Consider the following 56,580-nt stretch of genomic DNA (forward strand, 5'->3'; position numbering starts at 1 on the left):
CGTCGTTCCCATTATCGGAACGGCGGTTTTTTAATATCTGTTCGGCCTTCATCGGCGTTAAATCGGTTCTTAGCAGCGTCTCAAGACCGACTCCGAAGAAATCGGCGGCGTTGCACATATCCTCAAAGAACCATGTTTGCTTGTTTTGAAGCATCTTTGAGAGAGCCTGAGGTACTTTATCCATGCACTCGGCCAGATCCTTCTTCTTCTTGCGAGATACCGCTAAGAGCAAATTAATGTTAGCGACAGCGATTTTTTGCCGCTCTAATCCAGTACTTGTTTTTCTAAGCATTGTGTTAACCATACCTTCATTATAAACCATAGGTTTAGTTGTGGCGACACACAGCATATTTGAACTGTCTAAGCATCCGTGCTTTACTGATTAACTGTGAGTTTAGTAATCAATGAACAACAAACTATCGCCAAGCTGGTTCGACGAGAGTTGCGCGCGAAGCATATGACGCAGCGCGAACTTGCGGACGAAGCCGGGTTAAGCGAACAAGCACTTTCAAACAAACTTCGCGGCCTGAAGAACTTCACCTTGCGCGATGTGTCGCGCATGGCCGACTGTTTGGAAGTTTCGGTAGACGAACTTCTAGGCCATAAGACGCTGGAGGTGGTGAGATGAGCGTCACAGTCAAACGTGTGGACAGGAAAAGCAGTCAACGTTTTTACGAGCTGATCGTTGAGACGGCAGAAGTCACCGTGCGCGTCCCGTTCAACGGTTACGAGCTTGACGATCTTGGGCAACAGATCAACCGCTGCTTCAACGAGGAGGATTGACCGTGAAACGTTTCATCAAGACCCTCATGCTGCTGCTGGCAAGCCCGTTCGTGCTCCTCATGCTCGGGATTACCCTCGCCGTCGTCCGGTTTGGTGAGTTCCTCACCGACGACGACTGACGGCATCCGATAACTTCATAGCCCTTGACCCAGCCGAAGGTCGGTTGCTGGGGAGGCGTGATAAAGCACCCGGCCGCGCCTTGCCCAGCGCGTTACAAACACGCCCGGAATGCCGGGCGGTTACCACGGCCCCAGCGGGGAGCTATGCGGGTGTATACAGATCGCTTCACGGCGTCTTGTTCGGGCGCAACTGGGGACCATCGCCGGCATACGTGCCGGGCTGTGCGGCGAGACCTTGCGCGCGGCTTCGGCCGCTGACCTATGCGACGGCGCGGCTCCGTTACGAAGCAACCTTGCATGGCGAACCCTAACCCGGAAAACACTTGAGCAATCTTGTGTTTTCCTGGCTGGGTTCCCCGCTCTAACGCCCCACCACCCGAAGGGCACATCATCCACAATTCTTATCCACTTATCCACAGTTCTTATCCACAATATGAAACGAGGTTCGAGACATGGGTTATTCGGTCGATTACAAGCCAACAAACCGCCGACGTGCCAAGAGGACGGTGCCGAAGAACAAGGCCCAGCGCACGAAGGACATCAAGAACGCCATTCGATGGAATATCAGGCAATTGGAGCATGACACTGTTGGAACGGACACCATTGCGCGTTCCCTTGCCATCAGTATGCTTCGACTGAACAAGATCGCGCCGACGGCCGACCCTAGCGGCGACCATGTGATGCAGCAGCTTATCAGCGACGGTATCTTGGGCAAGCCTGAGAGGCGCGGAAGTGTGCAGATGTTCGACCGTGCCGAGTTGTTGACATCGCTCAAGGCTTGGGTTGGTGTGCTGTGAACCCGCGCGCGAAACTGACCACTGAACAGGCTGCTATCTATCTTGGCGTCTCCCCTAGGACGATGGAGCGTATGAGGGCCGATAATCGCGGGCCGGAATGGTTTAAGGCGGGCGACGCCATCAACTCCCCGTGCTTGTATGAGCTGGCCGATCTCGACATGTGGGTGCGGGCTAGGAAGCGTGGCAGGTGATGGCGCGCAGGCAGACTATCGACCCGCTTGTGCGGGCCAAGGTGATCGAGACGTGGGGCAACGCTTGTTGGCTTAGGCTGCCGGGTTGCACCGGTGTGGGCGAGGAAGACGACCACATAGTGCCTTACGCGCATGGCGGCATGGACACCGTGGCGAACATACGCCGCGCGTGCAAGCATTGCAACGCCAGCCGCCAGGACCGCGTGCTTTACGGTTATGGGGCGCGCTTGCATATCGTGGTCACGCCGCCCGGTTCCTGCGACCGTGAGGCCGTGGAATGGGTGGAGGCTCACAGGCAGCAAGGCGACCCGGTTGTGTCGTGGCTGGCGTTGGCCCGGGCCATGCGCCTACCGGAGTCGCCCAGCATGGCGCAGCGGCGGGCGGTTGCCATGGCGTGGTCCGCAGCCTATCGCCAGTTCGCCATAACGCAGGAGCCTATTGACGTGTGGATGATCCGCACCACGACAAGCAGCAGGCGCCACCCTAGGATGTTTGACGAGTGGATAAGCCTTGACTACGACGTGCGGGTGATAGATCCCGGCTTCGAGGTGGAGTGGGAGCGGGCTGAGACCGAGCAGGCCAAGCGGTTGGTGCGCCAATGGTACGGCTTGCACATCTCACAAGCTTTGGTGGACGCAAGGCAACGTGAACGCCGGGCCACGCTCGCACGCCTTGGGCTTCGCAGTGATCGCGTCACTGTGGCTTCACGGCCGGAATGGTGAACCTGTTTTTTAAGCGAACGGCCGGCCAAAAGACCCCGCGCCCACTTTTTCACTCTCTCGAACCGTATAAAAAAATTCTGGAAACCAGCGGAATACCAACGAAAACCAGCTATTAAGGAGGTTGGAAAAATGCAAATGACCTTGGACGGTTTCAATGATTATTATGGTCCCAACGAGGGCTTGCAGGAACGCGCCACCAAGGAGCTTATCGAGAGTTTCGTGGGCGATAGGCAGCTTGACCCTAACGCCAAGTACGTGTGCAAGACCATGATCAACATTGCCCGCAATTTCGACGCGCTGAACGTCAAAGGACGCGACACGAGCCGTGTCATGGCTCAGCTCTTGGCGTGGTACCAGGAATTGAAAACCGAGTTTCAGTCAAGGCAGGAAATCGACCCCGCTCTTGCCAGTCTGCTGGAAGAGGCACAGGCATGACGCCATTGCGCGGCGGCACCCAGCGAAACCCGGATCGCCGCACCGACGGGCCTATAGTCGCCAAGTTCGCCCGGTTGCTTGGCACGCCTCTGCTGCCATGGCAACGGTTGGTGGCCGACGTGGCGGGTGAAATAGACCCGGACACAGGCACTTACTTCTATGACACGGTGATATTGAGCACACCGCGACAGTGTGGAAAAAGCACGCTTGTGGACGCGGTGGACACGCGCAACTCGCAGTGGGGACCAGATCGTTTTATCTATTATTTGGCGCAGACGGGCAAGGACGCGGGCGACCACTTCAAGAAATATCTGAAAACGCTCGGCAGCTCGCCGCTTGCCGCAATAACCACACGGCCGTATCTCGGCGCGGGCGACTTGCGCCAGCCGTTCGCCAATGGCAGCGTGATAATGCCAAAGAGCGTTACCAAGGTTGCGGGGCACGGCGTCCAAGGCGACAAAATCACGTTGGACGAGGCGTTTTCGTTGTCCGAGGAAACCGGAAACACCATTTTGGATGGCTTCATGCCGACCATGGCGACAAGGCTTAAGGCCACCGGCGTGCAGCCGCAGCTATGGATAACCAGCACCGAGGGAACGGCAGAATCGACGTTCTTCAACCGTAGACTTGACGCTTGCAGGGCTGGCGAACAGTCGCGCCGCACGTGTTGGTTCGACTTCGGGTTGCCAGCCGACGAAGATCCGGAGAATCTGGACAGCATCATGCGCCATCATCCAGCCGCCGGACTCTTGTGGAACAAGACGCAGTTGGCCGACTTCCGCGAACAGTTCCAGGGCAACCCGGCAGGTTGGGCGCGCGCGTTCGGCAACCGTCGGGACGAGGGTATAACCGACAGGGCGATAGACGAGGCGTTGTGGGCGGCTACGGTAACGGCACCGGTGACGCCCGGCGACTTGGACGGCCGGCCGGTGGTGTTCGGCGTCGCGGTGGACGTGGACGGGACGCACACGAGCGTTTCGGCTGGCATCGCCAACAATGACGGCACCATAACGGTGCAATTGCTGAGAATCTTGGACGGCACCGGGTACGCGCCGACCGAACTCACCCGCTTGTGCTCGAAGTACGGTGCTCCGGTGGTGATCGACGCGCGCGGCACCGCCGCCGATTTGTCCGACCGGTTGCGCCACATGACCGACGACGCGGGCGACCCGCTGCTGCAGTTCGTGGACATGGACGCGGGCGACTACCTGACCACCGGACAGAGTTTCGTTGCCGGCTTGGCTAACCACGCGATAACCCACGCGGCAGACCCCGAGTTGGACGCCAGCGCCGCGAACTCGGCGCGCAAATGGGCCGGCGACGCATGGCGCGTGAGCCGGCGCGGAAGCACCGGCCTAACGTCACCGTTGGAAAGCTGCATGTTGGCGGCTTGGGGAGCCGCCCACAGGCCCGAGGAAACGGGGCCGCTGCAAATCTACTAGCCGGTGGCGTTCGGCGTCGCGTGGCGGCATTATGCGGCATTGGGCGGCGGGCTTGTGGCGGGCTTGGCGCTTGGCGGTGATACTTGGCCGCATGAACATTTGGGAGCGTGTGAGAATGGCGGGCCGCGTGCTGACGCGCGGTGCCGACGCGGACATGCCGGACGGCATCAAGCCGCCCGCACGATTGGGGAACTGCGACCCGTTGAGCCTTTCAACCGTGTTCCGTGGCGTGCAAGTGCTGCAAACCGCCATCACCGGTTTGCCCATCCATGAAATCAGGGGAGGCGTGAAGCTCGACAAGGTTTCCTCCATCGTGCTTCAGCCGGACGTGAACCGCAGCCGCCGCGACTTCCTCGCGGACATGGTGGCAAGCATGGTATTGGACGGGAACGCTTTCGTGCGATTGGTGCGTTTCGATGGCGAAGTGGTCTCTTGCGAGGTGCTTCCACCATCCCTCGTGACCGTGAGCGACGACGGCAACGACCCAGCCGCGCCCAAGCTCCGCTATAGCTATCTGGGCCATGATTACACGGCCGACCAGATCGTTCATTGCAAGTTTTTGAACGTGCCGGGCCGGTTGCGTGGGCTTGGGCCAATCTCGGCGGCGCGTGAGGAGGTGGAGGCCGCGCAGATGGCCCGCACCTACAAGGCCAAGTTCTATAGCGACGGTAGCAACCTCAAGGGCTATTTGCAGACGGAGGAAAAGGTGACGCCGCAGGTGGCCAAGGACGCCAAGGAGGCGTGGAAAGCCACGGGTGAGGCCGGCGACGTGAAGGTGCTCGGCTCGAAACTCAAATACGTGCCCTTGGACATGAAACCGGCAGATTTGCAGTTTTTGGAGACTCAGAAGTTTGACACCACTCAGATCGCGCGGCTTCTAGGCATCCCGGCGAGCATCATGTTGGCGGCCGTTGACGGTAGCAACCTTACTTACTCGAATATCGAGCAATCGTGGATTGAGTTCGCCGATTACACGTTGGCGGCTTATGCGGGCGAGATAGAGGAACTTTTCAACCGTTTGTTGCCGAGGGGCCGCACGGCCGCGTTCGACTGGGACAGCAGCCGGCGCGCCAACATGGCCGACCGGTTCAACGCCTACAAGACGGCGATAGAGGCCGGGTGGATGGACGTGAACGAGGTGCGCGCAAGGGAGGCGTTGCCGCCTCTCATCGCGGCACCGCAACCGGAACCACAGGAGCAGCCACAGGAACAGGAGACGCAGAATGAAGCATGAAATCGGGTTTAAGGGCGTGTGCCTACGCGCGGCCGAAGAGGGCGACGGGCGCACGTTGGAGGGTGTGGCCGTGCCCTACGGCAGCGTCATCAGCACATGGGACGGTGCCGAGACGTTCGACGCCGATTGTGTTTTCGACGACACGGACACGGCGAAGCTCTGCTATCAGCACGGTGAGCTTATCGGCCGTATCCTCGACGCACACCCCCAAGAGGACGGCTTGCATATCACGGCGCATATCAGCGACACGCAGCGCGGCCGGGACGTGGTGGCCCTGTTGCGCGACGGCGCGCTGGACTCGCTCAGCGTCGGATTCATGCCGATTGACGACGAGGTGGACAAGCAGGGCGTTACCCACCGCAGGCGCGTCCGATTGTTGGAGGTTTCGGTGGTGTCGTGGCCGGCCTACGAGGCCGCGAAGATCACTTCGCAGCGCAGCAGCGAAACTACCCACGAAAGCATGAGGGAAACCGGAAACCAGAAAGGAAACGAAATGGACCTCAACGAAATCAACGACAAGCTGAACGGCATCATGGACGAACAGCGCAGCATGAAAGCCGCCATTGCCAGGAACACCGACAGTGAGCCGGCCAAGGTCATGGGCGCTGAGTATCGCACGGCCGGCGACTATCTTCAAGCGCTCTACCGTGGCGACGAAGCGGCAGTGCAGCTCATGCACGAGTGCCGCGACCTCATCGCCACCGGCGACACTGGCAACAAGGTGGCATGGATTAGGGATGATTTGCGACTGATCGAGCAGCGCCGCAAGGTGACCAATATCCTCACCCACGACACGCTGCCGGACAAGGGCATGACGATGGAATACAACGTGGTGGCGTCCGACACCGCCACGGTGGACAAGCAGGAGAACGAGGGCGGCGCGTTGCAGTTCGGCAAGGTCACGTTCGGCACCAAGAGCGCAAGCATCGATACCTACGGTGGCTACACTTCTTTGAGCCGCCAGACCATCGAGCGCAGCACCACGCCCATGCTCAACACCGCGCTGGCGGCGTTGCGCAACGCCTACGCCAAGGCCACCGAAAACAAGGTGCGTTCGTTCCTGTATGACACCATCGCGTCTCAGCGCGACGCCGAGACGGACGCGAACAAGATCGATGCACCGGCCCAACTGTCGGCAATGACCATCGACCAGTGGGCCATGCTGATCATGGACGCGGCGGAACTGGCCGACGACCGCAACGTGAGCCTTACCCGCCTGGGCGTTTCCAAGGACGTCATGGCCGCGCTTGTCAAGCTCAAGGACACCGGCAGCCGTTTCTTCGACCTCAGCGGAGACGGCAGCGACACGTTGGGCGACTTCGACCTTACGGGCATCGCGGGCAAGTTCCTGCGCGTCCCGGTGCAGATGCTGCCCAAGGCCCCGGCCGGTACCGCGTGCTTCATCGACCCCGAGGCCGTGACCGTTTGGGAGTCCGGCGGCCCGACCCAGCTCAGCGACGGCGACCCGACCAAGCTCACCGAGAACTACAGCGTCTACGGCTATATGGCTGTGGCGGCGACCCAACCGCTCGGGCTTATCCCTGTGAAGTTCGCGGCAACGGCCAAGTCTGGCGAGTGACATGGCCGACGACTGGACGAACTATGAGGCGGCGGTGAGGGACGAAATCAACGTTCCCACCGACGACGACGACCGGGTGCGCCGCGTCATCCAAGCGGCCATCGGCTATGTTCGCGGCGCGCTCGGCGATAGGAACGTGGGGAAGGAGGTCATGGCGGACTGCGTTACCTCTTGCGCCGCCGACCTCTACAACAGCAGGGACGCCAGACTGGGCGTCATGAGCGTGGGCGACGGCACGCTGGAACCGTTCAGGGTCAGCAGCGACCCGTTGCGCTCGGTGTGGCCAAAGCTCAACGCGGCCGGCATCCTGACCGGGAGCGTGGTGATCGCATGAGCAGCCAAGTAACACGAGAGCGAGAAGCCCTTATGGACATGCTGACGGACGCCCTGGGCGACCTCGCTTGCGTCGTCACCATCGACGCGCAGGACGCCCGCCCGTTGCCAGGCAGAATAGCGGTGCTGATAGACCCGCCAGAACTCACTTTCGAGGGCTGGCATATGCAGACCATCACTTGGACGGTGAACCTCATCGCCGGCACCATGGCCACGCAGACGCTCGCCTTGGACCTGTTGACCGACGGCGTGCAACGCTTGCACGACCGCCAAGTGAACTTGCGGGACGCGAAACCCAGCACGTTCAACCTGACCGGAGTGGGCAGCCTGGCCGCCTACACCATAACCCTCAACCCATTGGATTCATAGAAAGGACACAATCATGGCGACAAGAACCCTTGGACCGGGCAAGCTCACCATCACCGACACCGGCAAAGGGCGCGACTTCAGCGCCGAAGTCACCAAGGTGCAGTTGGTGGCGTCGAACAACACCGACGACCCAATCAATTTCCTTGACGGCTCGCAGGACACCAGCTCAAGCACCGATTGGACGCTTGAGGGAACCATCGTTGACAACTTCGACACGGACAACCTCGCCAACTGGTGCTTCGACCATTCCGGCCAGACGCTGCCGTTCGAGTGGGTGCCGAACAACAAGGGGGCGACCAAGTGGAACGGTAAGGTGAACATCTCGCCCGTGAGCATCGGCGGCGACGTGAAATCAAAGAACAGCAACGACTTCAGTTTCCCCGCGACCGAACTCGCGCACTCCGCCTACACGTCGTCCTCCGAGGTCTGAAATGGCAGCCAAAGCCGCATACGTGGTGGGGCAAAAACGTTTCGTTCAGACCATGCGCAAAGCAGGCGCGGACATGAAGGAGCTGAAGGACGTGAACCGGCAGGCCGCGGACATCGCGTTGCCGGCCGTCCGGCAGCTCGCGCCGCGCGGCGAGTCGGGCAGGCTCGCCGGATCTATTCGCGTTGGCGCGACCCAGAAGGCCGGCGTCATCCGTGCCGGCCGCAAGTCCGCGCCCTACGCGGGAGTCATCAACTACGGGTGGCCGAAAAGGGGCATCAAACCCCGCCTGTTCGTCAACCAGGGCGTGGCCGGCACCGAGGGCGCGTGGCGGCGCGTCTACAAGCAGTTCATCGATAAAACCATGAGCAAGGTAAAAGGAGCTTAGATCATGAAGACCATCAGGATTACACACACAGGCGGCGAAACACATGAAGCGCCGTTGACGCCGCGCGTGATTTGCGCGGCCGAGGAACACGCGCAGGTGAAGAAATGGGCGACCGGGGACGCAAGCCGCATCCGCCAGGCGTATTACATGGCCTATCTCGCCGAGAAGTTCGCCAAGCTCACCACCCTTGACTTTGACGCATGGCTTGACGGAGTGGACGTGGACGGCGTGGAAATCACGGCGGCGGAGGCCGACGCGGGAAAACCTACGGCCTGACCCCGTGGCCCGAAGACTCTCTCGGCTATCTGTCCTGTCTGCTCGCCCGATATTTCGGCGGCACGCCGTGGGAGTGGCGGGAAAGGGCCAATTGGATGGATTGGGCCACGGCTGTGGAAATCATGCAGGACGAGGCCGAGAAGATGGAGGAGGTGACGCATGACTCATAGCGCGATAATGTCCGTGAGAATCACGGGCAACAGCGACGACGCCGTGAAGGCGTTCCAGAAGGCCACCACGAAGGCGGCGGCGTTCGGTTCGTTCATGGGCGGCGCTGCCCTCAAGGGCGTTACCGCCCTATGGGACAAGGTAAGTTCGTTCGGCAGCGCCGTGATGGACATGAGCGACAGCACGGACAAGTTCGTTTCGACGATGAACTTCGCCGGCATCGACACCGCCAACGTCGAAAAGGCAAGCAAGGCGGCGCGCGACTACGCGGACCGCACAGTGTATGACCTGTCCACCATCCAGAACACCACGGCGCAGCTCGCCGCGAACGGCATCAAGGACTACACCGGCCTTACAGAGGCCGCCGGCAACCTGAACGCCGTTGCCGGCGGCAACGCCGACACCTTCGGCTCCGTGGCCATGGTGCTCACCCAGACGGCCGGCGCGGGCAAGCTTACGACGGAGAACTGGAACCAGTTGGCCGACGCCATCCCCGGCGCGTCCGGCAAGCTCCAGGAAGCCATGAAGGCCAACGGCGCGTACACGGGCAATTTCAGGGACGCGATGGAGAAAGGCGAGATCAGCGCCGACGAGTTCAACCAGGCGATTATGCAGCTCGGCATGAGCGACGTCGCCAAGGAAGCCGCCAGCAGCACCAAGACCATGGAAGGCGCTTTGGGCAACTTGGAGGCCGCGATCACCGGCGGGCTGACGGACGCGTTCAACCTCATAAAGCCAGCGGTCACGGGCGCGTTGACCGAAGCCGGAGACCGTATCAGCCAGTTCAGCCAAACCGCCACCAACGGTTTGAAGTCGTTCATCCAGGGCGTGAGCGACACGGGCGCGTTCCGATCGCTCTCAGGCATGGTGTCAGGCATCGGCGGCGCGTTGTCCTCGTTGGGCGGCGCGTTCTCGAGCATCGCCACGACGATAGCGCCGGGCTTGCAAGGCCTGTCCGACGCGGGCGGCATCGGGACGGCCGTGGGCGAGGCGTTCACCGGCGCGGCCGGCATCATCCAGGCGTTGGCGGACAAGCTCACCCAGTTTGGCGATTGGGTCAGCGCGAACGCGGAACCCATCAGCGGCGCTCTTGTGGCCATCGGCGGCGGTTTCGCCGCGTTCAAGGTGGCAAGCGTCATCAGCGCCGTGGTATCCGCGTTGCAGGGCTTCAGCCTGGCGTCCACCGCCGCGTCAATCGGACAATGGGCGTTGAACGCGGCCATGAACGCCAACCCGATAATGATCGTGGTCACGGCCATCGGCGCGCTGGTGGCGGCGTTGGTGTGGTTCTTCACTCAGACCGAGACGGGCCGGCAGATTTGGAGCCAGTTCACCTCGTTTCTGGGCAATTGCGTGAACAACATAATCGCGTTCTTCCAGTCGTTGCCAGGCCGTATTGGCGCGTTCTTCCAGAGCGCGGCGGACGGGGCGATGAACACTTGGGACAATGTTGTGGATTGGTTCAGGGGATTGCCGGGCCGTATCCTCAACGCTCTGGGTGACGTCGGTTCCATCCTTGTGAACGCCGGTTCGAGCATCATTGACGGTTTTCTCTCAGGTCTCAAGGGCGCTTGGGGCAAAGTGACGGGTTTCATCGGCGGCATAGGCGACTGGATAGCCGAACATAAGGGACCTATCAGCTACGACCGCAAGTTGTTGATACCGCATGGCAAGGCCATTATGAGCGGCCTTGCGCAAGGCATAGATGCGGGCTTCAACGGCAAGGTGCGCGCCTCCATAGGCGCTGTGAACGCGGCCATGTCCGACACAGGGTTTCGTGTGAGCGTAGCGGGGGCGGCTCAAACGGGTGGCGTCGTCTACAACACCTATGAGGTGCATATCGACGGCGCGATAAGCGACCCGGACGGCGCGGCCAAGGCCATTGAACGGCTGCTTGCCGGCCACGCTCGGAGACGGGGCCGCAGATGAGGCAACCAATGTTGTTCATAGATCGCGGCAACGGGTGGGAGAACGTGACCGGGCATAGCCACGCGCCGGCCGGCTTGGCCGGTTTCACGGTGGACTGGGGCACCGACTCGCCGGACACCCAGCCCGACCCAAGCGTGCTCCGCTTCCAGCTGCTCGACCGTACCGGCGACCTCGCCGGCAACAGCACGCGCCTTGCGGGCATGAAAGTGTTGGTTCAGTTGTCCCGCCGGCCGTTGTGGCGTGACCTCAACGACACGACACCATGGGCCGTGCAGCCGGAAGGACTGACATGGGCCGACTTCCACTTGGCACACAAGCCGACACCGGAGGCGCAGCCCGACCCTACGGCGCTCACCATATTCATCGGCAACGTGACCAGCGGCGGCACCATCACCCAACGCGCGGACAACACCTATATGCTCGACCTGTACGCTAACGCGCTTCAGGTGCGTATGAACCGCGCCACAGGCAAGGGGCCAACGTCATCGGACGCCAAACTGGCGGGCTTGCACTGGACCGGCACGGCCGCGCAGCGCGCGGACGAAATCAACCGGCGGCTCAGCGCGCTGGGTTGCCCGCCACTGGATACGGCGACGCTCGCATGGCTCAAGACCATGCCGCAGCCCGCCGCCTATGACAATGACTCCTACCCAGAGTTGTCCACCGTGTTATATGCGCTCGGCGCGCACCACCCGGACTTGCCCGTGTATTACGAGCGACACGGGCATGGTTACGAATCGCTTAGCGCGGTATGGGCAGGCAGACGTGCAAGCATCACGTTGCACGCGGACGGTGCGCTGACCGTGGCGGGCGGCGGTTTGGAGCAGATCGCGGCGACCGGCGACAAAGTGACCGTGGACGATACGACGCTGACCATCCCCGACACGGTGAGCCAAGTCAAGCTATCCACTAAGACCGTGAAATGGGACGACAACGACAACAAACTTTCGTTCGAGGACGACGAAATCGACCTCACCGGCCAAGGGCTCTTGCCAAGCAATCTCACGGCAACCGTGGAATCGGTGTCTTTCGACTCGGACGCGGTGACGGCCAACGAGGCCGGCGACCATTGGACCGGCGGCGTATGGCAGCCCACGGCGGAGCAGCGCACACGGTGGGCGGAATGGCTCGCCGTGCAGACATTGAGGCTCAGACCGGAGAAACTGACCGCCAGCAGCCGGCATCTTGACTTGGACGTGTTCGAGCAGCAGTTGCAGCCCACCGCATCCCTGTGGGCGTTCGTAAGCACACGCTATACGAAGCTTCTTGCGGACGACGGGACGCCGGCCACCAGTGGCGCGTGGCTCGCCATCGGCGGCACGTTGTCGTTCGACTGGCAGGCTGGCGAACCCGTCCTAGCCAACGAACTCACGCTGACCCCGTTGCCAATGCTGCCTAGCACGTTGAGCGCTTGGCGGGACTTGGACCCCATAAACCTCAAATGGAGCGAACTTGGCTTCACTTGGGGCGAGTTCTCGCAGATCACCTACTTCCAAGATTAAGGAGATATTATGTCTGACTTCAACGCGGCGAACATGCCGACCACGCCACGCCACGGCATCCGCTACCCCGGCCCCACCGATCTGGTGCGCCACGCCTCCCAGCAGTTCCAGGCAATGGCCGAGAGCATCGACGACAACATCGACGATTTGCCCGCCGAAATCACCGCCAGAGTTGACGACGCGGCCACGCGCGCCGCAGCCAGCGCCACGGCCGCGCAGCAGGCGGCGGCAACGGCCGGCACGCTCGCGGACTCGAACATGGCCGTGAACATCAACAACAGCGACTCGCAGACCGCCGCCGCCTTGGACAAATGGCGCAACGCCGGCAACCGTTGGCATAACGCCGTCATCATCGGCGACAGCCTATGCAAGGGCTTCTATTCCAGCGCGGAGCACGCCGGGCAGGGCATCGGCGACGTGATTTGCAAGAACTTGGGCATCGACACCGTGCAGAACATGGCCGTATCCGGCAGCGGCTTCACCGTCGGCGGCGACAACACGTTTGTGAAGCAGTGGGAGCGTGTTTCAAACAAGAGCAACGTGGACCTTGTGCTTGTCATCGGCGGCGTGAACGACAACAACGCCGATTGCAGCGCGGCCGTCACGCAATTGCTGAACGCCATCAAGCAGAAAGCGCCGAAAGCGACCACATACGTGTTCCCGGTGGCCGGCGGCTTGGGAATGGGCTTGCATGAACACCATTTCGCATTGCATACCATCAGTCACGCCACGTTGGCGCAGACCGCGACCACGAACCGGCGCGTGGTGCTTATGCAGGGCGTCCACAGGTGGGGGCAGATGATCGGGGAGGACGAGGCCGACGGGTATATCCACATGAAACAGGCCGGCTATCAGAAATGGGCCGCAATCGCCACACGACTTATCAAGAACGGGCAGAACACGTTCTGGCCCACGTTCGCGCGCGACCTGACCGTAACGCCGGTAAGCGGCGACACACTGTTTGACCAGACGCAGCGCGCGCGCATGGTCGAATCGAACGGCACCATCACCCTGCAAATTACCGCGCACTCAAAACGCGCCATAGACGCGGGCTTCACCATCTTCAAGAAAGACGCCTACTTCATGAACAACGTTCAGGACAAGTTCATAGGACTTAACGTGAACGGCTGCGCCATCAGCGTCGGAACCGGCGGGATCAAGATGCAGATGGCACAGTTCCCCAGAGATCGGTGGCTGCTCGTTGAAACAAGCTGGGTAGCCGGAATGTGAGGCCACGGGATGGATACCGAACTGTTGACCCTTGTGGCCGCTCTCATAGGCTCAGGCGCAGCCACAAGCGTCGTGCAATGGATATTGGGCCACGCCGAACGCGACACCCCCACCAAAGAGGGCTTGCGCGTGCTCTTGTTCTGCAAATTGGAGCACATTCAGGCGGCAATGGTGGCGAACGACGGCGTCTGCGACGTGTCCACCAAAGAGACCGCAGAAACCATCTACCGCGCCTACAGCGCATTGGGAGGCAACGGCGTCGGCTCGCAGATGATCGAGGACATCAGGCACGCGCACATCGCCAGAACGGAGGAATGATGGACGGAATCACATGGATAGGCTCGCCGAACCACTACCAGGGCCGCAACGGCCACGAGGTCACGCATATAACGCTGCATATCATGGTGGGCTATCTCGCCGGCACCGACAGCGTGTTTCGCAACCCGGCATCGCAGGCAAGCGCACACTACGGCATCGGCGGCGACGGAACCATACACCAATACGTCTCAGAGGCGGACGGCAGCTATTCAGACGCCAACTGGGCGTCGAACAACTCGACCATCAGCATCGAGCATCAAGGAGGCATGGACGGCGTGCCATGCACGCAAGCGTGCATCGACGCCAGCGCACGACTATGCGCCGACATCGCCCGACGCTACGGGTGGACAAGCCTATGGCACGACGGGCTGCACGGCAACGTGTGGCTACATAGGGAGATCCCCGGCACCGACCACGCTGGCTGCCCCGACCTCGCGCCCAACGGCCTGCCAGTGCAACAGATTTTGGACAAGGCAAACGCACTCTTGGAAGGAGACGAAGATATGCCAACAGCACAGGAAATCGCCGAAGCCGTCTGGAACTTCAACCAGAACGGCATCAAATGCCGCGACCGCCTGCAAGGCATTGACCAGCAATGCCAAGCAATGCCGGAAAACGTTTGGGCGTTCCCCATCCAGCACACACAGGCACGAGATCGCCTGTACGGGCTGGACGCCTTGCAGGTGCCGCAGCTGACGGCCACCGTGGCCGCGCAGCAAGCCGCCATCGACACTCTGGCCAAAAACGTGGGAGCCGACCCCACCACCATCGCCGGAGTGGTCGAACAGGCTGTTAAAAACAAACTCGCAGCACTGCAAATCACCGTGGAGGAAAAATGAGCAACAGCAGCAACGAGCCGCAGCACGCGGCAACCACCGAAACCGGCTATAAGCCGGTGTTCAACGACACCGTGAGAACCATCGTGTATGTTTTCGGACTTGTGGCCGTGGCCGTAGGCTTCGGCTTCACCAAGTTCGGGGACCCGGCAGTGGGTGACTACATCACCACCGTTGGCGGCCTGATCGCGGCCGGCATGGGCGTGGCCTACAACCCAATCCGCATGTCCGGCAAACAGGTCTAGACACCGAGCATCACGGCGGCCATGCCCGCACGCAACCGCGCGTCGGGCATGGCGACGTAGATTTGCGTCGTCTCGACCGACGCATGGCCCAGCAGCCTTGCCACCAGATACAAGTCATGCGTGGCCGCGTATGTCGCCGTGGCGTACCGGTGGCGGAGGCTGTGCGCGCCGTACCCCTCTGGCAGCAGACGACTTATACGCTTTCCCACGTAGCTTTCCTCGACATGGCCTTGCCACCGGCCGGGGAACAGCCAACCGCCGCACGACTCTATGGCTTCGGCCAGATCGTCGGGCAACGGCACTATGCGCTGTTTATCGCCCTTGCCGCGCACTATTAGCGACTTGCCAAGCAGATCGTCCATGACATCCCGCGAGTTCACGCCCGCTATCTCACCTCGCCGCAAACCACACTCGGCCGCAAGCCTCAGCATCAGCGTTTCGGTTTCGTCCGCCTTCGCCAGCGCCGCAAGAATATACTTGTCGGGGCACGGCCGCGGGTGCGCCTTCGGACGCTTGACCTTCGGCAAATCGGCTGCCGGATTGTCCGGTCTTACGCTGGTTCGCTGCAAACGGCCGAAAAACGACGTTAGCGTGTTCCTGTACGCCTTCAGCGTTTCCGGCTTCCAATGCTGGCCGGCCATCCAAGACACCAGATCGCCGGTGGTGACGTCAACGGGCGACTTGCCTAAACCTATGGCCGCGTGCGTGAGCTTGTAGCGCCGGCACCGCACTGTGTCTTCGCTGTACCCACTGGCAATCAGGGACTTCACCCAGTCTTCCACGCTCACTCGCCACTCAGGTGGCGGCTGCAACTTCTTATCGTTCATGGCACACCATCGTGCCTCACGCCGCTAGGATTAGTGATAATCGGCTCAGGCCGGCATGGATTTGGACCATGGGCCGGGGCGTAGCCCCAGAGGTCCATGGTCCAAATCCATGCCCCGCTACCAATGAAAGTCAGGAACCATAGTGGTTTCTGACTTTTTTTGTTTTCCTGCCGGATCTTGGCCAAGCCGATTACTTAACAAAATCCGGTCAAAATCTGGACATGGCAGCTGACCGGGCTGTTCGCGAATTTCGAATTTCGCCACGTTCTTTTCGCTGGCTTCCTTCATCATATTCGGCCAGGTTTCGCAAACTCGCCTCCATGAAGCGTCATCATCGCCACCTATCATCGCCACCTATCATCGTCGACGAACGGCATATAGCATGAACGCCCCACAGCACATCACAGCAGCCGCCAAACCCAACACCAGCCCCATCGGACTTCCTGTCTGCGGCATTTCCCGCTCGGGAGCATAAAGGTTGTCGACATCGAACGTCAACAGGCTATCCTCACGTTCCACCACATCGTTCAGCACCATCATTTTCTGCGCGGTGACGGCCTCATCCAATCCTACGGACTGGTATCCGACCTTGATATTGACCTCACCGGCGCCCGTTGCATGCCAATACACGGTGGTTCCCTCCAGTTCGGCCCAGCCGACTGCCGTGGGCTCGTCATCTTCGTCGAACACGGCCGGACCTTCGATCGTCGCCGTAAATACGCCTTCAACCGGCTGTCCACTCGCATCCAGCAACTGCACGAACAGGCTTCCGGACCGCAATCCCTGCCGATCATCACGCGTCACCATCGAAGAAACCGGCAGCTTGTTCGCAGCCTCCTCCCAAAGCTCGTTGACCTTGCTTTCCAGCCCGTCCATCACTGAAAAGAGGTATTGCTCATGCTTGGCCCACACCTTTTGGTCATCATAGTTGCGGTGCACCAGCACGCCGATCGCCGCATACGTGAGCACCGGTTCCCCGTCATGTTGATATTCGGACAGCAGCCATGCAAGGCGCCGCGCCGCTTCCGTATTTTCCACGGTGGTGGTTTCAGTCACCTTATAGTCGGTCATGCTTTCTATTTGCCGGCAATAATAGAATTTGCCTGATCTCGATTCCGCGTTCACCCCGATCACATACGGTTTTCCATCAAGAAAATAGTTGTAATGCTTGCCGTTCGCGCGTAGCAGCTGTTCGGCGGCCAGCGCTGCCGGGCATGTCATCGCTACGATTATGGCGCAGGCCGCCAATACCGCGGCCAGAATCGCAAGCATACGTCGCTTCATAACATTCATTGCATCGTCCTTTCGATATGCACGTCGTTGTTACCGTGATTCAACAGACTTGCATACTTGCGATTACCACATGGTCTTTTTCAAGGGTTGTGGTCGGAGGACGTATTTTTCGGCATTTTGTGGATAACTTTGCCTGTTGAAAACCGCGACTTATCCACAAAAAACGTTTTGCCAAACTTAAGTCAAGAAGTTACCCACAAAGGGCGGAAAATCGCTGGCCAGAAGATAGTTCACCAAATCCACCTTTTCTCCTCTATAATCGGCGTTATGGCAGAAGAAGATAAGAGCGCGGAACCGCGCACCACAACCAAGCAATCAACCATCAAGAGGACGACCGCTAAGGTGGAGTCATCAATGTCTCAGACGCCTAACAAGCGCACTGCCGCCAAAAAGCCTACGGCATCCACCGCTCGCAAGCGCACCGCCAAGGCGAAGACCGCCTCACCGCAAGCCGTAGGCGAAGCCCCAGCTCCCGTCATCGAACGCACCAGCCCCGAACAGTTCGGCCGCGTGAACGTGCTCGACATCACCCCGAACGTTGAGAACGGCCTGTTCCCAGCACGCGTGGAGCTCGGCGAAGCATTCAACGTCACCGCACAAGTGTTCATCGAAGGCCGTACCAAGGCCGGAGCGACCGTGTCCGTGCGCAGCGCACGCGGCCGCGAGGTTGAACGTTTCGCCATGACCTGCACCAATCCGGGTCTCGACCGTTGGGAAGCCATGGTCAAGATCGGCGAGCACAGCGATCTGAAGCCGTGGGATGCCGACTATGCCGCCGTCAAGCGTAAGCTGGGCGAATGGCAGATCGTGGTTGAAGGCTGGGAAGACACCTACCAGTCTTGGCTGCACGACGCCGCCATCAAGGTTGAAGTGAACGACGACGTGGAGAATGCGCTGGAATCCGGCGCACGACTGCTCGCGCGTTGGTCCGACGCGAAGGATTCCAAGCTTTCCGCAGCCGACAAAAAGGTGCTGCGCGACGCCGCCAAGACCATGGAAGACAAGTCGCTGAGCGCCGAAGAGCGTCTCGCTGCAGCCCAGAGCAGCGACATCGAACAGCTGCACGAAACCAACCCGCTGCGCGACGGTCTGTCCGAGTCGAATCCGCAGCGTTTCCGCGTGGAGCGCCCGAAGTCCAGCTTCGCCTCCTGGTATCAGTTCTTCCCACGTTCCGAAGGCGCCTACTACGGCGAAGACGGCAAGATCGTCCCCGGCAACCTCAAGACGTCGGTCGCCGGCTTGGAACGTGCCGCAGCCGAAGGCTTCAACATTGTGTATTTGCCGCCGATCTTCCCGATTGGCGTGACCAACCGCAAGGGACGCAACAATTCCCTGGTAGCCGGCCCGAACGATCCGGGCTCCCCGTTCGGCATCGGTTCCGAACTGGGTGGCCACGACACCGTTGACCCGCAGCTTGGCACCATGGACGATTTCAAGGCATTCTGCGAGCGCGCCCACGAGCTGGGCTTGGAAATCGCGCTTGATTTTGCCCTGCAGTGCTCTCCTGACCACCCGTGGGTCAAGGCACATCCGAACTGGTTCCGCACCAAGCCGGACGGCACCATCGCATTCGCCGAGAATCCGCCAAAAAAGTATCAGGATATTTACCCAATCGACTTCAATGCCGACATGGAAGGCATCGAAAAAGAAGTCGAACGCATTATGGATCTGTGGGTCAAGGCGGGTGTGACGATCTTCCGCGTTGACAATCCTCACACCAAGCCGGTGCGTTTCTGGCAGGATGTGATCGCCGCCGTTACGAAGAAGCATCCGGAAGTGCTATTCCTCGCTGAGGCGTTCACCCGCCCGGGCATGATGCGCGCGCTGAGCTATGTGGGCTTCACGCAGTCGCACTGCTACTTCCCGTGGCGCAACACCAAGGAAGAGCTCGAAGAGTACTTCGAAGAGACCAACGGCGATGGCGGCTTCTACCAGCACAACACGTTCTGGCCTACCACTCCGGATATTCTCACCGCCTACCTGCGAGACAACGGCATCGCCGGTCACGCGGTGCGTGCGGTGCTCGCCGCTATGGGTAGCCCGAGCTGGGGTATTTACAACGGCTACGAGCTAATCGAAAACAAGCAGCGTCCGGGCTTCGAAGAGCAGATCGACAATGAGAAGTACGAAGTCAAGGTGCGCGATTGGGACAGCACCGAAAAGTACGGTATCGCCGAACTGCTGACTTCACTCAACAAGATTCGTGACACTCACCCGGCATGCCGCAGCTACCACAATCTGCACATTCTGCCGAGCGACGATGCGGGCGTGATTGCATTCCTGCGCCAGACCCCGGCCGAGCTGACCGGCACCGGCAAGGCAGACACGGTGATTGTGATCGTAAACCTTGACGGCCACAACGCGCACCAGTCCATCGTGCATGTGGAGCTTGGCGACTTCGGTTTCGCCACCGACAAGCCGCTCAAGGTGCATGACGAGCTGACCGGCCGCGACTTCGAATGGGGTTACGACAACTACGTTTCGCTCGCCCCATGGGCCGACGTGGCACACGTGCTGACCGTCGTCGAAGACTGATTTTCAATCGATCTGATTAATCTCGGTCAGCTCAACTAGAAATTCGTTTCGATTCATGCCACAATACCGGTTCCACTTCGGTGGAAAGCGGTATTGTGGTTACTGATAATGTAAACTGCCCAATCTCAAGGAGAAATGACATGGCAGAAACCTTCAACGTCGTGGTGGAAATTCCGCGCGGCTCCAAGAACAAGTACGAAGTGGATCACGAGACCGGCCGCGTGTTCTTGGATCGCACCCTGTTCACTTCCATGGGTTACCCGGATGACTATGGCTACATCGACGGCACTCTGGGTGAGGATGGCGATCCGCTCGACGCACTCGTCATGATTCCGAACTCCGTGTTCCCGGGCTGCGTGGTGGAATGCCGCGCCGTTGGCCTGTACCACATGGTCGACGAGGCTGGCGGAGATGACAAGGTGCTGTGCGTGCCGGCTGACGTGCGTTTCGACGATATCAAGGATGTCGAAGACGTTTCCGAGTACCACAAGGCTGAAATCAAGCACTTCTTCGAGCAGTACAAGGCTCTGGAGCCGGGCAAGGAAGTCCTGCCGGGCGATTACTGGACCGGCGCCGCTAAGGCCGAGGAGGAAATCGTGGCCGCTCGCAAGCGCCTCGCCGAATCCGAAGCTGAGTGATTTCGCCTCTTTCTAGGTAGCGACTTTACGTAAAAAGCCCGTTGACGTATGTACTTACACGTGTCAACGGGCTTTTCGCGTATCCAAACGTCCCAAAACCTCCAGATACTGGAAGAAAACGGACAAAACCATACCCTCCAAGTGTCCGGATTCCTCCAGCGAGTGGAAGAAACAGCCCACAGGCGGGATACACTCATATCACACGCGCATATTCGCTGGGGCCGCTATAGTGAAACACGTAATTCACGGCATGCGAACAGTATTCGCAGAATTCAAAGCCCGCTGGCTGGCGCGGCAGTTCTATGTCGGTACCCCTAGGCGTAGGCGGACGTGAGACTCCGTCGAGGCCCATCCCGTGGGAAACCGGCGGGATGAACCTATATACCAGCTATGTTGGTTCAAATACTATTCATCGCCGTTTCCGTATCTATGGACGCGTTCGCCGTGTCCATCGGCAAAGGCCTCACCGTCAAAAAACTGCGTGGCCTCGACGCGTTCAAAACCGCCCTCTGGTTCGGCGGATTTCAGGCGCTTTTCCCGCTGCTCGGCTATTTCGCCGCGTCCACGTTCAGTAAATACGTGACCGCCGTCGACCATTGGATTATTTTCGGTCTGCTCGCCCTCATCGGCGGCAACATGGTGCGTGAAGCATTCGAAGAGGATGAGGAAAACGCCAAGGAAACCGCTGATTTCGATTGGAAACACATGCTTCCGCTCGCCGTGGCCTGCAGCATCGACGCATTCGCCGTGGGTGTCAGCTTCGCATTCATGACGCTGAACATTTGGATTTCAGTGATCATCATCGGCGTCACCACAGGCCTGTTCTCCGCAGCCGGCCTGTATATCGGCCGCGCATTCGGCTCGCACTGGCAGAAACCCGCACAGATCGCGGGTGGCGTCGTACTCATTCTGATCGGTGTGAAAGTACTGCTGGAACATCTCGGATTCCTCGCATAACAATCGCAAGTCAGATAAAAACAGATATACTACAGCAAAAGCCCGTAATCACACATGATTACGGGCTTTTGCATTACGAATTATTGTAAAAAGATTATTTTCTTATGATTGCTTTCCCACGATTGAAAGAATCGCATTACCAAAGTATGACGTTCGCATACGATGCAAGACCGATCACAATTCCGGAAATCATAACCGGCAGCAGCGCGATGCCGATCCACGGATTCTTGGATTGTGGATCGGGATCGGCATTACGATTCCACCAATACGAGCACGCATCGAGCGCAATGATCAGCAACAGCGACACGATCACGGAGACAGTCCACGCCGGGCTCACGGCAAACTCGGCGGAAGCCGCGTTTTCGCCGGAACGAATCGGCAGCAACGTTGACAAGAAACACCAGCCCGCGCTGCCAATCATGGCAACGCCTTCCACAACATTGTGCGACAGCGAACGAATCAGATGCGTACGGTTCTCACGTGCCATCTGGCGCCCGAACGAAACCACAATCAGCAGGATCAGCAGACCGCCAACACCGGCAATCCAGCCTTCCTGCATCCAAAACGTGTCTTCGTTGCCCAAACCAGCGGGGAAAATCGCACGTCCAAGCATCACCGTCGTGGCACACACCACGGAAAGCAAGCCCGCAACCACGGAAATCACATGACCCACAACACCATCACGGAACGGGTTGAACACGGCAAGCAGCGCAATCATCGCCACGGAAGCCACAACGGTGAACGACACGATTGCAGGCTCTTCCGCATTCCCATAGGAAATGCCGGGAATCAGCGCAAGCACAACCAGCACCACATATGCGGCGATTTGGACGGCAAACACCTTGCCGAACGAGGCTTTCTGAGCCGACTTGACGGCAGCTTTTTCAGAGGCGGTCATTTCGTCCCCTTTTCATGTTTTTCCATAATGTGGTCATTACGTATGCAATACCATTAAATGTAGCCGCAAGTGTCCACATAGTTCAGATAAAATTAGCGAAACGCCGATAACACACAACAAGAGTACAATCGCGGCAACGATACAAAACCAGTCCAAGAGACAAAGGGAGCTGACGTGACGGATCTGACGCTTATGACGTTCGCTAGCGACCCAGCTACCGTGCTTCCTTCTCTGGCGTTGCTTTCCCACCGTGTGCGCGTGCTGCCGATGGATGCGGCGAGTCTGGTGAAAATGCCGGAAAGCACCATTCTTTTCCTTGACGCGCGAGATGACTTGGCCACGGCGAAAACGCTGTGCCGCCTGATTCACGCCTCCGGACTTTCCACGCCAATCGTGCTCATCCTCACCGAGGGCGGATTCACCGTGGTCAATTCGCAGTGGGGCATCGCCGACGTGGTAGTGGCGTCCGCCTCTCCGGCCGAGGTCGAGGGACGTCTTCGCTTGGTGTCGGAGCGTGGCAACTCGCCGGTCAACGCAATGTATGGTTCCGGTGAATCGGGCGTGCAGAACGAAGACGGCATGATCCACTCCGGAGACTTGGTAGTGGATACCAACGGCTACACGGCAAGTCTGCACGGGCATCCAATCGACTTGGCATACAAGGAGTTCGAGCTCCTCAAGTATCTCGTGCAGCATCCGGGGCGCGTGTTCACCCGCGCGCAGCTGCTGCAGGAGGTGTGGGGCTACGACTATTACGGCGGCACCCGTACGGTTGACGTGCATATCCGTCGCCTTCGCGCCAAGTTGGGCGGCGAATACGAGCATGTGATCGGTACTGTGCGCAATGTCGGCTATCGTTTCGACCCTCCCGAAGAGGAAGAGAGCGAAGCTGCAGCTAAGGATGCCGCGGCCCGTAACGCTTCGAACGAAGGCTGATTTTCTTACTATCCGCTTGTTTTTCAGACGATTTGCAATACTTGCGATTGTTGCAATTGTCTGCGATTTGGCTGTCGGCTATTTCACTTTCGTGCGTGCGGTTGCACTATTCATGCGACGGTAGACTGGTAACGTGCCCAAGGAATCGAAACAAGCGCGACTGTCACGCATGCATCAGGAATACGCAGTATTGTGCGAGGAGATTCCGCATCCGAAGTGCGCGCTGAATTTTTCGAATCCTTTTGAATTGCTGGTGGCGACCGTACTGAGCGCACAAACCACCGACAAGCGGGTGAATATGGTCACGCCGGAATTATTCGACGAATATCCGGGACCAGACGCACTTGCGAGCGCCAATCCCGAACATGTGGAAAGCATCATTCATTCCATCGGATTTCATCATACGAAAGCAAAGAATATCATCGGACTTTCTTACGCATTGTGCGAACGGTTCGATGGCGAAGTGCCGCAAAATATGGACTCTTTGACAAGTCTGCCAGGCGTGGGGCGCAAAACCGCGAATGTGGTGCTTGGGAATGCTTTTGGCATGCCGGGTTTTCCTGTTGACACTCATGTGATTCGTGTGACCGGTCGACTGCGCTGGCGTTCTGATTGGGCGAGCGGCTCTCCTGACCCCAAGGCCATTGAACGTGAGATCACCGCATGCTTCCCGCCCGAGGAGTGGACAGATCTGTCTCACAGGCTGATACTGCACGGTCGTGCCATATGCCATGCTCGCAAGCCGGACTGCCTGAACTGCCCGCTTAACGACACCTGTCCCAGCGCATTCGCAGCGTAGTTCCGTATCGGACCTTCCAACGGGGGGTTCTCCCACCCACTGGAACAATAACCCCGTAGATGCAGCACCCGCTGTAGCACGTGTCAACTAGACTCGGCAGCATGGAAGACACCATGGAAGAAGAAAACGGGCGTGAAGCCAAGCTAAAAGCCGAAATCACGCGGTGGCTGGTCTTTTTCGGCGTCGCCATCATGCTCAGCGTCATGACCTGGCTGGGCTGGTCGCTGACAAACCGCAAAAATCCGATCACCTCCTTCACCACGCTCGTTTCAGATTCCTCCGTGGCCATCGGCATTCAGGGCAGCGCGCCGGAATCGCTTGACATTCGCAGCGAACAGGGCACTGCAATAGAGCAGGCGCTGCTCGAAAACGTGTACGAGACCTTGGTATCACGCAGCGAAACGAACAAACTGCAGCCGTCAATCGCCAAATCATGGCAGATTTCCGACGACGGACTGACCTACACGTTCACGCTCAACACCAACATGACCTTCGCCAACGGGCATAAACTCGACTCGTCGGACGTAGTCTGGTCGTTGCAAAACGTCATCAACAATAATTACGTGGGTGCCGACCAGCTCGGCGATCTCAAGGAAATCACCAATCCTGACGAAAACACAGTAGTCATCGCGCTTAATCAGCCAAATCCAAGGCTTTTGCGCGCGCTCAGCGAGCGTGCCGGCATCGTCTATGACGAGGAAAGCAAGGCGAATTACAGTAAAAAGTCCGTGGGATCGGGCCCGTTCACCGTGGCGAGCATGTCGAAATCGCAGATCGTGCTGCAACGCAACGACTCGTATTGGGGCACCAAAGCCGCAGCATCGCAAATAACGCTGTATTACTACGCTTCCGAAGATTCCCTGGTCAGCGCCATGGAAGCCAAGAAAATCAGCATGGCATTGCCGTTGAGCGCATCAGCGGCGGACGAGCTCAACCAGCAAAGCGGCATCAATTCCGACAGCGGCATCAGCTTCGACAAAGTGATGCTCGCCTTCAACAACGGCACCGAAAGTCCATTCTCCGACGAGCAGATCCGTAAAATGACACGGTACGCCATCGACGCCCAATCCATAGCCAAAGACGCTCCGGACGCCTATTCGCCGCTCGGCGGTCCGATCAGCCCGCTGGAAGACGGCTATGAGGACTTAAGCGAACTGTTCCCATACAATCTTGAACAGGGCCAGCAGATGCGCAGCTATTTCGGTGCCTCCTATATCGCCGACATCGATCTGTTGGTGCCCAAGAAATACGAGCAGATCGGCAATACCGTGAAATCGGCGATCGAACAGCTCAATATCGGCGTCAATCTGGAAGTGCTTGATTCCGCGGCACAAGTCACGGAACGCATGAATGCCGGCACGTACAATGTTGCGCTCACCACCATGAGCGGCGAAAACGATGCGAGCGTATTCACCGACGGCCAAAGCATGTTCCATTTCGAAAATGGCGATGCGCAGCAAGCATATGCGGATGCGATGGCGGCCACCAACGACAACGATTATCAGGATCGCATGCGCACGTATGCACGTACCGTCAGCGAGAACGCGGCAAGCGACTGGCTGTACACGCGTAAGAATTTCATTGCGGCAAGCGACCAGTTGCAGGGATATCAGAAAAATCTGACCGACCGGCTGCTTCCGTTAAGCAGAATAAAACTGCACTGATTTTTCTGCGATTATTTCGCGATTTCGGCATTCGGTTGCAGTTCCGTAAGTTGTCACATTCGCTTTCTAGACTAGCGTTTATGACTGAAAGCCAAGATAATACCATCAACGCGAACCTCACGCCGCTGCCCGACAAGGTCGGCGTGGACGGTCTCGAAGATAAGTGGCGCGGAGTCTGGGACGAAAACGAAGTCTACAAGTTCCAGGGCACCCGCGACCGCAAGGCCGTCTATTCCATTGACACCCCGCCGCCCACCGTTTCCGGCCACCTGCACGTGGGCCACGTGTTCTCGTACACGCATACCGATGTGATCGCGCGATTCAAGCGCATGAACGGCTACGATGTGTTCTATCCGATGGGCTGGGACGACAACGGTCTGCCGACCGAACGCCGTGTGCAGAACTATTACGGCGTGCGCGTGGACACCTCCCTCAAGTACGACCCGAATTTCGTGCCGCCGTTCGAAGGTACCGATGGCAAGAAGATCGACGCCAAGGATCAGGTTCCGATCTCCCGTAAGAACTTCATCGAACTGTGCGAAAAGCTCACCGCTCAGGATGAGAAGCAGTTCGAGGCGCTGTGGCGTTCCCTCGGCCTGTCCATTGACTGGACGCAGACCTACCACACCATCGGCGAACACCCGCAGCGCGTGGCGCAGAAGGCATTCCTGCGCAATCTGGCCCGCGGTGAAGCGTACCAGAAAGATGCTCCGGGCCTGTGGGACGTGACCTTCCAGACCGCAGTGGCTCAGGCCGAACTGGAATCCCGCGAATACCCGGGCTTCTACCACAAGGTGGCATTCCGTTTCGAAGACGGCACTCCGATCTACATCGAAACCACCCGTCCGGAACTGCTGGCGGCCTGCGGCGCACTGATCGCACATCCGGACGACGAGCGTTACAAGCAGTATTTCGGCCAGTACGTCTATTCCCCGCTGTTCCATGTGAAGGTGCCGATTTTGGCGCACAAGGCCGCGGAAATGGACAAGGGCGCCGGCATCGCCATGTGCTGTACGTTCGGCGACGTGACCGACGTCGAATGGTGGCGCGATCTGAACCTGCCGTTGCGTTCCATCATCCAGCGCAACGGACGCATCGTCATGGACACCCCGGATTGGATCGAAGACGAGGAAGGCAAGCGTGTCTTCCAGGAGACCGCCGGCAAGACGACGTTCTCCGCACGCAAGGTTATCGTCGACGCACTGCGCGAATCCGGTGATCTTGACGGTGAGCCGACTCCGACCAAGCGTATGACGAACTTCTATGAGAAGGGCGACAAGCCGCTCGAAATCGTCACTTCCCGCCAGTGGTACCTCAAGAACGGCGGCACCGATCAGCAGCTGAACGCCGAGCTGATCGAACGTGGACGCGAACTGAACTTCCACCCCGATTTCATGCGCGTGCGTTACGAAAACTGGGTGAACGGTCTGAATGGCGATTGGCTGATCTCCCGTCAACGCTTCTTCGGCGTGCCGTTCCCGCTGTGGTATCCGGTGAATGAAGATGGCACCGCCGATTACGATCATCCGATCGTGCCGAGCGAGGATCGTCTGCCGATCGATCCGACCGACGATGTGCCGGAAGGCTATAGCGAAGACCAGCGCGATGTGCCTGGCGGCTTTACCGCAGAGCCTGACATTATGGATACGTGGGCGACCTCGTCGCTCACCCCGCAGATCGTGACCCGTTGGGAAGAGCCAGGTGAAGAGAACCAGGCGATTTTCAATGCCACGTTCCCGATGGATCTGCGCCCGCAGGGTCAGGACATCATCCGTACTTGGCTGTTCTCTACCGTGGATCGCGCGCATCTTGAGAACAAGTGTCTGCCGTGGGCCAATGCCACCCTGTCTGGCTGGATTCTCGATCCGGACCACAAGAAGATGTCGAAGTCCAAGGGCAACGTGGTCGTGCCAGACAAGCCGATCAAGCAGTTCGGTGCCGACGCGGTGCGTTATTGGGCCGCTGCGGCACGTTTGGGCCTGGATGCCACCTACGACGAAGGCCAGATGAAGATCGGCCGCCGTTTGGCCATCAAGTTGCTCAACGCCACCAAGTTCGCGCTGGCCATCGGCCGTGAGGATGAGAACCATCATGTGGGCGCTCCGGCAACCGCAAGCTGGAACCCTGCCGACGTGACCGAGCCGCTGGACCGCGCAGCCATGGCCAAGATGGCCCTCGTGGTGCGCGAAGCCACCGAAAGCCTCAACAACTACGAGCATTCCAAGGCTTTGGAAGTCATCGAGAACTACTTCTGGCAGTTCTGCGACGATTACATCGAACTGGTTAAGAACCGCGCATACGGCACCGCTGACGCCACCGGCCGCGTGCCAAGCGAGAAGGCTGTGAAGTCCGCCCGCACCGCGCTGGGACTGGGCTTGGATGCCTTCGCACGCCTGCTAGCACCGTACCTGCCTTACGCCACCGAAGAAGTGTGGAGCTGGATGCATGAGGGCGAAGGCTCCGTGCACCACGCCGCATGGCCGAAGGCTGAAACGTACGATGCAGCCGCCGCAGCCGTCTCCCCGGAGCTGCTCACCCATGCCGGTGAAGCTCTGGCCGCGCTGCGTGGCATCAAGTCGAAGGCCAAGGTTTCGATGAAGACTCCAATCCTTTCCGTGCAGCTGGGCGTTTCCGACGAGGCACGCAAGTCCATCGAAAGCGCATTGGACGATATCGCCGAAGCTGGGCGTGTGACCGGACCGATCTCCTTCACCTCGCCTGCAGCAGCCGAAGGCGAGGACGAGGCCGCCACCGACGTGACAATCGCTGAAAGCGAGCTGGGCGAGCCGCCGGCAAAGAAACCTAAGAAGTAATCTTCTGAAATCATATCGGCCGGTGGTTCTCACGGGACTGCCGGCTGACGGTAAAGCCTCCTTTTGGATTGCCCCGCATTGCGGATTTCGGTATCGCAAAAGGAGGTTTTATCGTATTCTTATGCTTTTGGCGAGATATGACGGGCATATGAACCCCGTATTCGAAAAACCGGAAAATCACATTCCCTGCCAGAGTATGTACCCCCGTACTCGAAAAAGCCGCATTCCCGATGCGCAATCGCAGTCAACGCACGAAAGAGGGCATCAAAGCGGCGTTCCAAGCCGAAATACGTACCCCCGTATCCGAAAAAACCGGGAAAACCAATCCAAATCGCTCTTATTCATGAACGGGGGCCGCGCCAAAACAACCACAAATCGCACCCGCCGGCGGAAACAGCCAATCTACAGTATCGGAACAGCCAGCAAATACTGCGCGACGCCAGTCGCCTTTGCGGAGCCAGCCGACAGTCCAGATTGCATCGCACCGTCCAAAATCTCGGCCGCGGCAGCCAACTCAACCGTCTCGTCGATCAAATCGCCATTATTTGGCGCAAACTCGCCTTTCGACAAACCGTAGCCCGAAATCGGCATCGAGCCGGCGGATTCGGAACCGCCATCCGAAGCGGCGGAATCGCCCTTCTTTGTGGAGCCATCCACTCCCCCAACCTTCGCCACGTTCTTCGACGTGGCGTCCGCGGCCGCGCCGAATGACGGACGCAATCCACCCGCATAGCTCATCACATCGTCCATGCTGATGGCATTCTTGTCGTCAACCAAGCTGGAGGAATCGGTGGCATCGCCCTTGGCCTGCACCCGTTCCGCCTTGCGCTGAGCCTTGACGCGCGACTTCTCGGCCTTCGCGCACAACGCACGCCCAGCCGAAACGGCACGCATTGAAGCAAGCACCGAAAAACCGTCAGCAGCGTTGGAATCCGATGTCTCGTCATCCGAATCCAGCTGATCAGCAAACCGCACGATGATCTGATGGAATGCGCCGGCCTGCCCGATGTGCTCGCTAGCGTCCGCCAACGCGGTCATCGCGGCGGAGACCTTGTCGGATGCGGTTTTGAGCTTCTCATTGCTCTTGATGCCGGCACGCACGTCGGCGATCGCCTGGTTTTCGTATTCGGACGCGGTGCCGGTGGTGGCGCCCAGTTCCTTGAGTCGAGCCGTGTATGCGTCGGTGAAGTCCATCGAATACGGAATCATCGCGGAGGACAGCTGTGACTGGCCGACGCTGTAATCCTTGGAGCCGCGCTGCTGCTCCTCACCCGCGCGTTTGCCTAGCTCTCTCACCAGCCCGGATGTGCCGCGCTGCTCGATGGTGCGGATCACCTCGTCGACCGCATCAGCGGCACCAATATGTCGGTAAGCGGCGCTCACGTCGTTGACGGCGTTGGCAAGATCCGCCACGGACTTGGCTACGGGGGTGTCGCCGTTCAGCTCGGATGCGGTGCCGAGAATGGCGGACAGCTGCGTGGAATTGCCGAGTGAGCCGGACAGATGCGTGGTATACGAGCCGACGTACGCCTCGACATAGGTGTCGAACGCCTGCTCATGCGCTTTGGAACGCGTTGAGATAGTCTGTTTAGCGATCGCTTTTTCGTTGTCCCGAAGCTTTTCCAGTTGAGAAATGAGCTTGCGATTGCGCTGCGAACCAACGTTGGTCAACCCGTCCACCAGCGTCGCCGCACGCTTGGTGAGATCAGGCAGCGATTGGCCGGCATCGCCATCCACCGCGGCGACGGCCAGTGAGCTCATGGAGAAGCGATTCGCCGTCACATACGTGTTAAATGTCAGATCCTCACCGGGTTTGCCGGCTGCGGCCACCAGTGTCGAGGTGTTGTCCGACGAAACGGCCACACCGTCGTCAGCGGTCACGTCATTGCCGACGCGGCTGGGGATGGTGAAAGCGACAATCGGCGTCAAATCGGCCGTTTTATCGGCATCAACGGCATGCAGGGTGATACGCACGCCAACCATTCCGGAAGCGCCGGAAATTTCGGAAGCGCTCACATTGGGACCGTCAAGAGTGAATGTGGCGGACACTTTCCACGGCATTGACACAGTGCCTTTGGGAACGCGCTGTGATGCGTGCGATGCAGAAGTTCCGCTTTGGGTCAGGAAAAGACGGCCAGGCTTGTCGATGGATTCATACGCGCTCATCACGTCACTTTGCGTCGCCTCGACCGCATATTGCCTGTTCTGCCGCACGGCCGTCGCCACGTTGACCGCATCGACGGCCGCGACCGGAATCGCGGCGACAAGCGCCACAGCAGTAGCTGCGGAAAGATGGCGACGGACGTCCCGTGGATGAATCGTAAGTGCGTGACGCATGCCGGACCTCGCAATCGCAATCGTAATTCCATTCCAAAGCATTCAATGTAATGCCCGGCATGCCCCGAAATACTTGTTTTCCGCCGAAAACAGACAGGTCAGGCGAATACGTCGAGCACGCCCGGATCTTCACCGTTTTCGGCAATGCGCTTATGCCTACGCTTGGCTTCGGTCACCACGAATTCGCGATACATTTCGGCGATCTCAGGGTCAAGACCCGCGTCGACGGCAATGCGATGCAGACGTTCAATCTGGTAGTTCTCACGCTTGTGATCGGCCGGTGCAAAGCCTGCACGCGCCTTCAGCACGCCCACTTGGGACGTGTATTTGAAGCGTTCCGCCAGCAGGGAGACGATGGCCGTATCGACATTGTCGATTGACTGGCGCAACGCGGCGATTTTCGCCACGGCGTCGGCGACCTCAGGATTGCTTTGCGCGGTACTCGCATCGATGACGGTTTCGGTTTCGTGTTCTTCTTCTGGCCGAAGCCAGTCGTGTTCGCTATCGCTCATGCATACAAGACTACCGCGCGAATGTCACTTGGAGAAGTACCGTTGCAGCACAATCGTGGTTTCAGTGCTCACCGGCACCGTCTGATGGATGACATTCAGCAGGTCCTCAAGCTTGCCTGGCGAGGCCGCGCGCACCGTCAGCATGTAGCTGGGAGAACCGGCAACGGAATCGCACGACATAATGCCGTCGATATTCTGCAACTTGTCGGGAATCTCGGATTCCTTGGAATAGTCGATCGGCGTCACCGCAATATAGGCGCGCACGGCAAGCCCGCGCCTCTCATCGTCGATGACGGCCTTGTAGCCGAGAATCACATCGCGACGTTCCAACTTCTGTACGCGCGACTGCACCGCGGAAATCGACAGTCCCGTAGCGTCCGAAAGCTGGGACAGCGTGGCGCGGCCATCCTCCTCCAACATGCGGAGAATGGTCTCGTCGATATCGTCGAATTGGGCCACGTTCGCGTGCGTGGTGTCGGGTTCGTTGCCGTTGCCTGTCATACATACCCCTTTCCAACAAGCATTCTGCATCGGCCTGGCGGGACCGACTCCCCTATGCAGCTCACAGTTCGTCCATTACCATACCCACCCCAACACACAATCCGTCAACCGCGTTTTCGTAATATTTCCTACGAATTTCGATTTTCAATCACTTGTCTTTTATTTTTTACACATCTCCCCTTGTAATGCAACATGATTTTCGTCTTTCAACTTTTGCTTTCGTATTTTTTAGCATGTCGGAATTTATGTATCGCATGTCCACAACGTGATCACCCATGCATCTGCAATGCCCTGAGGATATGCGAAAGGGTCGTATGACAATTGCCATACGACCCTTGGCTTGCTTACCGCAAATTGCGATCACTCGCGACTAATTGCGATCAATTGCTGCCGTTATTCGCGTTATTGCTGCTTTGCTGAATCAGCGACGCCATGAAGTCACGGTTGGTCGCGGTCTTCTTCAGACGTGGCACGAGCGTCTGGTAGGCCTGCTCAGGTTCGGGACCGCCAAGCAGTCGGCGCAGACGGTAGATAATCGGCAGTTCCTGCGGATCGGTGATGAGCTCCTCGCGGCGGGTGCCGGAAGCGTTCACATCAATGGCCGGGAATAGGCGCTTGTCTGCCAGTTCGCGGCTCAGGCGCAGTTCCATGTTGCCGGTGCCCTTGAACTCCTCGAAAATCACCTCGTCCATCTTGGAACCGGTTTCCACCAGAGCGGAGGAGATGATGGTCAGGGAACCGCCGTTTTCAATGTTGCGGGCGGCACCGAAGAACTTCTTCGGCGGGTACAGCGCTTGGGCGTCAACACCGCCGGAAAGGATACGGCCGGAAGCCGGGGCCGCGATGTTGTAGGCGCGGGCCAGACGGGTCATGGAGTCGAGCAGCACCACCACGTCCTGGCCGAGCTCCACGAGGCGCTTCGCACGCTCGATGGCGAGTTCGGCGACCGTGGTGTGATCGGATGCCGGACGGTCGAAGGTGGAGGAGATGACCTCGCCCTGCACCGTACGTTCCATATCAGTGACCTCTTCCGGACGTTCGTCCACGAGCACGACCATCAGATGGACTTCAGGATTGTTGGTGGCGATCGCGTTGGCGATGTTCTGCAAGGTGATAGTCTTGCCGGCCTTCGGTGGAGACACGATCAGACCACGCTGACCCTTGCCGATCGGCGCCACAATATCGATGAGACGGCCGGTGAGCTTGCCCGGCGCGGTCTCCTGCTTCAGACGCTCCTGTGGATACAGCGGGGTGAGTTTGTTGAACTGCGGACGGTTCTGCGCGGCCTCGACGGTCATGCCGTTGATGGAGTCGATGGACTGCAGCGGTACGAACTTCTGACGCTGGTTACGACGGTCGCCCTCACGCGGGGTGCGGATGGAACCGTGCACCGCGTCGCCTTTGCGCAGGCCGTACTTCTTGACCTGGCCCATGGAGACGTACACGTCGTTTGGCCCCGGCAGATAGCCGGACGTACGCACGAAAGCGTAAGAATCGAGCACGTCGACGATGCCTGCGACTGGCACGAGATCCTCTTTCGGCTCCTCGTGGCGCTGTTCACGTTCGACATTGCGATCCGTGCGATCGTTACGGTCGGCACGATTATTGCGATCATTACGATCATTACGATCGCTGTTACGGCCACGACGATCGTCACGCTCGTCATAATCGCGGTCACGTCCACGCAGACGGCGTCCGCGATGATCCGCACGATCGTCCCTGTCGCTGGCACGACCACGAACACGACGTGCAAAATTGCCATCCTCGGTTTCGCCATGGCGCTCGTCGTCCTCGTTGCCCTGCGAAGGCAACGTGGCGAGAATGTCGTCGAGATCGCGCACGACATCCTCATCCTTCGGCTCCTCCACCGCACGGCGACGACGACGCGGCTCGGCATCGACCTCATCGTCCTTGCGATGGCGACGACGGTCGTCCTGCTTCGGCGAAGCATCATCCAGTCCCAATTCGGCGAGCAGATCGGTGGCCGCTTCCGTGTCACGGCGACGACGGCGCTTCGGAGCCTCGTCAAAGCTATCCAAAGCGTTCACAGCGGCCATAACGTCCGCGGCATCCTCGCCGGGCGCCTCGGCCTGCTTGCGGCGGCTGGAACGCTCAGTGCGCTCGACGCGGGCCCTTCCAGAGGTTTTGGAAGCCGGCTTTTCGGAATTCTCAGCATCATCGGCCTTGACTTCGGCAACCTCAGCAGGCTTGCCGACCTCCTCGGCCTGAGCTGCCGGTACTGCCGAAGCGGCGAACGCTGCGGACTTCGGGGCGCGCACGGTCACGCCGGCCGGCGCCTCGCCACCGGAACGGGCGGCCTGAAGCGTCGCTATAAGTTCCGGCTTACGCATGGTGGAGATGCCACGAAGGCCCATCTGCTTGGCGAGCTCCTTGAGCTCAGGCAGTTTCATGTCTTCAAGATTCGGGCTGGTTGCCACTGGTTTTTGCCTTTCCCCTAGCTTCCGCAGGCACACGCCCACGACAGCTGTAAAAAAGAGATACGGAAATGTTCCGCCACTGAAAGTCCGCCGCGAAATATCACGGTTTTCGAACTTTCCTAACCATACAACGTTATCCAGACCAACGCAACGCAGGTGTGCCAACGTATTCATGCCAACCGCAAATCACAAATCACAATGCAAAGACCCGTCATGTGATCACACGACGGGTCTTTGCCTGCAACAACAGTATGTCGGACTTACCGAAGTCTTACTTTTCCTCGTGGTAGCTCTTGTCGGTATTGACGGACCACACGTTCTTCTTGGACGTCTTGCCATTCTTGATATTGTCGACGGCCTCGATGGCGGTGGCCATGGAATGGTCCATGTTGTTGTAGCGGTGCTGGCCGTTACGGCCGACGCAGTACAGATTACCGAAGGAATCGAGGTATTCCACGAGCTCAGACATGCGGTCGTACGTGTCGAAGTAGGCCGGATATGCCTTCTTCACACGCTCACGATGGGAATCGATCACGTCCTGCGGGCCGTTGATGATCTGCATGCGGGTGAGCTCCTGGATGGCGAACTTCTTCGCCTCCTCGTCAGACATGTTCCAGAAGGAATCGCCCTCTTCGCAGAAGTATTCAAGGCCGATCCACACGGTGTTGTCTACGTCCTTGACCAGGTACGGGCTCCAGTTGTTGAAGATCTGCAGACGGCCGACCTTGTAGCCCGGATCCTGCACGTAAATCCAGCAGTCAGGCACGATCGGCGGATTGCCGAGGGTAGGAATGTCAGTGGTGTTTGGCAGACGCAGGTGCTTGACGAGCAGGCCTACGGTCACGAAATCGCGGTACGGCAGACCGTTGGCGATTTCGGTCATGTCCTTCGGCGCAGGCTTGCTGGAAGCGTCCACTGCGTTGATGAGGTCCTTGACAGGCATGGAGGAAATGAAGTCGTCCGCCGTCATTTCGATGCGGTTGCCTTCAGAATCCTCATACACCACGGAAGCGATCTTGCCGTCGTCCTGGCGAATCTCCACCACATTCGCGTCGGTAATGACCTTCACGCCAGCCGCCTCACAGTTGGCCTCAACGGTTTCCCACAGCTGGCCCGGACCATACTTCGGATACCAGAATTCCTCGATCAGCGAGGTTTCGACCTCAGCATTGCTGCGCTTCTTCGGCAGGAGCTTCTGGAACGCGTTCTTCAACACGCCCATAATGCTCAGGCCTTTGACGCGTTGCGCACCCCAATCGGCGGAAATCTGGGACGGATGGCGCCCCCACAGCTTCTCGGTGTACCCCTCGAAGAACATGGAATACAGCTTGCGGCCGAAACGATTGATGTAGAAGTTCTCCAGATTGTCTTCCGGCAGCTTGTGCACCATGGACTTCAGATAGCTGAAACCGGCAACCAACGTAAGCTTCGGCCCCATGGCCTTCAACGTGTTGGCGCTCAGGGAAATCGGGTAGTCAAAGAAGTGACGGTTCCAGTAAATACGAGACACGCGATGACGCTTGAGCATCACCTTGTCTTCGACTTCCGGATCCGGGCCGCCCGGTTCCATATCGTGCTCACGACCGAGCTTCTTGTCATCATAGCTTGGCGCGCCTTGCAATGGAAGGACTCCCTTCCACCAATCCATGATGCGTTCGTCCTTCGAGAAGAAACGATGGCCGCCAATATCCATACGGTTGCCATCATGCTTGACAGTGCGGGAGATGCCGCCGAATTCGCGGGTCGCTTCCAACACGGTCACGTCGTAGTTCTCAGAGCCACCGTCCTTGACGAGCTCCCAAGCGGCGGTCAGGCCCGCAGGGCCACCGCCGATAATCACCACGGATTGCTTTTGCGTCACTTTGAGGTCTCCTTATGAAAACAAAAATCCCTGATAGTCTACCCGAGGGTAGGGAAACGAACATCGCATCTTGTGCGAATGCTTACAAAATCAAGCCAAGTCAGGCAATACCAAGCCAAGCCGTATAAAACAAGTCAGGCAATACCAAGCCGAGCAAAGCGATACGCGACCATATCGACTATATGGAATCAGGAATGTCGATATCGGTTTTTTGTACTTCCTCGACATTGACGTCCTTGAAAGTGACGATACGCACGTTCTTGACGAAACGACTGGAACGATAGACGTCCCACACCCACGCGTCGGTCAAACGCACGTCGAAGTACACGTCCTGACCGGCAGAACGTACGTTGAAATCGACTTTATTTGCCAGATAAAAACGACGTTCCGTCTCAACAACGTAAGTAAATAATTTAATAACGTCGCGATATTCCTTATACAAAGCCAGTTCTGCGTCGGTTTCGTAATTATCGAGATCCTCGGCGCTCATCACTTACCTTCCACATCACGCTTGCGACCACGACCGAGCGTACGCCACCAAGCTTCCTTCGACGTCTTGCGCTCGCCAGCCGTATACGGCCAGCTGTTTTCGACATCGGCATCACCGTTAACGGACTTACGATCGTCACGCTCGCTTTGCCGCGCAGCATCCACGCCTTCAACGTTCTTCCGCTGGGACGCAGCCACATCATCCGCACCGTCAGAAAGAACTTCCTGCACGGATTGCGCAACCGCCGCAGCATCGTCGGCACCCACACCTTCCGTATCAGGTTTCGTGGCATCCTTCTCATTCAGTCGAATGGCAATCGAATGTTCGCGTGCGCTCAAGGCCTCCTTGACGCCCGGATTGTCTTCGATCACGTGCATACCGAACGCGTCAAGCGAGCGGATCGGATCAAACTCGTCAACCAGCGTATCCATAACGATCAGATCCTGGTAACGGTTCTGAGAGGCGTTCCACAGGGCGTCGCGGGAGCGGCCGGAAGGCACGAATCCCAACGACTGGTACACGGACACGGAACGCGTGTTCTGTTCGGGCACGGCGACCCAAATGCGATGCATGCCAAGGCCTGCCGGCTCCGGTGCAAGACCGTACGTCATCACGCGCGGCATGATGTCTCGCGAATAGCCACGGCCCCGATAATCCTTGCCAAGCACCACCTGAATGCGGGCGGAACGGGCCCAACCGTCAATATCGATCAGGAAAATCATGCCAATCACATTGTCGGAATCCGCAGCGTCAGTCTCACCATCGCCATCATGATCGGCTTCGGTGACGATGGACCATGCGATCGTGCGACGTGATTCCGGGTCCCCCACACCGGATTCGGACGGAGCCTCACCTTGGGACCATGCCACGGAACGACGCACCCACGCACGCACCGCGCCACGCTCGGCAACCCGGTCCTTACCGGTGATTCCGGAAGCACCGACATACGCCTCGATGGCGTCCATACGGTCGAGATCCTCGACCGCGGCCGGGCGTAGATGCACCATCTCGCCCTTGATAGGCGGCACAACGATACGCTTCGGCAGCTCACGTGACTGCTGGTCCGACTGCCCCTGTGCTGCAGCCTCAAGATTCTCTGGCATTTTTCCTGTCCCCTACGTCATTGCAGGCACGACCGTCGCCGCACCCATACCGAGGGTATTGTACCTGACTGTACGTCAGCTGTGAATTGGCGCGGCGGCAATCGTTGTACATCTTCCTCTATCAGCATAACTTGGTATTGAGAGACACGGCGGTAATCGTAAAAAACAACTGGCGATTATGCTCTTCCCTTTTCTTTCGGAAAGATAAGAAAACGCACGTTCCAAGTTTTTTGAAACGTGCGTTTTCATGCGGTTCAGCAATCGTGAGTAATCGTTGTAAACGTTACTTAATCTTGCTCATCACGATCTTGGTGACGGCCTTCGCGTCAGCCTGACCGCGAGTGGCGCGCATGACGGCACCAATGATGGCGCCCATCGGCTTCATGTTGCCGCTCTTGAGCTTTTCAACGATGTCAGGATTGGCTGCGAGAGCTTCATCCACGGCCTTTTCAAGAGCGCCGTCATCAGACACGACCTGGAAGCCATGCTTCTTGACGACCTCATCCGGAGTGCCCTCGCCGGCGAGCACACCTGCGACGGTCTGCTTGGCCAGCTTGTCGTTGAGCTTACCGTCGGCGATCAACTTCTCGACTTCAGCCACATCGGCCGGAGTGATCGGCAGCTCTTCGAGGCTCACGCCCTTGTTGTTGGCTTCACGGCTCAGCTCGCCCAGCCACCACTTCTTGGCACCGGCTGCAGTGGCACCGGCCTTGACGGTTTCCTCAAGCAGATCCAGAGCGTCGGCGTTGAGCACGTCGCGCATCTCCAGATCGTTGAAGCCCCACTCGCCCTTCAGGCGGTTGCGGCGCTCACGCGGCATTTCCGGCATCTGGGCCTTCATCTCTTCGATGTGCTCCTTGGTGATGTGCAGCATCACCAGATCAGGATCCGGGAAGTAACGGTAATCGTCGGCATCGGACTTCACACGGCCGCCGGCGGTGGTCTGCGAAGCCTCATCCCAGTGACGGGTCTCCTGCAGGATCTCGCCTCCTTCGGAAAGGATGGCGGCCTGACGGCGGATCTCGTACTGGATGGTCTTTTCGATACCGCGGAACGAGTTCACGTTCTTGGTTTCGGAACGGGTGCCGAACGGATCGGACGGGCTGTTGCGCAGCGACACGTTCACATCGGCGCGCATGTTGCCCTGTTCCATACGGGCGTGGGAGATGTTCAGAGCACGCACGATGTCGCGGATGGCGCGCATATATGCACCTGCGATTTCTGGGGCACGGTCTCCGGCGCCTTCAATCGGCTTGGTTACGATTTCGATCAGCGGCACGCCTGCACGGTTGTAGTCGACCAGGGAGTGATCGGCGCCTTCGATACGGCCGTCAGCACCACCGACGTGGGTGTTCTTACCGGCGTCGTCTTCGATGTGGGCGCGTTCGATCGGCACGCGGAACACAGTGCCGTCTTCAAGTTCCACATCAAGATAGCCGTTGCCGTTGGTCGGCTTGTCGTACTGCGAGATCTGGTAATCGCGCGGCATATCCGGGTAGAAGTAGTTCTTACGTGCGAACTGGCTCCATTCAGCGATTTCGCAATGCAGGGCAAGACCCAGCTTGATCGCATAATCGACAGCGGTCTTGTTGACCACCGGCAGAGAGCCCGGCAAACCAAGACTCACCGGGGTGAGCTGGCTGTTCGGATCGCCGCCGAACGAGACTTCGGCCGGGCAGAACAGCTTCGTGGTGGTGCTCAGCTCAACATGGGTTTCCAGACCGATGACCGGGTCGAACTTCTTGACGGCATCGGCGTACTTCATCAACTTTTCAGCCATTTTGTTTTCTTTCCTCCGATGCTTCTTACTTGTTCAAGCCGTCAAGCCACGGGGTTTTCAGGGACTGCCAGATCGGGCCGTTCCAATCTTCCTCGAGAGCCGCCTCAAGAGCTGCGGCAGGCTTGTACATGACCTCGTCGCGCTGCTGCGGAGCGAGGAACTGGAAGCCGACCGGCAAACCGTCGTCGCTCAGACCAGCAGGAATGCTCATAGCCGGAACGCCGGCAAGGTTGGCCGGAATGGTGGTGATATCGATGGCATACATAGCCATCGGATCCTCAGTCTTCTCACCGAACTTGAATGCGGTGACCGGGCTGGTCGGACCAACAAGCACGTCAACCTTGTCGAAAGCCTTCTTGAAGTCATCGATGATCAGGGTGCGCACCTTCTGCGCGGAACCGTACCATGCATCGTAATACCCGGCAGACAGGGCGTACGTACCGAGGATGATACGACGCTTGACCTCGTCGCCGAAGCCGGCTTCACGAGTGTAGGCCATCATGTTGGCGGCGGTCTGAGGGACGCCCGCCGGCGGCATGACGCGCAAACCGTAACGCATGCCATCGTAACGGGCCAGGTTGGAGCTGACCTCGGACGGCATGATGATGTAGTACGCACCGAGGGAGTACGGCAGGTGAGGCAGAGACACCTCGGTGATCTCAGCACCCATTTCCTCGAGCTTCTTGACGCCTTCGTTGAAACGTGCCATAACGCCCGGCTGGAAGCCTTCGCCGCCGAGCTCCTTGATCAGACCGACCTTGAGGCCCTTCAGATCACGCTTCATGCCTTCGCGGGCGGCCGCCACCATCGGGCGCGGGCCTTCCGGAATGGACGTGGAATCACGCTTATCATGGCCGCCGATCACTTCCTGAAGCAGGGCCGCGTCGAGCACGGTGCGGGAGCACGGACCGATCTGGTCGAGCGAGGAGGCCATGGCGATCGCACCGAAACGGGAGACGCCACCGTAGGTTGGCTTGACGCCGACGGTACCGGTCAGCGAGCCCGGCTGCCGGATGGAACCGCCAGTATCGGTGCCCAGAGCGAGCGGAGCTTCGAATGCGGCCACGGCAGCTGCGGAGCCACCGCCGGAACCACCCGGAACGCGCTCGGTATCCCACGGATTATGGGTGGTTTGGTAGGCGGAGTGCTCGGTGGAGGAGCCCTGCGCGAACTCATCGAGGTTGGTCTTGCCTAGCAGCGGCATGCCCGCGGCCTTGAGCTTCTCAATGACGGTGGCATCGTACGGGGGTACCCAGCCTTCGAGGATCTTAGAGGCTGCAGTGGTTTCGATGCCCTTGGTGACGATCATGTCTTTGATGGCGATCGGCACACCGGCGAGTTCCGGCAGTGCGGACTTTTCCTCATCGGACTTGGAGTCGAAGGCATCGGCCTGTTCGAGGGCCTGTTCGCCAGACACCTTCAGGAAGGCCTTGATGCTCGGCTCAGCAGCCTCAATGACTTCGAGGTGTGCTTCGACCAGCTCGCGGCTGGAGACTTCCTTGGACTTGATCTTGGCCGCCATCTCAGCGGCGGAAAGCTTGACGAGTTCGCTCATGTCACTCCTCCCCCAGAATGCGAGGTGCCACAAACATGCCGGCTTCGGAAACCGGGGCGCCCGCGGTTGCCTCTTCCTGAGTCAGCGGGGTTTCCGGCACATCCGGACGCAGGTAGGCTTCCAGCGGAATCGGGTTCGCGGTCGGTTCCACATCGTCAGTAGCGACTTCCTGGACCTTGTTGATAGATTCTGCGATGACGTTCAGATCGCCCTGCAGACGGGTGATCTCCTCGTCAGTGAGTGCAATTCGGGCCAAATCGCCCAGATGCACGATTTCTTCTTTGGTGAAAGTAGGCATGTCCCTAACATTAACGCGTCTGCGTGACGAGCGCCCCGCCCATTTCGCCCATCGCCCCAGCCTCACGCTCCAGCCGCAACAGCCTCGCCACCGGCGAAGATTCCTCCAGTGACTGGAGGAATTGGAGCGATAGGAGCCGGTCAGGACTGGGGTGCGGCGTGCTGGGCAATCCAAGCATGCATGGAAACCGCAGCGGCAGCTCCGGCGTTAATGGAACGCACCGAACCGAATTGGGAAATGTAGACCACGTCATCCGCCAGCTCAAGCGCCTTTTCGGACAGTCCCGGGCCTTCCGCGCCAAACAACATAAGGCATCGCTTCGGGAAGCAATACGTTTCCATCGGCACCGCACCCGGAATGATGTCAAGCGCAATCACCCGCGCAGCCTTCAACTCAGCAATGCGCTGATCGATCGCCGCCAGCTCCGTCATATAGGCCAGCTTGTTCCCATTTTCAGCCCCACTTGCGGCTGGAACATCCATTGACATGCCAGATGGAGCACACTCAGTAACACGGCCTTCATTCAGCGAAACGGCATCGTTCGTACCGGCACCGTGCCCACTTTCCGCATTTTCGTGCACATGTAATGCGATTGCGGAGGCTTGCGATTGCGCCGCCGCGATTTCTCCGGCAATGCGCAGTTTCCAACATTCAACCAGTTCGGTTATGGAAGGGTGGTTTTCGACATGCTGATACAGTTCCGTCATCAACGCGCCCTTGCGATTCCACTTATGCGGACCGACGATATGCACGCGTTTTGCCTGGAATGCGTTGGCAGTGCGCACCATCGATCCGATATTGAAATCATGCGTCCAGTTTTCCATGGCAACCTCAAAATCATGGCGACCATGAGCATCAAGATCGTCTTTGATGGCCGAAACCGTCCAGTAACGATACCGGTCAAGCACGTTGCGGCGATCACCTTCGTCAAGCAGAGACGAATCGAATCGACGGTCATAATTCGGCGATTGCGGATCATCCGGACGGGGCTCGCCAAGATGCGTTTCAGCCCACGGCCCTACGCCCACTTCACGAAAGACCGGCTCTCCGGATGCTTTCGCTGCAATATCGATGGGATTAGGCTGATGCACGCGATTCCTCCTCACAACTCATTAATCGATTCAACCAGACGCAAAGTCGTGAAACGTTCCGTGAAACACGATATTTAGCGTCATCGAACCACCAAATACAACCGAAAAGCCGCGAAACTTCGATACTTAGTATTGCGACACTTAGTGAAGTTCCGATTCCTTGAATACTTCCACAAACGGCAGATCGGATTCGCTTCCGTCAACCGGATTGATGACCTTGATAGAAGGCGACGCCATATCGACGCCACCAATCAGCGATGCGACGGCAAGCACTTTAGCGCCCTCGTTTTTCACCACGGAGAAGTCAAGGCTCAGCTCGTTGCCATTGCGCAACGTAACCAACGAGGACGTCTGCACATACGACTTTTCAGACAACCAAGAATCCAGCAAAATCACGCGCTTGCCTGTGATCGAAGGCCCCTTGATGGACGGATACACGAAATCCATCACAAAACCGTCAAGGTTCTCCCCACGCGAAGCGGCCGCCTGAATCATGGCGGACACCAGCGGAACCGCGGCCGCGGTCAACGCACCCACCGCGTCGAAATCGTCCACGGAATAACCGGCCTCTTCCAACGTATCCAACAGGATATGCCCAACGATCGAAGCGCCACGATGGTCGAACAGCACGGAGGAAAGCTCCGAGAATGGCTTGTCGGCCATTTCAGCCTGCAACAGCGACTTCAGCTGGTCACGCGGCTCAAGCATGGTGAAATCAATGTCGCTATGCGCGGGAGCATCGGCAGTCGCAGCAACCGACTTGGTCTTACGGAAAGTCTTCTCTTCGGTCATGTTCCTAGCCTATCCTTTCGGCTCGTCAAACCTTACCTCATACCGACACGTATCAGGCAAAGGTTACTATGCACTGGTTTCGGGAGCGGTGAGTTCGCGGACATCGGCCTTTTCGGGCGCGATCATGTTCACGGGTTCGATAATTCTGCTCTGGTCGACGCGCTGCAGCTTGCGTGCGGTGACCAGCACGCGCGATTCCAGTGACGAGGCGAACGCATTGTAGGCACCGACCGTTTTGGTGATGGCGGATCCCAGCTTGGTGGCACGGTCCCCGAGCACGGCGAACCGTTCATACAATTCGCGAGACAGGTCGAACAGCATTTTTGCGTCATCGGTCAGGCTTTGCTGCTGCCATGCGTACGCCACGGACTTCAGCACCGCCCATAAAGTAATCGGCGAAGTCAAAGCAACCTTGCGCGCAAACGCGTCGTCCATCAGCGTCGGATCGGTTTCCAAAGCCGCCTGCAGCAAGGATTCGTTGGGAATGAAGGCGATCACGAAGTCCGGCGCGTCGGCGAACGCATTCCAATAAGCCTTGTCGCCCAAAGTTTTCACATGCTCGCGCACCGCCTTGGCATGCGCATGCAGCAATTCCGACTTTCGTGCCAACTCCTCAGGCGTGGCGGTATCGGGAATTTCACACGCTTTCTGATAGTCGGCATATGGGGCCTTCGCATCGATCGGAATGGTTTTGCCGCCCGGCATGTGGATGATCATATCCGGACGCTGCGTGCGACCGTCCGCATCAGTGACGACCACCTGCGTATCGAAATCCACATGTTCCAGCAGCCCGGCGGATTCCACGATATTCCTCAACTGCGCCTCACCCCACGCGCCGCGTACCTTGTTGTTGCGCAATGCGGACGACAAGGCGTTGGTCTCGCGGTCAAGACGGGCCTGCTGCTCGCCAAGACCCTTGAGCTGCTCGCCAAGCGCACCCATTTCTCGCTTGCGACCCTCTTCGATTTGCGAAACCTTCTGCTGTAGGGCATCAAGATTCTTTTGCACGGGCGCGAGCGCGGATAATACCTTGCTCTGCTCCTGCAGTTTTCGCTCGTTTTCGACCTGCTTGCGTTCCGCTTCGGCCGCGGCACGCTCACGCTCACGCTCCACACGTTCCTGTTCGGCCCGCTGGGCCTGCGCGAGCTGCGATTTGAGATAGGTCAACTGTTGGGCTAACCCTTCCGCCTGCGTGCGGTATTGGGTCACCGATGTGGACAATTCGCTGATTTCCTGCCGATCAGCTTCGATCTGCGCTTTCGCCTCGTTAAGATCGGCGGTTTTCGCATCACGGGCCATTTCCTGCCCTTTGGAACGGCCCGCAAAAAAGCCGGCCGCGGCTCCAAGCGCGGCCATAACCACCAGAAGAATCACCACAAACACAGGATTGTCGAACATATGTTCTATATAACAGCATGCCCAAGACATCTTGGAAGATCAAAAATCGCAAGACATCCGCGTCCAGCTGCATTATGCTTGGAGCCGAAAGCATGCTCACGAACATGCGGCAACGCGAGCACGCTGAATATTCGAGAGGCATTCAAGAGGCAATCCGGGGGTTCGGAAACGCATGGGATTCGATTTGTTTATGACGGTGGCGGCGATTGTTGCGGCGGCCGTGGCCACTTGGGCCATCCTCAGGCTATTCCTAAGCGAAAACGATGGCATAGCCCCCTCCTGCCAGCGCATCACCGATGAAAAGCCCGCCGAGAATCACACCGAAAATCCAGACGAGGAAGCCGGCGAAACACACCGAAGCGACATCGCCAAGCGTCTCGCCATCTCAACCATACTGATCATTCCCACATTCACCGTAACTATGCTGACATTCGGCGGCATCACACTTCCCCACTGGCTGACCAATCCATGGCTGCACGCCATCATCGCCACTCCGGTCATGTTCTATTGCGCCGCGCCGATGCACAACCGCGGTACCGCCGCCCTGAGAAACCGCACGCCCAACGCGGATTCGCTGCTATCGCTCGCCATGACCGTCGTGTACGTCTACAGCCTGCTGGCGTGCGTGGTGTCATGGATTATCCCCGCAGGGTCACACAATCAATATTTCGCTTTCGCAAGCATGGTCGCCGTGCTGTCACTTGCGATTTCGCTGATCGAGCAACCTCCCATGGCGAAGAAAGCATCGGAAGGCGATATTCCGATCGCGCAATCGCAAGAAACACAAGAAGCACAGCAAAGCATGGATACGCTTATCCAGGCCAACATCACATATGAGATTCGCACACGGGTAACGCAGATTACCGCAACCATGACGATGGTCATCGCGGTGTGGACGTTCGCTTTGTGGCTGATTTTCGGGCTTCAGCCAAAGCTTGCGATTGCCGTGTTGATCGGCGCGACGGTTTTAACGGTCGCAGGCTTGGTTTTGCAGGCATATGACCGCCTACCGTCACGGTAAAACGGTTTTCAAAAAAGAAAATCGCGCAGTCGCACGAAAAATGGGCGGACCCGCATGCGCGCAGTCCGCCCACCGTCAACGGTTAGACCGTTTTCGCGACTCGGCCAATCGACAGTCAGTCAGGCCAAACCGATCAGCCGACTGACTCCGAACGTCACTTAGCTTCCGCCGAAAAATCGTCGTCGATCTGCCCCGGCGCCCACGAGGAAAGCTCCAAATGGTCGCCGCCAGTCTGGTCCACAAGCACGGTGTCGCCGTCGTGCACTTCGCCAGCCAGCAGCATGCGCGCCAACTGGTCTCCGACTTCGGTTTGCACCAAACGACGAAGCGGGCGAGCGCCATACGCCGGATCGTAACCGGTGTTGGCGAGCCAATCGCGCGCCGAATCGGTAACATCCAGCTTGATGCGGCGATCCGCCAAGCGGGCCGAAACCTGCGCCACCTGAATGTCCACGATGCCGCCGAGCTCTTCGCGCGTAAGCGGGTGGAACATGACCAGTTCATCCAAGCGGTTGATGAATTCCGGCTTGAACTGCATGTGCACGGCGTCCATCACGGCCTTCTTCTTGGCTTCGTCATCCAGTTCGGTGTTCACCAGGAACTGCGAGCCAAGGTTGGAGGTCATGATCAGAATCGTGTTCTTGAAGTCCACGGTTCGGCCCTGCCCGTCGGTCAAGCGGCCGTCATCGAGCACCTGCAACAGCACGTCGAACACTTCAGGATTGGCCTTTTCAACCTCATCGAACAGCACCACCGAATATGGGCGGCGACGCACGGCCTCAGTCAGCTGGCCACCCTCCTCATAGCCGATGTAGCCCGGCGCAGCACCGATTAGACGAGACACGGAGGCCTTCTCCATGTACTCGCTCATATCAATGCGCACCATGGCTTTTTCATCGTCGAACAGAAAGTCGGCGAGCGCCTTGGCTAGCTCCGTCTTGCCCACGCCGGTCGGTCCAAGGAACAGGAACGATCCTGTCGGGCGGTTCGGGTCGGAAATGCCCGCACGCGAGCGGCGTACCGCATCAGAAACAGCTTGAATAGCTTCTTTCTGGCCGATCACACGTTTGCCGAGATAATCTTCCATGGTCAGCAGCTTCTCGTTTTCGCCTTGCATGAGGCGGCCGACGGGAATGCCCGTCCAGTCGGACACGATTTCGGCCACGGAATCGGCGTCGACGCGGTCCGGCACCATCGGAATGTCATCCGCCGCGCCGTCGTCGCCAGCCACGCCGGCCGTACCATTCTTGGCCGCCGCCTCGTTTTGTTCGGCTTGTGCAATCTCCTTCTGGATGGCCGGAATTTCGCCATAGTTGATGGCGGAGGATTTCGCCAGATCGCCTTCGCGCTCGTACCGTTCAGCTTGGGTGCGCAGTTCGTCGAGCTTCTTGCGCAGGTCGCCGATGCGGTTGTGTCCGTTCTTTTCGGCGTCCCAGCGTGCTTTCAGACCGTTGAGTTTTTCGCTTTTGTCTGCGATTTCCTTATTGAGGTCGTCGAGACGTTCCTTGGCGCTTTCGTCAAGCTCGCTTTCGGCTTTGCTTGCGGCGGCATCGTCTTTCGGATTGCCAAGCAGGTATGATTTCTCCATTTTGAGTCGGTCGACCTGGCGTTGCAGTTCATCGATTTCCTCAGGTGAGGAGTCGAGTTCCATGCGCAGGTGCGATGCGGCCTCGTCCACCAGATCGATGGCCTTGTCTGGCAGCTGACGGCCGGAAATATACCGGTTCGACAGCGTTGCCGCGGCCACGAGCGCGTCGTCGCCGATGGTCACCTTGTGGTGGGCTTCGTATTTCGGCGCGATGCCGCGCAGAATGGCGATGGTGTCTTCAACACTCGGCTCTCCTACGAACACTTGCTGGAAACGACGTTCCAACGCCGGGTCCTTTTCGATATTCTCTCGGTATTCATCGAGCGTGGTGGCGCCGATCAGGCGTAGTTCGCCGCGCGCAAGCATGGGCTTGAGCATATTGCCCGCGTCCATGGATCCTTCGGCTGCGCCCGCGCCAACGATGGTGTGGATCTCATCGATGAAGGTGATGATCTGCCCGTCGGCGTTCTTGATTTCCTGCAGCACGCTCTTCAGGCGTTCCTCGAATTCGCCGCGGTATTTCGAACCGGCCACCATGGAGCCCAAATCAAGCGAAATAAGCTTCTTGTTTTGCAAGGTTGTCGGCACGTCGCCGGCGACGATGCGCTGTGCGAGGCCTTCCACCACGGCGGTTTTGCCCACGCCCGGCTCGCCGATCAGCACCGGGTTGTTTTTGGTGCGTCGACTCAGGATCTGGATCACGCGGCGGATTTCCTGATCGCGGCCGATCACCGGGTCGAGTTTGCCTTCTTTCGCGGCCGCAGTCAGGTCGGTCGAGTATTTTTCGAGGGCTTTATACGAGCCTTCAGCGTCGGGGCTGGTCACTTTCGCGCCTCCTCGAATCGATGGCACGGCTTTGCGTAACGCGTCAGCGGTCACGCCGTATTGTTCCATGATTTGCGCGCTTTGGTTTGGTTTTGCCGCTGCGATGGCGATGAGCAGATGTTCGGTGGAGACGTATTCGTCGCCCATCTGATGCATTTCCTTGCCCGCTTGCGCAAGCACGGCGGACAGTTGCCTGCTGACCTGTGGCTGTGCGGTGGTCGATCCGCTGGCGCTCGGCAGCTCGTCTTGCGCTTGGTGCACGGCTGCGCTGATGTTCTGCGCGTTACCACCCGCGGCTTCGATCAGTCCGCGAATCACGCCGTTTTCCTGACGCAGCAGCGCGTCAAGCAGGTGCAGGGTTTCGACTTGCGCGTTGCCTGCGGCCGACGCATTCTGCACGGCGTCGGAAATGGCTTCCTGCGCCAGTGTGGTGAACTTCTGTTCCATATCATCCTCCATGGTTCGCGTCGAACGTCCGTTTTCGCACGGTTACGTCGGCGCATATGTCGTTGTCTGATATGCTCAACCAACTTCACCACCATTCTATTCCCAAAAGTTGAGTCCGCAACACTCAACTTTTGTTCACCGAACGAAAAGTCGTAAAAAAAAACGAAAGGCCGCCACCCACGAAAGGTGACAGCCTTCATATCCGCAATATGCCAATCGACAATCAGCCGCGCACTACCACATTGCGCAGGCTGCCAATGCCTTCGACGTGCACGATCGCCTCGTCGCCCGGATCGAGATGGCCGGAAGCGTTCGGAGTGCCCGTCAGAATCACATCGCCCGGCAGCAGCGTCGTGAAGCTGGAGATCGCGGCGATCTGCTCGGGAATGCTGTGAATCAGGTTCGCCGTGGTGCCGGAAGCCAGCTCGACATCCTCGCCATTCAACGTGAAGGAGATCTTCGCATCCTTCCAATCCAAGTCGTCACGGGTCACGATCCACGGGCCGAGCGGGCAGGACGTGTCGAAGCCCTTCGCACGCGTCCACATCGGGTCGAGCCCCTGCAGGTCGCGCAATGTCACGTCATTCACGCAGGTGAAGCCGAGCACATAGTCCATGGCCTGTTCGACCGGCACGTTCTTGGCGATACGACCCATCACCACGGCCACTTCCGGCTCGAAATTCATGTCGTTCGAATATGACGGAATCACGATCGGATCATCCGGACCAATCACCGACGTGCTCGGCTTGGAGAAAATCACCATGTCTTCCGGAGCATGCTTGATGTCGGAATGGCCGGCTTCATGCATGAACTGCGCGTGCGCCTCATAATTCTTGGCCAGGCCATACACCTTCGACGGAATCACCGGAGAGAGCAGACGAATGCCATCGCCATCCACCGGAAAACGCTCGCCGGTCGGCTTCACACCGGCACCGGCCAGAGGATGCCCCTCAAGCGCTACGAGATAGTCTTTGCCGTCGCTTTCGTCGGTCTGCACGAAAGCGTATTGCGGTACATCATTATGCGAAAAACGTGCGATTCTCATGCTTGCCAGTCTACCCGCAACAATCGTCGAATCGTCCATATCATCGACATGCAACGCCCGACAATCAAAAACATCGAAAAAAAAAACGGGCCATCACATCATGCGAAGGCCCGTCACAGGAAGAAAACGTCAGATAAAAGCACGCTCGCCGAAAATCGCAGTGCCGACGCGCACGATAGTGGATCCTTCCGCAATCGCGAGTTCCATGTCGCCGGTCATACCCATCGACAGTTCACGGCAGGACTGCGTGCCAGGCTCCCCCGATGCGAGAATACGATCGCGGGTTCTACGCAGATGTTCAAATCCCCGGCGAATGGCAGTTTCATCGCTCACATGCGCGCCAATAGTCATCAGCCCCTGCAATTCAAGCCCGTCCAATGTGCCGATTTTCTGCGCGATGCGAATGGCATACGCCGGACTGCAACCGGATTTCGATGTCTCGCCCGATTCGTTGACTTCCAGCAGCACGCCCACGGTGACGCCGCGCGCCACCGCCCTACGTGAGATTTTTTCCGCCAAATCAAGGGAATCAACCGATTCGATAGCGTTGACGACCGGCAGTACCTTGCCGATTTTGTTGCTTTGCAGCTGGCCGATCAGATGGAACGGAATGCGCTCGCAAGCGACTTCGGAATCGCCTGAAGCGGACGCGATGCCGGAATCGCCGGCAACACCCAACGCAAACCCGCGTTCCGCACAACGTGCCATCAATCCTTCGGCCTTCGCCGTCACTTCCTGCGGACGATTCTCGCCAATCATGCGCACGCCCGCGTCGATTGCAGCCATGATCTCGCCCACATCGCGCGTCTTCGTAGCAGCAAGCAGGCGCACGGAACCCGCGTCACGACCGGCATGTTGCTCGGCCGACGCGATACGATCCAACACGCGATGCACGCCATCGGCGATCTGCACGGCGCGCACGTCGTCAATCACCTCATTGGCAAGATTCTTATGATCCATGTATGCGGTCATATTCAGCCTCTTATGTTCAATCCCAACTACCTCTACCAGAGTAAGAAGAAGCCCGTACGACGGTCTGAAGTGAAGTGATAAAACGACCGATATTCGCACGGGCCAATAAAACAGACGGCAGTAGAAGGGGGACTTCAAAGACACCGTCCGACAATCACTATATGCAAGATTTATTAAACACGCGCCGAAAAAATTTTTTCTTTAATTTTTTTCAGCTATCGCATTTCATACCTGTATTTTTTTCAATTGACGTTCCAAAGCGTCTATACGATCCTTCAGTTCAAGCACCTGACACATCAACGACCGAATCTGCCCCAGCTGAACGGACACCAGTCGTTCGCGCGTCTCGGAAGACAACGACCCCGACGAACCTCCGATTTTCGCAGCGGCCATGATATCCGAATCCGCCTTCCAGCGCGCGATATTACGTTCGACACGCTTGCGACCGACAATCGCAGGACTCAATCCAGCCGACGTGAAAATCGAACTCGGTCTCTCGCCATCCAAATATCTGCGCATGCAGCTGATTTGAAAATCACGCGAATACGTAATCCTGTTCGGTGTAACCGACTCAACCGCCGGCAACGCACGAAGATACTCGACCTCCGTATTGCTAAACTGCCTTTTCGTCATATCGACCCCATTCACCCGACAAAACGGAATACCTTTTCCACGCTCGCAGATTACCTTCGCAAACGAACGTACCAGAACGGCATATACTACCACCTTACACGCGATGGTATGGGGGTTTGCGACACCCGAATCGCCCTACGCTGAACCTGAACGAACCCCAGAAGGTACAGTTACGTACTGTCACCATCGATGCATCAAAGGAGTCACCATGACCGGCCGATTCGCACCCACCCCATCAGGCCGCATGCATATCGGCAACGTCTACGCCATGCTTGGAGCGTGGCTTTCCGCCCGCAAAACAGGCGATTCCATACGATTGCGCATTGAAGACATCGATGAGCCGAGAGTCGTTCCCAACGCCGCCGAAACCATGATGCACGACCTCGACTGGCTCGGTCTCAACTGGGATGGCGAACCAGTATTCCAATCAACGCGACACACCCTATATCAGGAAGCGCTCAATCTTCTCAGCAACCTCAACATTGACGAAATCAGCGATACTATTAACACTATCGGCATTAGTTCCAACGATTCCGATTCCTACGGCGCTACCGCAAGCAACACCACAAATACCCCCGGCACAACGCCGCTCATCTACCCCTGCTTCTGCTCGCGCGCCGATATCCGCGCCGCGTCGGCGCCGCAGGAAGGCGACCGTTTCACCGTATATCCGGGAACATGCCACCGACTCATCGCCAACGACCCGCAGCGCGTGAAGCAACGTCTCGCTAACGGCGATCGCCATTCGCTGCGCATCGCCACCACCGACACCACCATCGCCTTTCATGACGAAGTGTTCGGCAACCAGCGTTACAACCTCGTCCAAGACATCGGCGACACCATCGTCCGCCGATCGGACGGTATATACTCCTATCAGCTGGCCGTCACCGTGGACGATCTTGACATGGGCATCACCGACATTGTGCGCGGTCGCGACCTGCTTCGTTCAAGCGCTTTGCAGATCTATATCCGCAAAGCCCTTATCTCCGCGGGATTCCAGCCTTCTGAACCCGCCGAAGCAACCATCTCATACGCGCATCTGCCCCTTATCGACAACGCGGCCGGGCAACGTCTCGCCAAACGCGAACGCTCGCTCGACCTCGGTATTCTCACGGCGCACGGCGTCACCGCGCAACAGATCATCGGCTATTGCGCATGGCTACTCGGCTTGCAAGGAGACTGCGAACACACTGAACCACAGCCCATGAGCGCGGCCGAAGCGCTTGGCGAATTCAGCTGGGACGCCATCCGCGCCAATACTTCGGATCGTGTGCTCGATCAAAACGAGTTCAACGCGTATTTCGGCCTGTAGCCACGTTCCGCAGTCTTATTTCCGCTTACTCCGCAGTCTTATCCTGCTGTCACGCAGGTGGCAGCACATCTCGTTCACGGCAGCACTACCAGCCAATAGTAGGTATGCAAAAAGCCTGCTTCCCTTGAACCGGAAAATTCCGAGGAAAACAGGCTTTGCGTGTCAGTTCCTATAGGTCAACCGCAACTTATGTGACAGCCAGACAAACAAATCACGGATGACCGCAGGCGATCAGGCGAACAGCTTAAACATGGCCGCACCGACGATGGCGCCCAGAATCGGGGCGACGACCGGAATCCAAGCCTCGTCCCAGCGGGAGGAGCCCTTGGATGGAATCGGCAGGATGGCGTGCAGCAGTCGCGGCATGAAATCGCGGGCTGGGTTCAGGCCAGGACCGGTCGGACCACCCATGGAGGTCACGAGGCCCCACACGATGAAACCAACCACGATGGATGCGGCAGCATGGTCTTCCTCTCCCCACGGCAGGGACAGGCAGCACAGTGCGCCGACCACGAGCACGAGGGTGCCGAAGAACTCGTTGACGAAGTAGTTCACGCGATCGTTGTGGGCGTCGGTGGTGCAGAAAGTGCCAAGGATGGCGTTGGCGTCTTCGGTGTCCTTATAGTGCGGATAGTAGGTGATGTATACCACGAGCTGACCGACTGCGGCGCCGAGCAACTGAGCGATGATGTACGGCAGCACAAGGTTCCAGTCGAACAGGCCGTTCACCGCCTGGGCGATGGTCATGGCTGGGTTGATGTGCGCGCCGGAAACGCCACCGAACATGAGCACCGGGAACATCACGCCGAAGCCGTAGCCCATGGCGATGTTCAGCCAGCCTGCATGGTGGCCCTTAGTGTTCTTCAGTTCAACGTTCGCGACAGCGCCGTTGCCGAAGATCATCAGAATGGCGGTACCGAAGAATTCGGCCGCAAGTTTGACAAAAGTCGAGTATTCCACTGCTGTTTCCTCTATTGCTTCTTCTCTGTAAGAATCACATTGATGTCAATTCCGCTCTCGGCGGACAACAGGGTCCAACACTACTCCCCACACTGGAAGTCGAACACAAAAAAGTTTCGACAAGCCGGCGACTTGCCGGACGGCCATGCAGAAATCGGAAAACAAAAAAACCTTGGAACCGGAGTTCCAAGGCTTCATCTGTGCCCCCTCAGGGATTCGAACCCTGGACACGCTGATTAAGAGTCAGCTGCTCTAACCAACTGAGCTAAAGGGGCGTTGGTCTTGCGAGGTTTTGTTCTCGCTGAGCACGAGAAGTAAATATACTCAGAATCAAGAAGAATGCAACTCTCGGCGTGTCGCGATTGTAAAACCGCTATTTTCCAACGATTTCAGCATATTACGAAAGTCGCAGGAAAACGCGATTCAACCATCATATTCACCACTCGACCAGCGCAGGCAAGACTTGAAATTACAATTTCTTCACAATTTTCCTAAGGCCGGCAGCGTTGCCGATCCTCAAGCTAGCAAAAACCAGCGCAAGCTGCTTTCCAACAGCGTCGACAAAACCGATAATGCGATCATTCCGAACGGGCATATCAATGGTGTGGAATCGTTGACGGTCAACAAGGATGGCAAGGTCACGGTCACGCTTGATGACGGTGGCTACATTACTGATTAGATATGAAAATCCCCCTGCACAACTGTTTTCAGCTGGTGCAGGGGGATTTTCCATGCTTAAGCTCAGACGTATCTCAGTCTGAAGTCATTCATCATGGCTGCAACGAATGCAGTCTCGATGAATGGGGCCGAAATCACTCAGCGACAACCTTCACGGTGAAGGAAGCGGTGATTTCCGGGTGCAGAGCGACGGTCGCAGCGAACTCGCCGGTGGTCTTGATCGGATCCACGGTGATGTTCTTCGGGTTGACGTCAGCCTTGGAAGACAGAGCGATGGCGATCTTGTCGGCGGAAACACCACCGAACAGCTTGCCGGACTCGGAGACCTTGGCAGCGATTTCAACGACGGAGCCCTCGATCAGACCCTTGGCGGCAACAGCCTCTTCGCGGGTGGCGACGGCCTTGGCCAGACGAGCGCGCTTCATGGACTCAATCTGAGCAGCAGCGTTCTTGGACCAAGCAAAGGCGAGGCCCTGCGGAATCAGGTAGTTACGAGCGTAACCGGCCTTGACGGTCACGACGTCGCCCGGGTGACCCAAGTGATTGACGGACTTGGTAAGAATAACCTTAGCTTCAGCCATTGTTCAAACCTCTCTCAGATCAGCGACCGGAAGTGGCGTACGGCAGCAGAGCCATCTCGCGGGCGTTCTTGATAGCCTTGGCGAGCTCGCGCTGTTCCTGCACGGAAACACCGGTGATACGACGGGAACGAATCTTGCCGCGATCGGAGATGAACTTGCGCAGCAGGGCAACGTCCTTGTAATCGATCTCGGTGACCTTAGCGGCCTTCAGTGGATTCGGCTTCTTCTTAAACGGCTTGACCGGCGGCTGCGGCCTCTTGCGTGACATCTTGATGTTCTCCTTAAAATCTGGAAATTGCTTTTCTTTTAAGCTGCGATCCGGGCCGGATCAGAATTCCGGTTCGTCGCTGCTTCCACCAAATTCGGAGGAGCCAAAGGAACCGAACGATGAGGAACCGGAATTATCCGAATTGCCCCACGGATCCGATGCCGGAGCAGGCTGCACGGCGGGCGCGGCATTGGCTGGAGCGGTAGCCCCACCCTGATAGCCAGCGCCACCGGAATACCCGGCACCGCCCTGATAGCCACCGGCATTGCCGGCGAAGCCACCGTTGTTGAACCCGCCGTTGCCGCCAGCGAAAGCATTGCCGCCACGATTGCCGGCAAAATTACCACCGTTGGCATTGGAGGTTCGCGTGACCTGGGCGGTCGCGTAACGCAGGGACGGACCGATCTCATCGACCTGAAGCTCGATAACCGTGCGCTGGGAACCATCGTTCGCCTGATAGGAACGCTGCTGCAAACGACCCTGCGCGATCACACGCATGCCCTTGCTCAGGCTCTGCGCGCAATGTTCGGCCATGTCGCGCCACGCGGAGCAGCGCATGAACAAAGCCTGACCATCTTCAAACTGGCCCGTATTACGGTTCCAGGTGCGCGGAGTGGAGGCAATCGTGAAGCTGGCCACGGACGAGCCGTTGCCAACCGTACGGATTTCGGGATCAGCCGTGAGGTTACCCACCACAGTGATAATCGTTTCGCCTGCCATCGTTACCTACTTACTTTGCAGCTTATTGTTTTGCAGCTTGAAAAGCTTAGAATTACTTACTTGCGAAGAATCTTCGTACGGATGACGGATTCGTTCAGGTTCAGCAGACGATCGAGTTCGTCGCTGGTGGCCGGCTCAGCGGAGTAGTTGACCACAACGTAGTTACCTTCGGTCTTGCCAGCGATCTCGTAGGCAAGCTTGCGACGGCCCCAGATGTCGATGTTCTCGACAGCACCGCCTTCCTTGGTGACAGTTTCCAGATACTGCTCGGTCAGCTTCTTCAGACCGCGCTCATCCAGCTCAGGATCGGCAATGAACATCAGTTCGTACTTATGCGCAGACATCACCCACCTCCTTCGGACTATCGGCCATGGACCTTCCATGGCAGGAGTGTGTATGCGTACTGCCTTCACGCATCTATATATAAAAGGGTATAAAGATACGATTCAGACAACCTGTTCAGCATAGCCCTTCTGCTGGACGAGCGACAATCGCGCACATTCCGCAAAACAGGCGCGTCATGGGCACCCGCATTGTTATATTGAATACGGCTATTTTTGTACGGTTGGTATACCGTATTTACGCGACTCTAATTGTGGAAGGCGAAGCATGTCGGCGATTCTCGAAGGCACTCCGGATAAAAAACTGGCTTTGGTGACGGGTCGTGCATACCCTGAGCAGGCCCATGAAA

Annotated in this window: 57 protein-coding genes and 1 tRNA gene (1 of these 58 only partly in view); 31 read left to right on the forward strand and 27 right to left on the reverse strand. The window is 58.3% G+C overall.

The window, feature by feature from the left end; genetic code table 11:
• Nucleotides 1-388: 388 nt before the first annotated feature.
• The 20 genes from BBCT_RS07470 to BBCT_RS07560 all read left to right on the forward strand — a co-directional run bounded on the left by BBCT_RS07470 (nucleotide 389) and on the right by BBCT_RS07560 (nucleotide 15,323).
• Complete coding sequence (locus BBCT_RS07470) at nucleotides 389-628, forward strand: helix-turn-helix domain-containing protein (RefSeq protein ID WP_003833858.1); 240 nt, start codon at nucleotides 389-391, stop codon at nucleotides 626-628.
• Nucleotides 625-783, forward strand: a complete 159-nt coding sequence (locus BBCT_RS09285; RefSeq protein ID WP_003833860.1) for a hypothetical protein — start codon at nucleotides 625-627, stop codon at nucleotides 781-783. Before BBCT_RS07470 ends, BBCT_RS09285 begins: the two co-directional genes overlap by 4 nt.
• 571 nt (nucleotides 784-1,354) lie before the next feature.
• Nucleotides 1,355-1,699 carry a hypothetical protein gene (locus BBCT_RS07475; RefSeq protein WP_003833864.1) on the forward strand — a complete coding sequence of 115 codons (345 nt, stop codon included), beginning with the start codon at nucleotides 1,355-1,357 and terminating at the stop codon, nucleotides 1,697-1,699.
• Nucleotides 1,696-1,890, forward strand: a complete 195-nt coding sequence (locus tag BBCT_RS09705; RefSeq protein ID WP_003833867.1) for a helix-turn-helix domain-containing protein — start codon at nucleotides 1,696-1,698, stop codon at nucleotides 1,888-1,890. Before BBCT_RS07475 ends, BBCT_RS09705 begins: the two co-directional genes overlap by 4 nt.
• Nucleotides 1,890-2,612, forward strand: a complete 723-nt coding sequence (locus BBCT_RS07485) for an HNH endonuclease (RefSeq protein ID WP_003833869.1) — start codon at nucleotides 1,890-1,892, stop codon at nucleotides 2,610-2,612. Before BBCT_RS09705 ends, BBCT_RS07485 begins: the two co-directional genes overlap by 1 nt.
• A 129-nt stretch (nucleotides 2,613-2,741) precedes the next feature.
• A complete protein-coding gene (locus BBCT_RS09555; protein WP_003833871.1) occupies nucleotides 2,742-3,047 on the forward strand; it encodes a hypothetical protein in 306 nt (101 codons plus the stop codon).
• Nucleotides 3,044-4,489, forward strand: a complete 1,446-nt coding sequence (locus tag BBCT_RS07495) for a hypothetical protein (protein ID WP_003833873.1) — start codon at nucleotides 3,044-3,046, stop codon at nucleotides 4,487-4,489. Before BBCT_RS09555 ends, BBCT_RS07495 begins: the two co-directional genes overlap by 4 nt.
• A 91-nt stretch (nucleotides 4,490-4,580) precedes the next feature.
• A complete protein-coding gene (locus tag BBCT_RS07500; protein WP_033512742.1) occupies nucleotides 4,581-5,723 on the forward strand; it encodes a phage portal protein in 1,143 nt (380 codons plus the stop codon).
• On the forward strand, nucleotides 5,713-7,302 hold the full coding sequence (locus BBCT_RS07505; protein WP_003833877.1) for an HK97 family phage prohead protease: 1,590 nt from the start codon (nucleotides 5,713-5,715) through the stop codon (nucleotides 7,300-7,302). Before BBCT_RS07500 ends, BBCT_RS07505 begins: the two co-directional genes overlap by 11 nt.
• 1 nt (nucleotide 7,303) lies before the next feature.
• On the forward strand, nucleotides 7,304-7,636 hold the full coding sequence (locus tag BBCT_RS07510; protein ID WP_003833880.1) for a hypothetical protein: 333 nt from the start codon (nucleotides 7,304-7,306) through the stop codon (nucleotides 7,634-7,636).
• Nucleotides 7,633-8,004 carry a hypothetical protein gene (locus tag BBCT_RS07515; RefSeq protein ID WP_003833881.1) on the forward strand — a complete coding sequence of 124 codons (372 nt, stop codon included), beginning with the start codon at nucleotides 7,633-7,635 and terminating at the stop codon, nucleotides 8,002-8,004. Before BBCT_RS07510 ends, BBCT_RS07515 begins: the two co-directional genes overlap by 4 nt.
• 13 nt (nucleotides 8,005-8,017) lie before the next feature.
• Nucleotides 8,018-8,434, forward strand: coding sequence for a hypothetical protein (locus BBCT_RS07520; RefSeq protein WP_003833883.1), 417 nt, complete (start codon nucleotides 8,018-8,020; stop codon nucleotides 8,432-8,434).
• Nucleotide 8,435: 1 nt separating this feature from the next.
• The gene (locus tag BBCT_RS07525) at nucleotides 8,436-8,819 is read left to right on the forward strand and encodes a hypothetical protein (protein WP_003833884.1); all 384 of its coding nucleotides are present in this window, start codon (nucleotides 8,436-8,438) and stop codon (nucleotides 8,817-8,819) included.
• Between the two features lie 3 nt (nucleotides 8,820-8,822).
• Nucleotides 8,823-9,095: a hypothetical protein gene (locus BBCT_RS07530; protein WP_003833885.1), complete on the forward strand. Its 273-nt coding sequence runs from the start codon at nucleotides 8,823-8,825 to the stop codon at nucleotides 9,093-9,095.
• A gap of 159 nt (nucleotides 9,096-9,254) precedes the next feature.
• Nucleotides 9,255-11,192 (forward strand): tape measure protein, encoded by a 1,938-nt coding sequence (locus BBCT_RS07535; protein WP_003833887.1) that lies wholly within the window; start codon nucleotides 9,255-9,257, stop codon nucleotides 11,190-11,192.
• Between the two features lie 8 nt (nucleotides 11,193-11,200).
• Nucleotides 11,201-12,694 carry a hypothetical protein gene (locus tag BBCT_RS07540; protein WP_128805842.1) on the forward strand — a complete coding sequence of 498 codons (1,494 nt, stop codon included), beginning with the start codon at nucleotides 11,201-11,203 and terminating at the stop codon, nucleotides 12,692-12,694.
• A 9-nt stretch (nucleotides 12,695-12,703) separates the two neighbouring features.
• Complete coding sequence (locus BBCT_RS07545) at nucleotides 12,704-13,924, forward strand: SGNH/GDSL hydrolase family protein (protein WP_033512717.1); 1,221 nt, start codon at nucleotides 12,704-12,706, stop codon at nucleotides 13,922-13,924.
• Between the two features lie 9 nt (nucleotides 13,925-13,933).
• Entirely contained in the window at nucleotides 13,934-14,242 is a 309-nt protein-coding gene (locus tag BBCT_RS07550) for a hypothetical protein (protein ID WP_003834035.1), read from the forward strand.
• A complete protein-coding gene (locus BBCT_RS07555) occupies nucleotides 14,239-15,081 on the forward strand; it encodes an N-acetylmuramoyl-L-alanine amidase (RefSeq protein ID WP_003834034.1) in 843 nt (280 codons plus the stop codon). The genes BBCT_RS07550 and BBCT_RS07555 overlap by 4 nt, the downstream gene beginning before the upstream one ends.
• Nucleotides 15,078-15,323, forward strand: coding sequence for a hypothetical protein (locus BBCT_RS07560; RefSeq protein WP_003834033.1), 246 nt, complete (start codon nucleotides 15,078-15,080; stop codon nucleotides 15,321-15,323). Before BBCT_RS07555 ends, BBCT_RS07560 begins: the two co-directional genes overlap by 4 nt.
• Here BBCT_RS07560 and BBCT_RS07565 read toward each other — a convergent pair.
• The 3 genes from BBCT_RS07565 to BBCT_RS07570 all read right to left on the reverse strand — a co-directional run bounded on the left by BBCT_RS07565 (nucleotide 15,320) and on the right by BBCT_RS07570 (nucleotide 17,434).
• Nucleotides 15,320-16,150: a tyrosine-type recombinase/integrase gene (locus BBCT_RS07565; protein ID WP_003834031.1), complete on the reverse strand. Its 831-nt coding sequence runs from the start codon at nucleotides 16,148-16,150 to the stop codon at nucleotides 15,320-15,322. The genes BBCT_RS07560 and BBCT_RS07565 overlap by 4 nt on opposite strands.
• Nucleotides 16,151-16,267: 117 nt before the next feature.
• Nucleotides 16,268-16,441 carry a hypothetical protein gene (locus BBCT_RS09210; RefSeq protein WP_167335209.1) on the reverse strand — a complete coding sequence of 58 codons (174 nt, stop codon included), beginning with the start codon at nucleotides 16,439-16,441 and terminating at the stop codon, nucleotides 16,268-16,270.
• Nucleotides 16,442-16,507: 66 nt separating this feature from the next.
• Nucleotides 16,508-17,434: a hypothetical protein gene (locus tag BBCT_RS07570; RefSeq protein ID WP_231858054.1), complete on the reverse strand. Its 927-nt coding sequence runs from the start codon at nucleotides 17,432-17,434 to the stop codon at nucleotides 16,508-16,510.
• A 363-nt stretch (nucleotides 17,435-17,797) separates the two neighbouring features.
• Here BBCT_RS07570 and BBCT_RS07575 point away from each other — a divergent pair, with 363 nt between their 5' ends.
• The 3 genes from BBCT_RS07575 (at nucleotide 17,798) to BBCT_RS07585 (ending at nucleotide 21,573) form a co-directional block, all read left to right on the forward strand.
• Nucleotides 17,798-19,978 carry a maltotransferase domain-containing protein gene (locus BBCT_RS07575; RefSeq protein ID WP_033512719.1) on the forward strand — a complete coding sequence of 727 codons (2,181 nt, stop codon included), beginning with the start codon at nucleotides 17,798-17,800 and terminating at the stop codon, nucleotides 19,976-19,978.
• A 140-nt stretch (nucleotides 19,979-20,118) separates the two neighbouring features.
• Nucleotides 20,119-20,616: an inorganic diphosphatase gene (locus BBCT_RS07580; RefSeq protein WP_003834026.1), complete on the forward strand. Its 498-nt coding sequence runs from the start codon at nucleotides 20,119-20,121 to the stop codon at nucleotides 20,614-20,616.
• A gap of 390 nt (nucleotides 20,617-21,006) precedes the next feature.
• Entirely contained in the window at nucleotides 21,007-21,573 is a 567-nt protein-coding gene (locus tag BBCT_RS07585; RefSeq protein WP_003834025.1) for a manganese efflux pump MntP, read from the forward strand.
• A gap of 136 nt (nucleotides 21,574-21,709) precedes the next feature.
• Here the strand turns inward: BBCT_RS07585 and BBCT_RS07590 are convergent, their stop codons facing one another.
• Nucleotides 21,710-22,471, reverse strand: a complete 762-nt coding sequence (locus BBCT_RS07590) for a hypothetical protein (protein WP_003834024.1) — start codon at nucleotides 22,469-22,471, stop codon at nucleotides 21,710-21,712.
• Nucleotides 22,472-22,645: 174 nt separating this feature from the next.
• On the opposite strand from BBCT_RS07590, the gene BBCT_RS07595 reads away from it, so the two are divergent.
• The 4 genes from BBCT_RS07595 (at nucleotide 22,646) to valS (ending at nucleotide 28,683) form a co-directional block, all read left to right on the forward strand.
• Nucleotides 22,646-23,407 (forward strand): winged helix-turn-helix transcriptional regulator, encoded by a 762-nt coding sequence (locus BBCT_RS07595; RefSeq protein WP_033512720.1) that lies wholly within the window; start codon nucleotides 22,646-22,648, stop codon nucleotides 23,405-23,407.
• Nucleotides 23,408-23,576: 169 nt separating this feature from the next.
• Nucleotides 23,577-24,206, forward strand: coding sequence for an endonuclease III (gene nth / locus BBCT_RS07600; RefSeq protein WP_003834019.1), 630 nt, complete (start codon nucleotides 23,577-23,579; stop codon nucleotides 24,204-24,206).
• Nucleotides 24,207-24,307: 101 nt separating this feature from the next.
• A complete protein-coding gene (locus tag BBCT_RS07605) occupies nucleotides 24,308-25,870 on the forward strand; it encodes an ABC transporter substrate-binding protein (RefSeq protein WP_003834017.1) in 1,563 nt (520 codons plus the stop codon).
• A gap of 80 nt (nucleotides 25,871-25,950) precedes the next feature.
• Complete coding sequence (gene valS, locus BBCT_RS07610; protein WP_003834014.1) at nucleotides 25,951-28,683, forward strand: valine--tRNA ligase; 2,733 nt, start codon at nucleotides 25,951-25,953, stop codon at nucleotides 28,681-28,683.
• A gap of 402 nt (nucleotides 28,684-29,085) precedes the next feature.
• Here valS and BBCT_RS07615 read toward each other — a convergent pair whose 3' ends face one another.
• From BBCT_RS07615 to rmuC, 13 genes are all read right to left on the reverse strand, one after another.
• On the reverse strand, nucleotides 29,086-31,020 hold the full coding sequence (locus BBCT_RS07615) for a hypothetical protein (RefSeq protein WP_231858055.1): 1,935 nt from the start codon (nucleotides 31,018-31,020) through the stop codon (nucleotides 29,086-29,088).
• A 98-nt stretch (nucleotides 31,021-31,118) separates the two neighbouring features.
• The gene (locus BBCT_RS07620; protein ID WP_003834010.1) at nucleotides 31,119-31,532 is read right to left on the reverse strand and encodes a chorismate mutase; all 414 of its coding nucleotides are present in this window, start codon (nucleotides 31,530-31,532) and stop codon (nucleotides 31,119-31,121) included.
• 24 nt (nucleotides 31,533-31,556) lie between these two features.
• Complete coding sequence (locus BBCT_RS07625) at nucleotides 31,557-32,033, reverse strand: Lrp/AsnC family transcriptional regulator (protein ID WP_003834009.1); 477 nt, start codon at nucleotides 32,031-32,033, stop codon at nucleotides 31,557-31,559.
• Nucleotides 32,034-32,413: 380 nt separating this feature from the next.
• The gene (gene rho / locus BBCT_RS07630; RefSeq protein ID WP_047750684.1) at nucleotides 32,414-34,471 is read right to left on the reverse strand and encodes a transcription termination factor Rho; all 2,058 of its coding nucleotides are present in this window, start codon (nucleotides 34,469-34,471) and stop codon (nucleotides 32,414-32,416) included.
• A gap of 271 nt (nucleotides 34,472-34,742) precedes the next feature.
• Nucleotides 34,743-36,332, reverse strand: coding sequence for an NAD(P)/FAD-dependent oxidoreductase (locus BBCT_RS07635; protein WP_003834001.1), 1,590 nt, complete (start codon nucleotides 36,330-36,332; stop codon nucleotides 34,743-34,745).
• A 178-nt stretch (nucleotides 36,333-36,510) separates the two neighbouring features.
• Nucleotides 36,511-36,822 carry a DUF2469 domain-containing protein gene (locus BBCT_RS07640; protein WP_003833998.1) on the reverse strand — a complete coding sequence of 104 codons (312 nt, stop codon included), beginning with the start codon at nucleotides 36,820-36,822 and terminating at the stop codon, nucleotides 36,511-36,513.
• Nucleotides 36,822-37,925 (reverse strand): GNAT family N-acetyltransferase, encoded by a 1,104-nt coding sequence (locus tag BBCT_RS07645; protein WP_003833996.1) that lies wholly within the window; start codon nucleotides 37,923-37,925, stop codon nucleotides 36,822-36,824. The genes BBCT_RS07640 and BBCT_RS07645 overlap by 1 nt, the downstream gene beginning before the upstream one ends.
• A gap of 283 nt (nucleotides 37,926-38,208) precedes the next feature.
• Nucleotides 38,209-39,705, reverse strand: a complete 1,497-nt coding sequence (gene gatB / locus BBCT_RS07650) for an Asp-tRNA(Asn)/Glu-tRNA(Gln) amidotransferase subunit GatB (RefSeq protein ID WP_003833994.1) — start codon at nucleotides 39,703-39,705, stop codon at nucleotides 38,209-38,211.
• Between the two features lie 25 nt (nucleotides 39,706-39,730).
• Nucleotides 39,731-41,260 carry an Asp-tRNA(Asn)/Glu-tRNA(Gln) amidotransferase subunit GatA gene (gene gatA, locus BBCT_RS07655; protein ID WP_003833992.1) on the reverse strand — a complete coding sequence of 510 codons (1,530 nt, stop codon included), beginning with the start codon at nucleotides 41,258-41,260 and terminating at the stop codon, nucleotides 39,731-39,733.
• Nucleotide 41,261: 1 nt separating this feature from the next.
• Entirely contained in the window at nucleotides 41,262-41,558 is a 297-nt protein-coding gene (gatC, locus tag BBCT_RS07660; protein WP_003833990.1) for an Asp-tRNA(Asn)/Glu-tRNA(Gln) amidotransferase subunit GatC, read from the reverse strand.
• A gap of 140 nt (nucleotides 41,559-41,698) precedes the next feature.
• Complete coding sequence (locus BBCT_RS07665) at nucleotides 41,699-42,382, reverse strand: TrmH family RNA methyltransferase (RefSeq protein WP_003833989.1); 684 nt, start codon at nucleotides 42,380-42,382, stop codon at nucleotides 41,699-41,701.
• Nucleotides 42,383-42,790: 408 nt separating this feature from the next.
• A complete protein-coding gene (locus BBCT_RS07670; RefSeq protein WP_003833985.1) occupies nucleotides 42,791-43,441 on the reverse strand; it encodes a type I phosphoribosyltransferase in 651 nt (216 codons plus the stop codon).
• Nucleotides 43,442-43,507: 66 nt separating this feature from the next.
• Nucleotides 43,508-44,839, reverse strand: coding sequence for a DNA recombination protein RmuC (gene rmuC, locus BBCT_RS07675; protein WP_003833983.1), 1,332 nt, complete (start codon nucleotides 44,837-44,839; stop codon nucleotides 43,508-43,510).
• 172 nt (nucleotides 44,840-45,011) lie between these two features.
• On the opposite strand from rmuC, the gene BBCT_RS07680 reads away from it, so the two are divergent.
• Nucleotides 45,012-45,860: an HAD family hydrolase gene (locus BBCT_RS07680; RefSeq protein ID WP_003833981.1), complete on the forward strand. Its 849-nt coding sequence runs from the start codon at nucleotides 45,012-45,014 to the stop codon at nucleotides 45,858-45,860.
• A gap of 154 nt (nucleotides 45,861-46,014) precedes the next feature.
• Here the strand turns inward: BBCT_RS07680 and clpB are convergent, their stop codons facing one another.
• From clpB to BBCT_RS07700, 4 genes are all read right to left on the reverse strand, one after another.
• The gene (gene clpB / locus BBCT_RS07685) at nucleotides 46,015-48,720 is read right to left on the reverse strand and encodes an ATP-dependent chaperone ClpB (RefSeq protein ID WP_033512727.1); all 2,706 of its coding nucleotides are present in this window, start codon (nucleotides 48,718-48,720) and stop codon (nucleotides 46,015-46,017) included.
• Between the two features lie 223 nt (nucleotides 48,721-48,943).
• Nucleotides 48,944-49,765, reverse strand: a complete 822-nt coding sequence (locus BBCT_RS07690) for a fumarylacetoacetate hydrolase family protein (RefSeq protein ID WP_033512729.1) — start codon at nucleotides 49,763-49,765, stop codon at nucleotides 48,944-48,946.
• A 129-nt stretch (nucleotides 49,766-49,894) separates the two neighbouring features.
• Nucleotides 49,895-50,737 (reverse strand): YggS family pyridoxal phosphate-dependent enzyme, encoded by an 843-nt coding sequence (locus tag BBCT_RS07695; RefSeq protein WP_003833975.1) that lies wholly within the window; start codon nucleotides 50,735-50,737, stop codon nucleotides 49,895-49,897.
• 225 nt (nucleotides 50,738-50,962) lie between these two features.
• Nucleotides 50,963-51,370, reverse strand: coding sequence for an HTH domain-containing protein (locus BBCT_RS07700; protein WP_003833973.1), 408 nt, complete (start codon nucleotides 51,368-51,370; stop codon nucleotides 50,963-50,965).
• A gap of 208 nt (nucleotides 51,371-51,578) precedes the next feature.
• Here BBCT_RS07700 and BBCT_RS07705 point away from each other — a divergent pair, with 208 nt between their 5' ends.
• Nucleotides 51,579-52,682, forward strand: coding sequence for a glutamyl-Q tRNA(Asp) synthetase (locus BBCT_RS07705; protein WP_033512731.1), 1,104 nt, complete (start codon nucleotides 51,579-51,581; stop codon nucleotides 52,680-52,682).
• Nucleotides 52,683-52,913: 231 nt separating this feature from the next.
• On the opposite strand, the gene BBCT_RS07710 is transcribed toward BBCT_RS07705, so the two are convergent.
• Nucleotides 52,914-53,642, reverse strand: a complete 729-nt coding sequence (locus BBCT_RS07710) for an MIP/aquaporin family protein (protein WP_003833969.1) — start codon at nucleotides 53,640-53,642, stop codon at nucleotides 52,914-52,916.
• Between the two features lie 201 nt (nucleotides 53,643-53,843).
• A tRNA-Lys gene (locus tag BBCT_RS07715) sits at nucleotides 53,844-53,917 on the reverse strand.
• Between the two features lie 188 nt (nucleotides 53,918-54,105).
• Between BBCT_RS07715 and BBCT_RS07720 the strand changes: the two genes are divergently transcribed.
• Nucleotides 54,106-54,321, forward strand: a complete 216-nt coding sequence (locus tag BBCT_RS07720) for a hypothetical protein (RefSeq protein ID WP_033512733.1) — start codon at nucleotides 54,106-54,108, stop codon at nucleotides 54,319-54,321.
• A 133-nt stretch (nucleotides 54,322-54,454) separates the two neighbouring features.
• Here the strand turns inward: BBCT_RS07720 and rplI are convergent, their stop codons facing one another.
• The 4 genes from rplI to rpsF are packed head-to-tail and all read right to left on the reverse strand — an operon-like array spanning nucleotide 54,455 to nucleotide 56,233.
• Nucleotides 54,455-54,901, reverse strand: a complete 447-nt coding sequence (gene rplI / locus BBCT_RS07725; protein WP_003833965.1) for a 50S ribosomal protein L9 — start codon at nucleotides 54,899-54,901, stop codon at nucleotides 54,455-54,457.
• 19 nt (nucleotides 54,902-54,920) lie between these two features.
• Nucleotides 54,921-55,169 carry a 30S ribosomal protein S18 gene (rpsR, locus tag BBCT_RS07730; RefSeq protein WP_003833963.1) on the reverse strand — a complete coding sequence of 83 codons (249 nt, stop codon included), beginning with the start codon at nucleotides 55,167-55,169 and terminating at the stop codon, nucleotides 54,921-54,923.
• Between the two features lie 60 nt (nucleotides 55,170-55,229).
• Nucleotides 55,230-55,889, reverse strand: coding sequence for a single-stranded DNA-binding protein (locus BBCT_RS07735; protein WP_003833961.1), 660 nt, complete (start codon nucleotides 55,887-55,889; stop codon nucleotides 55,230-55,232).
• A 56-nt stretch (nucleotides 55,890-55,945) separates the two neighbouring features.
• On the reverse strand, nucleotides 55,946-56,233 hold the full coding sequence (gene rpsF / locus BBCT_RS07740) for a 30S ribosomal protein S6 (RefSeq protein WP_003810120.1): 288 nt from the start codon (nucleotides 56,231-56,233) through the stop codon (nucleotides 55,946-55,948).
• 265 nt (nucleotides 56,234-56,498) lie between these two features.
• On the opposite strand from rpsF, the gene BBCT_RS07745 reads away from it, so the two are divergent.
• Nucleotides 56,499-56,580: the beginning of a ribose-phosphate diphosphokinase gene (locus BBCT_RS07745; protein WP_003833959.1), read on the forward strand. The gene runs 932 nt beyond the window's last position; only the first 82 of its 1,014 coding nucleotides appear in the window; it begins with the start codon at nucleotides 56,499-56,501; its stop codon lies off the right edge, out of view.

The organism is Bifidobacterium catenulatum DSM 16992 = JCM 1194 = LMG 11043 (genome assembly GCF_001025195.1).
Classification (GTDB): domain Bacteria; phylum Actinomycetota; class Actinomycetes; order Actinomycetales; family Bifidobacteriaceae; genus Bifidobacterium; species Bifidobacterium catenulatum.

What these genes read in the sequence shown, in the direction of transcription:
- BBCT_RS07645 (WP_003833996.1), bottom strand. Translation starts at nt 37,925, where the DNA reads ATGCCAGAGAATCTTGAGGCTGCAGCACAGGGGCAGTCGGACCAGCAG.
- BBCT_RS07570 (WP_231858054.1), bottom strand. Translation starts at nt 17,434, where the DNA reads ATGAAGCGACGTATGCTTGCGATTCTGGCCGCGGTATTGGCGGCCTGC.
- gatC (WP_003833990.1), bottom strand. Translation starts at nt 41,558, where the DNA reads ATGCCTACTTTCACCAAAGAAGAAATCGTGCATCTGGGCGATTTGGCC.
- BBCT_RS07615 (WP_231858055.1), bottom strand. Translation starts at nt 31,020, where the DNA reads ATGCGTCACGCACTTACGATTCATCCACGGGACGTCCGTCGCCATCTT.
- BBCT_RS07535 (WP_003833887.1), top strand. Translation starts at nt 9,255, where the DNA reads ATGACTCATAGCGCGATAATGTCCGTGAGAATCACGGGCAACAGCGAC.
- BBCT_RS07620 (WP_003834010.1), bottom strand. Translation starts at nt 31,532, where the DNA reads ATGAGCGATAGCGAACACGACTGGCTTCGGCCAGAAGAAGAACACGAA.
- BBCT_RS07565 (WP_003834031.1), bottom strand. Translation starts at nt 16,150, where the DNA reads ATGAACGATAAGAAGTTGCAGCCGCCACCTGAGTGGCGAGTGAGCGTG.
- BBCT_RS07560 (WP_003834033.1), top strand. Translation starts at nt 15,078, where the DNA reads ATGAGCAACAGCAGCAACGAGCCGCAGCACGCGGCAACCACCGAAACC.
- BBCT_RS07690 (WP_033512729.1), bottom strand. Translation starts at nt 49,765, where the DNA reads ATGAGAATCGCACGTTTTTCGCATAATGATGTACCGCAATACGCTTTC.
- BBCT_RS09285 (WP_003833860.1), top strand. Translation starts at nt 625, where the DNA reads ATGAGCGTCACAGTCAAACGTGTGGACAGGAAAAGCAGTCAACGTTTT.
- BBCT_RS07575 (WP_033512719.1), top strand. Translation starts at nt 17,798, where the DNA reads ATGTCTCAGACGCCTAACAAGCGCACTGCCGCCAAAAAGCCTACGGCA.
- nth (WP_003834019.1), top strand. Translation starts at nt 23,577, where the DNA reads ATGCATCAGGAATACGCAGTATTGTGCGAGGAGATTCCGCATCCGAAG.
- BBCT_RS07700 (WP_003833973.1), bottom strand. Translation starts at nt 51,370, where the DNA reads ATGACGAAAAGGCAGTTTAGCAATACGGAGGTCGAGTATCTTCGTGCG.
- BBCT_RS07670 (WP_003833985.1), bottom strand. Translation starts at nt 43,441, where the DNA reads ATGACCGAAGAGAAGACTTTCCGTAAGACCAAGTCGGTTGCTGCGACT.
- BBCT_RS07500 (WP_033512742.1), top strand. Translation starts at nt 4,581, where the DNA reads ATGAACATTTGGGAGCGTGTGAGAATGGCGGGCCGCGTGCTGACGCGC.
- rmuC (WP_003833983.1), bottom strand. Translation starts at nt 44,839, where the DNA reads ATGTTCGACAATCCTGTGTTTGTGGTGATTCTTCTGGTGGTTATGGCC.
- BBCT_RS07695 (WP_003833975.1), bottom strand. Translation starts at nt 50,737, where the DNA reads ATGACCGCATACATGGATCATAAGAATCTTGCCAATGAGGTGATTGAC.
- BBCT_RS07705 (WP_033512731.1), top strand. Translation starts at nt 51,579, where the DNA reads ATGACCGGCCGATTCGCACCCACCCCATCAGGCCGCATGCATATCGGC.
- rplI (WP_003833965.1), bottom strand. Translation starts at nt 54,901, where the DNA reads ATGGCTGAAGCTAAGGTTATTCTTACCAAGTCCGTCAATCACTTGGGT.
- BBCT_RS07735 (WP_003833961.1), bottom strand. Translation starts at nt 55,889, where the DNA reads ATGGCAGGCGAAACGATTATCACTGTGGTGGGTAACCTCACGGCTGAT.
- clpB (WP_033512727.1), bottom strand. Translation starts at nt 48,720, where the DNA reads ATGGAACAGAAGTTCACCACACTGGCGCAGGAAGCCATTTCCGACGCC.
- BBCT_RS07580 (WP_003834026.1), top strand. Translation starts at nt 20,119, where the DNA reads ATGGCAGAAACCTTCAACGTCGTGGTGGAAATTCCGCGCGGCTCCAAG.
- BBCT_RS07625 (WP_003834009.1), bottom strand. Translation starts at nt 32,033, where the DNA reads ATGACAGGCAACGGCAACGAACCCGACACCACGCACGCGAACGTGGCC.
- BBCT_RS07485 (WP_003833869.1), top strand. Translation starts at nt 1,890, where the DNA reads ATGGCGCGCAGGCAGACTATCGACCCGCTTGTGCGGGCCAAGGTGATC.
- BBCT_RS07515 (WP_003833881.1), top strand. Translation starts at nt 7,633, where the DNA reads ATGAGCAGCCAAGTAACACGAGAGCGAGAAGCCCTTATGGACATGCTG.
- BBCT_RS07640 (WP_003833998.1), bottom strand. Translation starts at nt 36,822, where the DNA reads ATGAGCGCCGAGGATCTCGATAATTACGAAACCGACGCAGAACTGGCT.
- rpsR (WP_003833963.1), bottom strand. Translation starts at nt 55,169, where the DNA reads ATGTCACGCAAGAGGCCGCAGCCGCCGGTCAAGCCGTTTAAGAAGAAG.
- BBCT_RS07530 (WP_003833885.1), top strand. Translation starts at nt 8,823, where the DNA reads ATGAAGACCATCAGGATTACACACACAGGCGGCGAAACACATGAAGCG.
- valS (WP_003834014.1), top strand. Translation starts at nt 25,951, where the DNA reads ATGACTGAAAGCCAAGATAATACCATCAACGCGAACCTCACGCCGCTG.
- BBCT_RS07680 (WP_003833981.1), top strand. Translation starts at nt 45,012, where the DNA reads ATGGGATTCGATTTGTTTATGACGGTGGCGGCGATTGTTGCGGCGGCC.
- BBCT_RS07585 (WP_003834025.1), top strand. Translation starts at nt 21,007, where the DNA reads ATGTTGGTTCAAATACTATTCATCGCCGTTTCCGTATCTATGGACGCG.
- BBCT_RS07555 (WP_003834034.1), top strand. Translation starts at nt 14,239, where the DNA reads ATGATGGACGGAATCACATGGATAGGCTCGCCGAACCACTACCAGGGC.
- BBCT_RS07545 (WP_033512717.1), top strand. Translation starts at nt 12,704, where the DNA reads ATGTCTGACTTCAACGCGGCGAACATGCCGACCACGCCACGCCACGGC.
- gatB (WP_003833994.1), bottom strand. Translation starts at nt 39,705, where the DNA reads ATGGCTGAAAAGTTGATGAAGTACGCCGATGCCGTCAAGAAGTTCGAC.
- rpsF (WP_003810120.1), bottom strand. Translation starts at nt 56,233, where the DNA reads ATGTCTGCGCATAAGTACGAACTGATGTTCATTGCCGATCCTGAGCTG.
- BBCT_RS07475 (WP_003833864.1), top strand. Translation starts at nt 1,355, where the DNA reads ATGGGTTATTCGGTCGATTACAAGCCAACAAACCGCCGACGTGCCAAG.
- BBCT_RS09210 (WP_167335209.1), bottom strand. Translation starts at nt 16,441, where the DNA reads ATGATGAAGGAAGCCAGCGAAAAGAACGTGGCGAAATTCGAAATTCGC.
- BBCT_RS07495 (WP_003833873.1), top strand. Translation starts at nt 3,044, where the DNA reads ATGACGCCATTGCGCGGCGGCACCCAGCGAAACCCGGATCGCCGCACC.
- BBCT_RS07540 (WP_128805842.1), top strand. Translation starts at nt 11,201, where the DNA reads ATGTTGTTCATAGATCGCGGCAACGGGTGGGAGAACGTGACCGGGCAT.
- BBCT_RS07550 (WP_003834035.1), top strand. Translation starts at nt 13,934, where the DNA reads ATGGATACCGAACTGTTGACCCTTGTGGCCGCTCTCATAGGCTCAGGC.
- BBCT_RS07525 (WP_003833884.1), top strand. Translation starts at nt 8,436, where the DNA reads ATGGCAGCCAAAGCCGCATACGTGGTGGGGCAAAAACGTTTCGTTCAG.
- BBCT_RS07665 (WP_003833989.1), bottom strand. Translation starts at nt 42,382, where the DNA reads ATGGAAAACTGGACGCATGATTTCAATATCGGATCGATGGTGCGCACT.
- BBCT_RS07590 (WP_003834024.1), bottom strand. Translation starts at nt 22,471, where the DNA reads ATGACCGCCTCTGAAAAAGCTGCCGTCAAGTCGGCTCAGAAAGCCTCG.
- BBCT_RS09555 (WP_003833871.1), top strand. Translation starts at nt 2,742, where the DNA reads ATGCAAATGACCTTGGACGGTTTCAATGATTATTATGGTCCCAACGAG.
- BBCT_RS07510 (WP_003833880.1), top strand. Translation starts at nt 7,304, where the DNA reads ATGGCCGACGACTGGACGAACTATGAGGCGGCGGTGAGGGACGAAATC.
- BBCT_RS07520 (WP_003833883.1), top strand. Translation starts at nt 8,018, where the DNA reads ATGGCGACAAGAACCCTTGGACCGGGCAAGCTCACCATCACCGACACC.
- BBCT_RS07505 (WP_003833877.1), top strand. Translation starts at nt 5,713, where the DNA reads ATGAAGCATGAAATCGGGTTTAAGGGCGTGTGCCTACGCGCGGCCGAA.
- BBCT_RS07605 (WP_003834017.1), top strand. Translation starts at nt 24,308, where the DNA reads ATGGAAGACACCATGGAAGAAGAAAACGGGCGTGAAGCCAAGCTAAAA.
- gatA (WP_003833992.1), bottom strand. Translation starts at nt 41,260, where the DNA reads ATGAGCGAACTCGTCAAGCTTTCCGCCGCTGAGATGGCGGCCAAGATC.